Source organism: Pseudomonas orientalis, from assembly GCF_022807995.1.
Taxonomy (GTDB): Bacteria; Pseudomonadota; Gammaproteobacteria; order Pseudomonadales; family Pseudomonadaceae; genus Aquipseudomonas; species Aquipseudomonas orientalis_B.
This window is the reverse complement of the sequence record NZ_CP094351.1, coordinates 3,017,244-3,071,131: the sequence shown is the minus strand read 5'-3', so window position 1 is coordinate 3,071,131 and position 53,888 is coordinate 3,017,244. Positions and strand designations below refer to the sequence as shown.

Genomic DNA, 53,888 nt, shown 5'->3' with positions numbered 1-53,888 from the left:
TCAACTGCCAGGCCAAGCTCACTGAGGCCATCACATGCCTGACCACCATGTACCGGGACAAGAAGTTTGTGGTGGTCTCCCTGCGCCCTGGCAAGGACCGGACACTCGACCAGAACCGGCTGTGGTTCGGGATGTACAAGCGCATCGCCGAGATGACCCAGATCGGCGACGCCGCGGACGCGCGTCGGTACTGCAAGCTTCACTTCGGCGTGCAGATCCTGCTGAACGAGGACGCTGGGTTCCAGGCCGAGTGGTACCGGGTGATGCGTCATCTGCCATACGAAGCGAAGCTGGACATGATGGGCGAGTGCCATCTGTTTGGCCCTGATGGCTTCCCGGTGACCAGCCTGTTCAACCGCGCCCAGGGCGTCGCTTACACCGACCGCATCGCCGCCTATTTCACAGGCCAGGGTGTGGTTTTCAATGATCTGCTCAGCAAGGAGGCTGCATGATCGCCAAGCAACCCAAACCGAAGAAGTGCAAGAACCCCGCATGCGGCATCAGCTTCCCGCCGCAGCGCCTAGGCCAAGCCGTATGTAGCCCGAAGTGCGGCCTGGCCATCAAGGACGTGAACCAGGCGAAGGCCCGTAAGTCGCTGGCCCAGGTTAATCGCCGAGAGATCAAAGTCCGTAAGGAGAAGCTGAAGAGCAGGGCTGACCACCTGCGCGAAGCACAGACCGCGGTGAACGAGTATGTGCGCCTGCGTGACGTGCACCTGCCATGCATCAGCTGCGACTCGACGCCGAACGATAACAACCTCATGACCGGCAGCCGGTGGGACGCTGGGCATTACCGATCCGTGGGCGCCTGTCCTGAGCTTCGCTTCGAGCCACTGAACATCCACCGGCAGTGTGTGAAGTGCAATCGCAACCTATCCGGCAACGCCGTCGAGTACCGCATCCGACTGGTATTGCGTATCGGTGCCGAGAAGGTTGCATGGATCGAAGGGCCACATGAGGCGCGCAAGTACACCGTCGAAGAGATCAAGGCCATCAAGGCCAAATATCGCGCAATGACCAAAGAACTGAAGAAGGGGCTCGCAGCATGAAACTGATCAACGCAAGACAGGTATGGACCGAAGCACAACACGAATCGAACGCGTCGATCAGCGCTGTGGCAATCGACCGGGCAGAGTCGGCACCAGTGAAGACTGGCGGACGCATCGGCAAGCGTGACGCCCAGTTCCCAGCCATGGGCAGCGAGAAAGGGGAGGAGGCCGGGCGCTTCTCCGTGCCTGGGCAGCGGATCAGCATCAGCGAAACCCGGCGCACGTCCGCTGGCAACTCCACGGCCCGCGCCGCACACCTGGCCACCATCGGCAAAGTCCTACGCGCCATCGAAACGCTTCCATTCCAGGTGCAGCAGTTCGGTCACTACCTTTACCACCCATGCATGACCATGCTTCACGTACTGAACGCCGAGAAGCTGATATGGGGCGACGTGGATCTGTCCGCGCTGAGCGATGCCAAGGCCGCGAAGGCGCACTGCATGATCACTATGGCATTGCAGTCCTACAAGCTGGAGGCGCATGGCGGGGCTCAATGGGGGCCGGCTCGGGTAGCAGAGGGAATGCTCAAGATCTATGGCGTGCACATCGAGCCCAAGCACTGGGATAGGGACTGGAAGGATGTTTGGGACTTCCTGCGAACAGCCATCAAAGAAGTGGATGATCAGGCGCAACAACCTATTTGGCAGGTGATTTACGCGGAAAAAGAAGAAAGTGCAGCGTAATATGTTGACATGGTGGGGTTTTTCGGGTAGTTTTCCCATAGTGCACAAGTAACGCGAAACGCACACGAAACCTTAAACCCGGCCAAGCGCCGGGTTTTTTAGTTGTAGACGGTTACGCCAGTCTCTTTCTTCTTGATGATGGTGAGAGCTCTCGCAGCAGGTCTTGTATAAACCAAGACCCTAGCAGCGTGAAGTACAGCAGCTGTAGAACCTCGGTACGCTCTATCGGCTTAGTGCTGAACCCGAATGAAGCCCAGATCCATAGGGTCCAAAATATGAATCCAATACTGACCCCAAACCTCGCCATGAACTTAGCTACGTTCGCGGTCATGTTTCCAGTCAACTGGCTGATTCGCTCGATTGCAGCGGATTTGCTGAGTTGGTTGGCGATGACTGTCGCGATGATCGTCACCGCGGTGGTGGTTATGATCGTTATGAGGGTATCGTTCGGCATCCGGTGAACCTTCCTTAGCTTGCATGGTGTGAGAGTCAGCAAGGTTAAGCGAAGGATCAAGCGGATCACAGACATTCTCAGAGCCTCGCCACTGTGCGGGGCTTTTATTGCCCAAGTTTCCCCAAGCCCTCAGAGCCTCTGACTTGTCACGCTGATGAGGGACCTATTCAGGGCCTCAGAAATCCTTCTTTTTGAAGGTCTGTTCGCCAGCTTGGTCGTTGAGAATCTTCAGTACTCCATTAGATGTTGAGTAAGTTGTAGCCGCATCTCCATCTGCATATCGATTTCTCCAGCGTCCCCATTCACGAGTGTCATCCATGAATGCAGACCAGACCACTTGATCTTCAGTCACCTGGCATCGGTAGCGAAAAGAATCTCCATCCGGTCGACGGTAGGAGATCTCAGGGGTTGATTCAGTGCTTTTAGTTTTCATGGTTTTTGTGGGACGGCCCATCTCTACAGAGATGGCAGCTTTGCAGATGTCTGCGGCTGAGAACTCAGCAGCGTATGTCTCCGCTTGAGCGCAGACGATCAGCAGTGCTAGCGATATTGTTTTTTTCATGCCCTTGTCCTTGGATTGTTGACGAAGGGATTCTACATGGCCTACCGCCAATTTCTCATGCCCCACGGAGTCGAGCGCATGGAGTATCTACAGCGCCTGCTCGACAAGATCGACAGGTTCGAATTGTTGATTGCGGGTCTCATTGGGGCTGTCGTTGCGAGCTGGTGGCATAAGGACGACTTGTCCGACTGGCGCGCTTGGATGGTGTTCTTGGTCACTGGGGTGGCCTGCTCTCTGTACCTGACGAGCATGGTCAGCGCCTACCTGAATGTCACCGAGCCCAAGATCGTCGCCGGCATCGGTTTCTTGCTGGGCACGTTCGGCGGCTCGCTCCTGGCAGCAATCAACCGAGCCATCAAAGCCGCTGACCTCTGGGCGCTTATCCGCCAGCGGTTCGGGGGAGGCAATCCACCATGAATCTTGAACTGATCAACTCCATCGCCTGCGGCCTCATCGCGCTGTGGGCCACCTGGTGCGTACTGAGCGGTAAGGTGAGGGACGGCATTCTTGGCAAGCTGATCTACACCACGATCGCCATCACCGGTTTCGTTGTGTCGGTGCGCAGCCAGAACATCTTCTTTGGACCGACGACTGCTGGCCTGACGCTGCATGTCGCCCTGGCCCTAGCCGGTGCACGTCACATCTTCATGGTCACGTACTGGCAGCGGGTGAAGGTCTGGCTTTGCCGGACGCTGAACTGCGAGCACTGTCTGCACTGTGATAAGGCGCCGGGCGGCATCGAGCGCCGGAGCAAGTAATGGCAGGGCCTACCAGCCCCCTGGAAACCACTGTCTGGCAAGGTTCACCGTCACACGCAGTGCATGTTGGCTTTGCTCGCACTCCTGCTGCTGATCTTCGGGAGTTGCTGGTTTGCGCCACCGAATATTAGCCGTCGAGCCTTTGGCGTAAGTTTGCTCAAATTCGGGGCTGGCTTCTTTGGTAAGGCGCATCGCTTTCGCATAGTCAGCTTCAAGGTCATCAGGCAGCGATTCACAAGCCAGTTTGGCCTGCTGATACCTAACGGCATACATGTAGCCGTCAGTTGGGGCTTCGTCGTAGCTGTAGCGGGATGGCTCCGCAGCAACTGCTGTGCCAGCGAGAAGTAAGGCGGAGAGATACAAGCGTCCGTGCATGGGATCGACGTCTCGAAAAAAATCAAAGTCGGCGGATTATATCCGGCTGATCCGCGCCACGTTTTCGAATGCGCCAAATCGTGGCGCGAGGTTGGGTGTCATGCTTGGCTACGGAAATGTGATATCAGCCCTAATCAAAGGAAGATTGCTTGCATCGTAGGAGCAATGATAAGAACGCCCATCATCGGTGTCTTTTTTCGTGATTTCTTCGCACTTGAATGACGCAGTGACGCCGTATTTTGTAGCTCTGAACCCTTTGACCGCTTCCTCAGGGGTAAGCACCGTAACGAGCTCACGATTGAAACTCAGGGTGATATCTGGACCGCCGAAGACTTCATATTTCTGCGATCGGATACATAGGCTGGCTCCAATCAATTTGCCATTCAGAGTATTTGTGCCACTCGTACACGCTTTCGGTGAAATGAAGTTGCCAACGCTCATTTTTGCAGTCGGTACTTCAGTTTTTGGCTCCGGCGGGGCGTATGGCCCACTCTGACAGGCTGCCATAAGAGTCGTCGCAGATATTAGCGCTGCAGCGGTGAGCATTGACTTCATTAGGTCAGTATCCTTTGACTGGTGTAGTGCCAGGCAGTCTGGTCACGTTTTACGGATCGGAACGTTAGATCATGCTGGCGCGCAGCTTGTAGATCAACAAATTCATGGTGGCCTGAATGACCGTTAAATTGCTGGAGTTCAAGTGGGAGGACTGGCGCGACGCCGCCAAGACCTGCGCAAGATCGCCGATGACCTGGATGCAGGTGAGCATCCAGAGTGCACTGCAGGCGCCTCGACCCTAATCGGCGCCAAGGGAGAGGTGACGGTGTTCGGCCTCGGCCCTAAGTGCGACGACCTGCAATGCCTCGGTGCGATGCGCCTGGGCGAGCAGAAGCTGATTGATGTGCTGCTGGATGGAGGGGAAGGTTAGGCGTGCCGCAGGTTAATACGGCACTGGTGCATCACTTAACTTTCAGCGCTTCCTGAATCTGATCGGCGTAGTCGCTGAGATTGTTCATTTCGTCCGTCAAAATATTACAGTCGGCAGGGGTGTTAGAGGCCTTTGCGTGGATGACTGATAGGGCAGCTGCTACCGCCATAGCTCGTCTATCTTCAGCGCTTTTGACACGATTGTTGTAAGTGTTCAGATCGATAAAAGTTTGAGTCACAGTGGCTCTCCTTTGGTTGATCCTCATCAATACCGGCAACGCGCCACTATTTCAAGCATCAGAGAGACGATATGACAACCAAGCAACCCGACTGGGAGGCGATCGAGCGCGCCTACCGGGCTGGTTCGCTTTCCATCAGGACTATCGCTGAGCGCCAAGGCGTGAGCGACACGGCAATCCGGAAGAAAGCCAAGGTTCAAGGATGGGCGAGAGACCTTTCTGACCAGGTGCGTAAAGAGGTTCGCAGCAAGCTGGTTCGCGGAGAGGTTCGCAACGACCAAGGCGCGAACTGCGAACTTGATGCTGAGATCATCGAAGAGGCCGCCGAGGAAGGAGCCCGGGTGGTTCGCAGCCACAGGCGAGACATTCGCAAGGCCACAAACCTTGCGAACCTGTTGATGGATGATCTGCTGTCGACCATCCGGCGCCGCGAAGAGATCGAAGAGGACATCGAGGCCGAGACCTCCGAAGACAACAATGGTATGCGCCGCGCCTCAATGCTCGCCGCCGTCTCTCTGCCCAGCAATTCCAAAACACTATTCCAGCTTTCCTCTGCAATGAAGAACCTGCAGGTTCTGGAGCGTCAGGCATACAGCCTGGACGAGAAGGAGAAGACGGACGAAGCCGACGAACTCTCGAAGATGATGGACGAACTATCGAAGGACGCCTGACATGAAGCCCGAGCACATGAAGCTGCTCCGGGATAAGCGTTGGCGGTTGAACAATCTCTACTTCATCACCGACAAGCAGGGCAAGAAAGTCCGCTTCCGGATGACGGACGAGCAGATTGAATACTTCGATGGGATGCACACCCGCAACATCATCCTGAAAGCCCGGCAGCTCGGCTTCACGACCGAGTGCTGCATCATCCAACTGGACGCCGCTCTGTTCGAGTCGGCCAAGTGCGCCCTGATCGCTCACACCCTGAACGACGCGAAGCGCCTGTTCCGGGAGAAGGTCAAATATGCCTACGACAACTTGCCTGCTGAAATACGCGCTGCCAACCCTGCTTCTAACGATGCTGCTGGTGAGCTTGTGTTCAGCAAGGGCGGATCGCTCTACGTGTCCACGTCCTTCCGGGGCGGGACTCTACGGTATCTGCACGTATCCGAGTTCGGGAAGATCTGCGCCAAGTTCCCGCACAAGGCGCGGGAGATCGTCACCGGTGCTTTCGAGGCTGTCGCTGCTGAGTGTTTTGTCACCATCGAGTCGACGGCAGAGGGCCGGGCCGGGTATTTCTTTGATTACAGTCAGTCAGCAGAGCGCCAGCAACTGGCTGGTGTGCCACTGGGCCTGCTCGACTGGAAGTTCTTTTTCTTCAGCTGGTGGAACAACAAGGCCTACAGCCTTGATTCGACCGACGTAGTACTGCCCCAGCGCCTGACCGACTACTTCAACGAACTGCACGCCAAGCACGGGATCGTCACCAACGACGGCCAACGCGCCTGGTATGCGGCCAAGGAGAAGACGCTCGGCGACGACATGAAGCGGGAATACCCGTCGATCCCCGCCGAAGCCTTTCAGCAGTCGGTCGAAGGCGCCTATTACGCCAAGCAGTTCACCAAGCTGTATGGCGCGCAGAGGATCGGCCCGCTACCAGACAACAGTCATCTGCCGGTGCATACGATATGGGATATCGGTGTCGGCGACTCCACGGCCATCTGGTTCGTCCGGATCGTCGGCGAGGAATACCACGTCATCGACTTCTATGAGAACAGCGGCGAAGGCCTGCGGCACTACATGAAGATGCTCAAGGATCGCAAATACACGTATGGCGATCACTGGGGGCCCCACGACATCGATAACCGTGAATTTGGCAGCGACGGCAAGACCCGGCGCGAGCTGGCCAGGGAGGGCTACGAGATCGACGGGCAAAAATACAGCCTCAAGTTCAGCGTTGTTCCAAAGCTCGGCATCGACGAGGGCATTGAGCAGGTGCGGGAGATCCTTCCGGCCTGTGCCTTCGATGAGTCCAAGTGCGAACTGGGTATTTCCTGCCTGGAGAACTACCGAAAGGAGTGGGACGACAAGCGCGGCTGCTGGAAAGACAAACCACTTCACGACTGGTCATCGCACGGCGCGGACGCCTTCCGCTACTTCGCCGTCTCGATGGGCAGGCGCAAACGCACAGGCGGAACACGCCGAATTGGAGGCTTGGCCTGATGCCAGTGCAATCGACAAACCCCGACTACGACGCGCATATCGCCGAGTGGGAGATGATGGACGACGCGCTCGAGGGTGAGTGTGCCGTCAAGCGCAATGAGCGCAACCTGCCCAAGCCAAGCGGCATGGTTGAGGCTGAAAAGCTCGACGGTGCGGGCAACAAGTACCTCTACGAGAACTACACGAACCGTGCCCAGTACGAACACTGGGTGCGCGACTCGCTGCGGTCGATGATGGGCCTGGTTTCCCGGCTGATCCCTGAGATCGAACTACCGTTTGGCTTGAAAGGGCTGGAGGACAACGCCACTGCCGACGGCTTCGGCCTGAAACAGCTGTTCTTCCGCATGGTGCGCCAGGCTATCTCCCACGGCCGGGTACCGCTGGTGGTGAACATCGACGAGAGCGGCGAGCCGTACTTCTCTACGTATGCCACTCGCAACGCGATCAACTGGGACACTGCTGATCAAGGCGGTCGGCAGGACCTGGTACTTTCGGTGTTTCGCGAGTTCCGCAGGAAGGGCGGTGATCGTTATAGCCATGACTGCGACACGGTATTTCGTGAGTTCTTCATGGACGGCGACGTTTGCTACACCGCGGTGCGGAATGAAGGCGGGGAGCTGGTCGAGGACGAGAAGCCGCTGGGCACCACCGGTACCGACAACCGTTTGGTCAAAGGCCTGCCATACCTGCCGGTGATCTACTGCGGTTCGACCGACAACTCACCGGAAGTCGACGAGGTGCCGCTGTTAACAATGGCGCGCGCGGCGCTGAAGTCCTATCAGCTAAGTGCTGACTATTTCACTTCGCTGCACCAGACCAGTCACCCGCAGCCGTGGGTCTCAGGGCTGGATGAGGCGGTAGAGTTGAGCGTCACCGGCCCATCTGCTGCGTGGGACTTAGGCCCGAATGGCGAATGTGGCTACTTGGAATTCCAGGGCGCGGGCATTGAAGCTGTGCGCAAGGCCATGGATGACCAGAAGAACGCCGCGCTCGAAGCCGGTGCCAAGGTCATGGACGTGGCCGGTACCGAGTCAGGAGAGGCACGCAAAACACGCCAGAACGATCAGCACGCCACGCTACACAGCATTGTCATCACCGTGGCCGAGGCAGTGGAGCAAGGCTTGCGGTACGCCGCCGAGTGGAAGGGCTACGACCCCAAGCAGGTCACGTTCAAGGTGAATCCTGAGTTCGTGACCCCAGTGGTCGACGCCCAGGTTCTCGCCGAGCTGCTCAAGGGCGTGATGGCCGGCACGATCAGCGCCGACACCTACTGGCAGTACCTCACCACCGGCAAGCTGCCGGAGCGCCCATACGAAGAAGAAGCCGAACTGATCAGCGATGAGCGCGAGTCGGCCGGCATCAACTTGGACAAAGACGATGCCAACGACAAACCTGATGCAGGCGGACAGCCAGCTGCTAGAGCAGACGACGCGCCACTCGGTAATGCTGGAGCGGCTTAAGGCTGGCGAGGTCAAGAAGTTCGAAAAGTACTTGCGCCAGATCGACACGTTGGTACGGGAGCAGTTGACCCGCAAGGAACTGACCACCTATAGCCGGGACCGCCTTGAGCAGTTCCTGGCCCGCGTGGACGGCAAACTGCTGGGCATATACAAGGCCTACGGCGACCTAGTGCAGGCCGATCTGGTCGATATCGCGCTGTATGAGTCGACCTTTGAGGCGAACAGCCTGAGCAATGCGCTCTCCATCGACGCAGTGGTGCCTACCAACACAGTGATCCGCGCGGCGGTATTCTCCTATCCGCTGCAGGTGAAGGGCATCGACGGTGGCAAGCTGCTGAAGAGCTTCGTCAGCGGCTGGACTCGCACCGAGACGATGCGCGTCACAAACACCATACGGCTCGGCTTCGGCCAGGGCCAGACCAACGCCCAGATCATTCAGGCGATTCGCGGCACCGCGGCGCAGAACTTCACGGACGGCGTCCTGGCGGTGAGCAACCGCAACGCTGCCGCTGCGGTGCAGACAGCAATCCAGCATGTGGCCACCACGGCACGAATGGAAACGCTGAAGGCCAACAGCGATGTGGTGCTGGGCTATCGCTGGGTGTCGACGCTCGACCGCAAGACCTCGCAGCAGTGCAAGGGCCTGGATGGCATGCGATTCGACCTGGGCAAAGGCCCGCTACCGCCGGCGCACATCAACTGCCGGTCAACCACGGTGCCCACCACCAGGCTTTCGGAGATGTTCGCCAAGGACGCCACACGCGCCTCGGTGGGAGATAACGGCGGGGCCCAGGTCGACGCAGGCCTGAATTATTACCAGTGGCTGGCAACGCAGCCGGCTAGCTTCCAGGATCATGCCCTCGGGCCGGTCCGGGGCAAGTTGTTCCGCGATGGAGGGCTGACGCCGGAGAAGTTTGCCAAGCTGCAGCTCGACAAATCGTTCAAGCCGCTGACCTTGGCGCAGCTGAAGGACGCAGAGCCTGACATGTTCACCCGAGCCGGCGTTACACTTGGCGCTCCACCAGGTTGAGATAGTCGATGCAGATCATCGTTGAGGACGGGAAGGGCAGGCCAGACGCGAATAGCTTCGTGCCACTGGAGAAGCTGACCTTTTACCGCGACTACTACGGGTTCCGGATACCTGACGCTGAGGCTGGCCAGCTCGAGCTGTTGCTGCGGGCCGCCGCTGATATCAATGGCCGCCAGTGGAAGGGACGAAAGGCCAATCCAGATCAGGCAATGGCCTGGCCCCGGCGTGACTGCAAGATCGAATACCAGACGCTGTCGGAGACATTCGTGCCCTTTGAGCTTGAGTGGGGGCAGGTAAGGCTGGCGGTCGAGCTATACGCTTCCGAGCAGGGCCTCCAGATCGAAGAGCCGACTCACTGTACCGAGCCGAACGGGCGGCGGACTCGATTGAATCGAGATACGCCAGGCCTGCGTATGCGACCGCCGCCATACGCGCCGAGCAGGACGCAGTTTGCCGATTATTTGGTAATGAGAGGACTGCAATTGATAATTTCATAGCTTGAAAAGGTGGCCATTTGGTATAAGTGGCTTTTCGGAATGGAGGCCTTATGGAAATCAAATGGGTAGCGATAGCAGTTGCAGGGATTTTGTTAGGGATAGTTTGCGGACTTCTTGGCCTAACTATAGGTATCTATTTTAATCCTGAATCCACAATCACATTTGTCCCGGTCTGGGGGAGTTTGGGAGACTGGGCATCCGCTATAGGTGCCTTCTCCGCAGTTGCCTTTGCATTGTGGCAGTCTCATAGACAGCAACAAAAAGAACTTCCAAGAGTAAAAATAATCAATCAATTTACGCCTGATGAATGGCTACTTAGGGTTGTCTCAGAGGGGATTGTTCCTGAGAGTGTTCTGGGTGCTGAGCTGATATCCAAAAAAGATGGTTCTAAGATCGACCTGTTGACGTTTAGTCGAATCCCAAAAGGTGGCGCAACGACAAAACTTCAGAGGGGAGAATATCTTGATATCCTTGCTTTGAATAAGCACGACCTACTTCAGTTTATTGAGCAATGGGTTGCAAACCCCATAAATCAAATGCGTCGAAGTGAAATTCATCCAGGTAACGGCTATTTTAAGTTGAACAAGGTGTTCTTTGATCGGCTTGAGGATTTCTTTGAGCAAGAGCTAAAAATCCTAATTAGGCTGGTTAGCAAGGATGTAACAGTTGAGGTCTCTCCAGAGTTTTCATCGGTAGCTAAGAGCTACGTTATAAATACTAGGAAGACTGAAGAAACAGAGCGAGCGGCATCTAGGAATGGCGAGGCGCGAGCAAGATATGACGCAGGACTTCACCTTGAATACGGTGATCCAGAGACGTAAGTTTCAAGAGTGATTAATTAACCTCAAGCCGCCCAATGGGCGGTTTTTTTATGCCCGCAAAGCGGGCCGATCAAACCCAAGGGGTGCACCAAGTGGCAGTAGAAAACCAGATTGATCTTGAAGACCCAGCAGTTAAATCCGCGATCGCCGAAGCGGTGGAAGCGGCCACCCTGGGCCTCAAGAACAAAAACACCGAGCTGCTTGGCTCGCTCCGGACCACCAAAACCGAGCTGGACGGCTTCAAGTCCCAGTTCGAAGGCCTGGACATTGCAGCAGTGAAGGGGCTGCTGACCAAGGTTGGCCAGGATGAAGAGACCAAGCTGATTGCCGAGGGCAAGCTGGACGAGGTCATCACCCGCCGTACCGAGCGCCTGCGCACCGACTACGACACCAAGTTGGCAGCCGAGAAGGCCCGAGCCGACAAGGCCGAACAATTCGCCGCCAAGTACAGCGACAAGGTGCTTGCTGATTCAATCCGCGCCGCCGCCATAAAGGCCGGCGCGCTCCCCGAGGCCGCCGAGGACATTATCCTGCGCGCCCGGGGCACTTTCAAACTCAGTGAGGACGGCGAGGCGATTGCCACCGACCGTGACGGCGAGGTCGTTTACGGGAAGGACGGGAAGACCCCTCTGTCGCCGCTCGAATGGGCGGAATCGCTGCGCGAAACAGCAACACACCTGTGGCCAAGGGCTCAGGGTGCCGGGCAGACCGGCGACAACGGTGGCAAGGCCACGAAAAAGTGGGGTGAGTACACGGAAACCGAGCGTGCCGCGATCGCCCGTGACAACCCTGAGCTCTTCAAGAAAATCCAGGCCACCAAAGGAACCTAATCCATGGCAACTACCCAACTGACCGATATCTTCGTCGGCGACTACTACGCCTCCCTGGCGCCGGTTAACAGCCCGGAAAAGACCGCTGTATACGAGTCGGGCATCGTGACTCGCTCCCCTGTGCTGGACGCGATCGCCTCCGGCAGCCAGGGCACCGCCGAGATCAGCTACTGGCAGGATCTCAACGCCGATGAAGCGCCGAACATCAGCAACGACGACCCGAACGACCAGGGCGAAGTTGGCAAAGTCACCCAGGACAGCATGCGTGCCCGCGTCTTGTACCTCAACAAAGGCTACGGCGTGACTGACCTCACTGCTGAGCTGGCAAACAGCGAGCCACAGCAGCAGATTCGCAACCGCTTCGGCACCTACTGGACCCGCCAGTGGCAGCGTTACACCTTGGGCGCGGCTCGCGGCATCATCGCGTCGAACATCGCCAACAACGGCGGTGACATGGTCATCGACGCGGGCGCGACCATCAGCGCGAACGCCTTCCAGGATGCTGCGTTCACCGCGGGCGATGCCGCTGACCAGTTCGGCGCGATCGGCGTGCACTCCGTGGTGATGAACCAGATGGTCAAGCAGGATCTCATCGAGTACCTGCGTGACTCCGACGGCAAGATCATCCTGGCAACCTACCTCGGCAAACCAGTCTTCATGGACGACGCCCTGGTGTACGGCGCTGGCAAGTACCTGTCCGTGTTCTTCGGCCAGGGCGCTTTCGGTTACGGCGAAGGCACGCCGAAGGTTCCGGTAGAACTGGAGCGTAAGCCCGGCGGCGGTAACGGCGGCGGTGCCGAAGTGCTGTGGGAGCGGAAGACTTACATCCTCCAGCCTGCCGGCTTCAGCTGGAAGGGCTCCGAGGCTCAGAACCTCAGCCCGACCGCGACCCAATACGCCGCTGCTGCCAACTGGCAGCGGGTGTTCAGCCGCAAGCAGGTTCCGTTCGCCGCTGTGATCAGCGGTACCACCACGCCGTAACTCGGCCCACACAGCCTGGCGCCCACATGGCGCCGGGATGCTTTTGAGGTGACTTATGAAAGTGATCTACACGGACAAGCCGGGCAAAGAGCGCGGCGTGTGCTACCGCCTGCTGAGCGAGTTTTTCGGCGTCATCGGTTCCGCGACGGAGGTAGTCGTTGATGGCGATGCACCGGATATCTCCGATGCTTACCAGGCCGCCGGCATCAAGGTTTCCGACGACAAGGAGCCAGAGAGCAAAGAAACCGACCCGCTGAAAATGAAGGTCCCCGAGCTGAAAGAATGGCTAACCGAGAAGGGCATTGCCTTCGACCCGTCCGCCAAGAAAGAAGACCTGCAGGCCCTAGTGCCGGCGGAATAAGGACAAGCATATGACCGACTTCATCACCGTTGCCGATGTTGACGCCTCGCTGGGTTCTGGTTGGGCTGGCACCGGTGATCCGGTCCGTGCTGTGACCATGGCAAACGCCTGGCTCACGGCCAAGATTAAGCGGGCTGTTCCCGATCCGGTTCCGGCCGAGATCAAAACAGCCGGTGCCCAGGTCGCCAAAGAGGCGGCGGCGGGCAAGCTGTACACAGCAACGCAGAAAGAAGTGCAGAGCAAGACGGTCTCGGCTCAGTCCGGTACATCGGTGAGCAAAACCTACGTGGCAGGCACTACCGATCAGTCGGCGGGCGTCAACTTCGCCCTGGCGCTTCTGGCGCCTTGGATTAAGCGCTCCGGCGTGATGATGCTGAAAAGGATCTGATCATGGGCATGCGCGAAGATATCCAGGCTGAATTGGCCGAGTCGTTCGATGATCCTGATGGGCTGGCTGACGCGGTAAAGACGGTGACAGGCGTGCGCAAGGTTGCGGGCGAGTATGACCCCGACCTAGGCGGCGAAACGCCGGAGACCATCGTGACGTACTCCGGGCGCGGTGTCCTCGGCAGCTACCTGTCCAAGGAAATCGACGGCTCCCTCATCCAGACGACCGACAAGAAGCTGCTGGTGCTGCAAAACGAGCTTTTCGTGTCGGAGGCCGGCGTTCCGACGGCGGTACTGGCTGCCCCGGCCATTGGCGATATCGTCAACGGGCTGCGGGTTATGAATGTGTCCGCCGATCCGGCAGATGCGACGTGGACAGCTCAGATGAGGAGGTGACATGGCTATCCAATCCGGCAGCTTCGCACTGAGCCTCGCCGAGTTTGCGGCCCAGACCGGCGAAGCCATCGACGCCAGCGTGCGCGAGATCATCATCGAGGTCGGCAGTAGCCTGATTCGGATGTCTCCCGTGGGCAATCCGGAGATCTGGGCGCAGAACGCAGTGGCCACCCAGTACAACAAGGCCGTCGACGACTACAACAGCGCGCTGCGCAGCGATCCAGCCAACCTTACCAAGGGCGGCAGGCTCAAGAAGGGCCGCAAGCTCAACGACGGCATGGATATCGTCGCGCCGGAAGGCTACGTCGGGGGCCGGTTCCGTGCGAATTGGCACATCTCGCTCGGCGTGGTCGAGAACGTCACCTTTGACGAGGTAGACCCGAGCGGCGCAGAAACCACTGCCGCGCTGGTCGCAGCAATGAGCGACTTCACCGCCGGCCAGATGGCCTACCTCATCAACAACTTGCCCTACGCGATCCCGCTGGAGTTCGGCCATTCCACCCAGGCCCCCGGCGGCATGGTCCGGGTAACCGTGGCTCGCTTCCAGCAGATCGTGCTGGAGGCCATCAGGAACAACCAGGTATGAGTCACGCAATCATCGCTTCGATCTACGAGGCAAAGCTGATCGCCTGGAACGCTGCCAGGTCGGAGAGGCTCAAGATCGTTTTCGAGAACACGGCCTACACGCCGGCGGAGGGCGAGACGTATCTGCGGGCTTTCACGATCCCGGGTGATACTGCGAGCAACACGCTCTGCGGCGATCACCGGCTGTTCACCGGAGTGTTCCAGGTGAGCATCATCGCGCCGGCCGGCACAGGCAAGACCATGACGAACCCGATAGCGGCCGAACTGACAGGCCTGTTCCTGTTGTACGCCCGGGACACGAAGGGCCAACTTACCGTGGTGACCATGTCGCCTGTTGATCCAGGACCTGGAATCACCAGCGACTCCACATACACCGTGCCGGTTTCGTTCTCGTACCGAGCAGACACCGACTGATCCCGCCCATTGGGCAAAACCACGAACCCGCCATCGAGCGGGTTTTTTCATATCTGCAAAGGGGAAATACCCATGGGCTACAAAATTCCGGACGGCGGCACCTTTCAGCACGGCGCCACTTATGGCCCGGACGTCCCGTTTTCGGCGCTGAGCAACGCGGCCGAAGCCGTGGCCACTGTAACGGGTGGCACGCTGTCGGCTGGCGACATTGTGATCGTCACTTCCGGCTGGACGCGCCTGGGTAATCGAGTTGTGCGCGTCAAGGCTGCGACCGCTACCGCAATCACACTCGAAGGCATTGATACCACCGACCTGCAGGTTTACCCAGCAGGCTCCGGCATCGGCTCGCTAAAGAAGGTGCTGACTTGGGTGCAAATTCCACAAATAACCAATATGGATTTCACTGGTGGCACCCAGAACTATCTGGATGTAGTGTTTCTGGAGGACAAGCAGGGCCGCCAGATGCCTACCGATAAAGCGGCGGCCAGCTTGGCTCTGACCATTGCTGATGACCCGGGCCAGGCGTTCAACGCCATTCTGCGCGCTGCAGATGCCAGCCAGGCAATTCAGGCGGCGCGCCTTAACCTGCCAGGCAACGACACTCTGTTCTACGGCGCTTTCACTTCGTTCTCAAACCAGCCGACGGTATCCCGCAGCAACTTGCTGACCCGCACTGTCAACTTGGCACTGCAGGGCGAGCCTACCCGCTACCTGACTGTTGTGGTGTAACTCATGGCCAAGATCCGTATCGCGCAGAACGCCACGTTCACCGCGCCGGTGTTGATCCCGATCGTCGGCAGCACGCCCGAAAAGGTCGAGTTCACCTTCAAGTACCGGGATCGCGCCGAGCTTGCCGCTCTGTTCGACGAATGGAACGAAAAGCGTAAGAAGGCACAGGCCGCACTGGGCGATAAACCGTCCTGGTCGGAAATTGTTGCTGTGGATACCGAGCAGCAAGCCCAGCAGATTAAAGACCTGGTGGTCGGCTGGGGCTTCGACGACGAATACAACGACGACAATATCGTCGCATTCGTGAAGTCCTGCCAGGGCGCCGCCGAGGCTGTCGTGAAGGCTCATGAGGGCGCATACAGCCAGGCCCGATTGGGAAACTGATCGACGCCGCCCGCGCCATGTATTCGCCGAGTGTGCCCGACGCGATTATCGGCATGTTCGGACTCTCCCCAGGTGATCTGGTTGAGGAAGTAGAGGTCTGGCCATGCAACTGGCCAGCCTTCCTCCTTTTCAACCGCATGTCCACCCAGTGGCGAGCAGGCGCCGGCGGAGCAATCGGTCTCGACTACAGCTGCATCCGCGACGTGGCCGGTTTCCTCGGTATCAAGAAAAAGAAACTCGCTGAAATCTTCCCTGACCTTCAGGTGCTGGAAGGCGAAGCCCTGCGCGTCATGGCGGAGGAAAGGGAAAACAGCCCGTAACCACGGGCACTTATTCAAGGTGAGTCGATGAACATTGCAGAACTCGGCGTCAAGATCGACTCGGCCGATGCAATCCAGGCTAAAACGAGCCTGGATGAGATGGCGAAGGCCGGCGGCCGGGCCGAGCAGTCCGCCGTTTCGCTGATGAACGAAATGCAGGCGCTGGAGAAGTCGCTGTCCACCAGCGCCAAAACCACCCAGGACCTGGCAAAGCAGCGTGATGCACTCGCCAAGCTGACAAAGACCGGCGCCTATGGCGAGGCTGAGGCGGCAAAGATCTCGGCTCAGCTCGATAAGCAGCAAGTGGCCTTGGCCAAGTCCGCTATGGACGAGCAGAAGGCCCTCAACAGCCTGCTGGGGGCTATTGACCCTGCCCGTGCCGCGCTGGCTAAGCTGGACACGCAGGTCGAGCAACTGGGTAAGCATCTCGACGAGGGTCGAATCAGCCAGGACCAGTACAACAGCGCCCTGGCCAAGATCGACAAGGATTACGGAAAGCTCGAAAAGACCACCACCGGCTTCGACAAGCTGCGCCTCGGTACCCGCCAAGCCCAGGAAAACGTCGTGCAGTTGGGTAACGCGCTGTCGTCGGGTGACTGGGGTAGCGGCGTTCGCGCCGTGGCTCAATTGGGAGCGGGTGCTGGTGCGGGTGCTGCCGGATTGCTGGCTATCCTGGCGCCGTTGGCACTGGCCACCGCCGCGGTTGGTGGCCTGGCCGTTGCCTACTACAAGGGAAGCGAGGAACAGGACCGCTACAACAAATCGCTGATTCTGACCGGTAACTACGCCGGCGTGAGCTCTGGTCAACTGGGCGACATGGCGCGGCAGGTGAGCGCGACCGTGGGTTCCACAGGCCAAGCTGCTGCAGTTTTGGCCATGCTTGCAGACAATGGAAAGATCGCCGGCGAGAGCTTCGAAGGCATCACCCAGGCCGCCGTATCGATGCAGGAAGCCACCTGTAAGGCAGTAAGCGAGACGGTTGCCGAGTTCGTGAAGCTGGCCGATGACCCGGTCAAGGCATCCGCTGCGCTCAACGAGCAGTATCACTACCTTACTGCCTCGGTTTACTCGCAAATTGCCGCGCTGGAAGAGCAGGGCGACCACGCCGGCGCCGTAAAGCTGGCGACCGAGCAATATGCCGACGCGATCAACGAGCGCACGCCGAATATCCTGGAGAACCTGAGTTTCTGGGAGAAAGGCTACAACGCCGTCGCGCGGGCTGCCGACAGCCTCAAAAATATCGGCCGACCGGATATCGGCGCCGATATCGAGCAGGCCCGGCGCGACCTGGCGAGCGCTCAGTCTGGTGATGTTGGTCTGTTCCAAAACAAGCAGGTGATGGTTGATTACTACACTAACCAACTGAACATGCTGGAAGACCAGCGCGACGCTGAAGCCGACATTGCCAAGCAAGAGGGTGAGCGTGCCAAGGCTCAACAGTCCGCGATCACTTCGATGCAGAAGGTGGACGCGCTCACCAAGTCGTCGCTGACCAATGAACAGAAACGCGCCGAAGCCCTGAAGGATTATAAGCAGCAGCTCGAAGACATCCGCAAGGTAGCGCCGAACGATCCGCGCCTAGCCCAGGCGGTGATCGATAAAAATATCTCCAACATCAACGACAAGTTCAAGGATCCGAAAGCCGCTGGCACCCAGGTCGACCTGACCAGCTTCAACAACGCTAAAAACGACTTGGCGGCGATCACCGATACCTACAAGAACTACCAGAAGGAGTTGGAGGCCGCGCAGAAAGCCGGTCTGCTATCCGAGGAAGACTACCTGCTTCGTCGCCAGGCCCTGATCGGCAACGAGCTTGATCAGGTGACAGCAGCCTACGAGGCCGAGATCACTGCCCTGGAAGCATCCAAGGCCAAGAAGACAACATCGGCCACGCAAAGCATCCAGCTGGATCAGAAGATCGCCGATGCGCGCGCGGGTATGGTCAAGGCGCAGAAGGATGCGGATAGCCAGCTTGAAGTACTAGCTACCAACGAGACCGGGAGGCTCGCCAAGCAGGAGCGCTCGATTAGTTCCTACGTGCAGGCACTGGGTCAGCAACAGCGCGCGCTGGAGCTTGCTGGGCAGCGCGCAGTATTGGGCGTGGGCCAGGGTGATCGTCAGAACGCATTGAACGGGCAACTGAACAGTCAGCAAGACCGGTTTGCTCAGCAGTCGCTGGAACTGGAAAACCAGCGATCCGACCCGTCGCGAAAAATGTCGGATGAGGAATTCACCCGCAAGTCGCAGGCGCTCGCTGACGCGAACAAGAAAGCCACCGACCAGATCAGGCAAAACTACGCTGACGTGGAGAGCGCCCAGGGCGATTGGACCAAGGGCGCTACGGCTGCCTGGGAAAACTACCTGGACTCGGCAAAGGACATTGCAGGCCAGACGAAGAGCCTATTCGGCAACGCTTTCAGCTCCATGGAGGATTCCATCGTCAACTTTGCCATGACCGGCAAGGCGTCGTTCTCGGATTTCGCCAAATCGATCCTCGCCGATATGGCGCGCATCGCCACCCGGCAAGCGGCATCGGGACTGCTCGGTTCTCTCGTGGGGCTTGGCGTTTCGGCGGCAGGCGCGTATTTCGGCGGTGGCACGACACCCACATCGGCTGGCTCAACCGCTGCAGGCTACAGCCCTGAAGTGCTGGCAGGCTGGTCTGGAGTCACCCAGGCCAAAGGTGGTGCATGGGCGAGCGGCGTCCAGATGTTCGCCGACGGCGGTGCGTTCACCAACTCGGTCGTAAGCAAGCCCACGGCATTCGGCATGGCCGGAGGCAAAACAGGCGTCATGGGCGAGGCGGGGGCAGAGGCGATTATGCCTCTGACCCGTACGTCGAGCGGCAAGCTTGGCGTTATGGCTATGGGCGGCGGTGGGTCTGGCGCAACGCAGATCAATGTAGAAGTGCACATCGACGGCGACGGCAATGCCTCGTCCACTGCTGACGCGCCAGGCTATGACCTGTTCGGCAAAGAACTGGCGACCTTCGTAGAACAGAAATACCAAGAGCTGCGCTCGAAGGACATGCGCCAGGGCGGCGTCATCAACAAAGCAATCAAGGGGCGCTGATGGCAATCGAACGATTTACCTGGGCCACGGAGAAAGGCGCGGAGGGAGATATTGCCCAGCGCGTCCGCTCCAAGCAGTTCGGCGATGGCTACGAGCAGTCGGTCGAGGATGGCCTGAACAATCGATCGCAGTCCTGGCCGGTGACCTTTACCGGTCTGAAACCGCGAATCAAGGAAATCATGGCCTTCCTCGACCGGCACAAGGGTGCGAAGGGCTTCCTGTGGGAGCCGCCCCTCGGCGAGCTTGGCCTCTACAAGTGCAACGGCTACAAGCCGATTCACCGCGGCGGCCAGGTCTACGCCATCACCGCCACCTTCCAGCAAACCTTCCACCCCTGAGATAACCGCCCATGGCACTGATCACGGACATCCAGAAACTGGAGCCCGGCGGCGAGATTCGCCTGTTTGAAATTGACGGGACGGAATACGGCGCTGATTACCTGCGCTTTCACGGCCACGCAATCCCGCACACGGCTGAGGAACTGTTGGCCTACGAGCATTCTGAGCACGACTTGCCCGCCAAGTCGATTATCTGGCAGGGCGAAGAGTACGCGGCCTGGCCGGTGCAGATTGAGGGTATTTCCTCGAGCAGCGACGGTACCGCCTCCCGACCGACGTTCGCCGCCGGCAACGTCAATGGGCGCGTCACGGCGTTGTGCTTGGCTTTCGAGGACATGCTGAAGTTCAAGCTGACGGTTCGCGAGACCCTGGCCCAGTACCTGGATGCGGCCAACTTCCCCGATGGCAACCCGACTGCTGACCCGACACAAGAAGCGCTGGAAATTTGGTATATCGACCAAAAAACCAGCGAGGACGGCGAGGCTGTGGTCTGGGAGTTGTCTTCACCGGGCGAGATCGATAACCACGGTCTTCCCGGACGGCAGATGACGACGTTCTGCCACTGGGCCATGACCAACGGTTACCGGGGGCCGGACTGTGGCTATACCGGCGCGGCCATGTTCGACGACGAGGATAACCCGACAGACGATCCGGCCAAGGATCAGTGCAAGGGCTGCCTGTCGTCCTGCAAGTTGCGCTTCGGCGAAAACAACGAACTGTCCTTCGGTGGATTCCCCGCCGTTTCCCTGATTGCCCGGAGCTGACCATGCGCAAGCACATCATTGCGGCGGTCCAGGCGCACGCTGCAGCCGAGTATCCGCGCGAATGCTGCGGCCTTTTGCTGGCCGTCGGTCGCGCGCAGAAGTACGTTCCATGCCGGAACATCGCCGCGGAGCCTAACGAAGAGTTTCGGCTTGATCCTGAGGATTATGCTGCGGCTGAAGACTTGGGTGAAGTGATCGGCATCGTTCACTCCCACCCGGACGCCACCAGCAGGCCGTCACCGCATGACCTGGCCATGTGCGAGGCCACCGCATTGCCCTGGCACATTCTGAGCTGGCCTGAGGGCGATATGCGCACGATCACCCCAACGGGCTGCACGCCGCTGCTCAAGCGTCCGTTCGTGCACGGCGCCTGGGATTGCTGGCAGGTCTGCGCTGACTGGTATCAGCGTGAGTGGGGGCTGGAGTTCGAAGCCTTCCAGCGTACCGACGGCTGGTGGGAGGGCGCGGAGAACACCAGTTTGTACGAGGCGAACTACGAAAAGGCAGGTTTCGTGCGCGTCGACAGTCCGTTGCGTGGCGACATGATCGTCATGCACGTTGGCAGAACAGTCCACCCGAACCACGCCGGGATCTACCTCGGCACAGATCCGGCATTGCCTGGTGAAGAGTCGGGCGCCTTCGGGCCCGGCCCGTTCCTGCTCCACCACCTTTACGGAAGGCCGTCCGAAATCATTGTTTTTGGTGGCCCATGGCATGACCGAACACGCCTGATCCTCAGGCACAAAGACCGGCGCGCAGCATCTGATGTGAAGGAGGCACTTCAGCAAGTTAATGGACGGTGAGCAGCAGTGGGTTCTCTTCTTCAAAGATGTTTTGCTCAGGCATATTTCTTGAGAAAAAACCCTCAAATACCACCTGGAATCTCTCCCGACAGTCGTATAGCTGTGCTCTCTTGAGGTTACGTATTTTGTAGCCGTCATTCCGATCGAAGTGGCAGCCAAATGAAAGGAAACAGTGGCTGAAGATGCGAAACACCTGCCAGTAGAGCTCAGGGTCGATTTCCTCTTCCTTGGCCAATTGGTAAAGAGCCCACTCTAAGAGCCAGTATTCATCTTGTGCCCAGAGCGCGTGCTCGTGTAGCTGGCCATTGAATGAGTTTTCGTCGTATTCATCGCAGCGGGGGAAGTTTCTTTGAACTACAAATCGAGGGTTCATCACGAGGTTCCTTATGTCTGCGTGGCAGACTGTTCTTTATCCATGACGATGATTTAAGCTCGGAGGGCCACATGCAAATCATACAACGCTACTTGCTGACCATTCACGACCTCTTCACCATCACCGGCGGCGGTATCTGCGGTGCTGAAGCCGAAGTCGCCATTCTTGATGGCGGTGTCGAGATAGATCGCGTGAAATTCTCCGGCAAGTGCCAGAGCAAAGGTGGCTACAGTCGCAGCTACTGTGGCAAGTCAGGGCTTGAAGCAGGGCTTGTATCAGGGCCGGGCAGAATTGATTTTGGCTTGGCGCAGGAGGTCGCTATCTAGGCTATTCACCGCCACCCATGAAGTCATCAGTCCCGAGCCTATGCGAACCATACTTCACAGTGTGACCATCACCCAAGCGCTCAGCCTCGACCTCTGCGACATGTTTGTCGGCGTAGATGTCAATAAAGCTCCAGGGAGCATTACGACCCACTGCCCATCCAAGCACCCATCCAGGCATATCTGGATCTGCGGGTAGATTCTTCACGAGACTTCTGACTGACATGGCCATTCTTTGGTTTGTGGAAGCCAAAAACTACTACCGATCAACGGATGCGCGCCACTGGCATTCCATCCACGCTGGATGCCCGGACAGGTACGAGTTACAGTGGTTGGAGTCCAACTTTCCAATTCATCTGAAGCTCAAGGATGCACATGCGTAAAATTTTGATAGCGTTGTCGATCACTATTGCCACGCTCATGCTGCCTGGCTGCTCAGCTGTGTCGACTTTCGACAAGTACGCAACCTTGCGTTTTTATGAGTGGAACCGAACAGACATTCAGTACAATCACTTCGATGGTGAGTCGGGCATGCTTAGTTCTAATCCTAATTTTCGGAATAGAATGCTGCCCGCACGGATAGCCGATAACAATCAATGGATCGACTTCACTGATGACATGGGGCAAGTTTATAAGACATTTGGAAATACCTTACAGCGCGACACGTTTCCAGCTGGGCTGGAGCCGATTAAAGAGTTTGTGGCCTGGAGTCAGCTTCCGCCAATACAGCGCCAGAATATGCGCGATGCATTGAATGACAAACCTGAGTTCGCATCTATTAAGGCTCGGCTTGTGCTTGAGCGCGGCACGGATGAGCCGCTGCTGGTCTTTAAAGGTAGTTCGTTACCTTGGGAGACACCCCCACAGTATGCAATCGACAAAGTTAACGCGATCAGAATGCTGGTTAACGCGCAGATTTGGTACAAGATCTTGAAGTAGCAGAGTTTCGAGAAAATCGACGGCAGATTGAGTAGACCAGCCCCGCGCTGGGCTTTTTGCATCAACGCCTCAGTGAAGTGGATGCCTGGCCAGGTACGCGGTACAGTCCTTTCTTACATGGAGGATATTGATGAAAATTTGGCTGATGGTTTTGTTCGCTATGGCACTCGCGGGATGCGCAGACAGCGGACCGATCAAGGTGGGTCCCGACACCTACACGATTTCTACCCGCGTTCCATTCGGCGGGCCCGCCTCTGCGAAAGGGCAGGCACTCAAAGAAGCAAACGTGTTCTGCGAGTCCCAAGGCCGGGAGATCCTGCTTGATCACATGCAGGCTAGCGAGTGCGCGCTTCACGGCGGATGCGGAGAGGCTGAGATATATTTCTTCTGCATGGCGAAAGGGGATCCGCAGCTGAAACGCCAGAGGTATAGCCCTGATCCGACGCAGAAGATTGAAATCGACCAGCGATAATTCGTGGCACCAAAGTGGCGTACTGAGCAATATTGCAGCCCCGCCAAACCAAAGAGGGAACGACATGCGCGTGGTGTTGCATTTGATCCCAGACGGGTGGACACATGGATAGACTTGATCGCTTGAACGGTCTGCTGCGAGAGCAGGACTGTGTTATGTCAATTGACATCAAATTCAACGAATTCAAATACGATTTGGAGTTGGTGCTGTCTGCCAATGAGTCAGGTTTGGACGCGGTATCGCTAATTTTTCATGATGTCAGCGCTCTTGAGTTGAACGGATTCGGTGGTGGCTTGACCCAGTTCATGCGCCTCGAAGCCTCTCGAGTGGATAATGGGCTCGACAGAATTCGCTTTGAAATGAGAGATGCGGATGACGATAAAATATCGTTCAAGTTCTTCACTTTCGGCGGATCAATATTTTAGGAGCTAGCATGCGGATTTTGATAGCGACGGTAGCGGTGGCGATGCTGGCGGGGTGCATGGCACCCACGATGAACGAGGCGCGCCAGGAAGGACCTTACAAGGTACTGACCTCGAAGAAAACTGACGCCGCGCTGGCTAAGTGCGTGCAGTATGAATGGCAGAACCAGCCGATCTTCGGCGGCACGCCTGGCGCAACCTCTCAGCCTGGGCGTGACACCGGGTATACGGTATTCACTGAGGGCTCTCAGTACTTCGTTGACATCCAGCCAAAGGGCTACGGATCAGAGGCGAAATATTACGTGGTGGTGGGTAATTGGATCGCGAATAAACGGCTGACCGCGCTGCAAGGCTGCTTATAGCGTCACATCAAATTGTTCAAGGCTCGCTTCGGCGGGCTTTTTTATTACCTGGAGAAAAGCAAATGGCGGCACTTGCCATCAATTATCAGCCCATGACCACAATCCTGCTCTACGGTCAGCTCCGACAGTTTGGACGGTCTTTCCGAATGGCTGTGAGTACTCCGGCCGAGGCCGTGAAAGCGCTTTGCGTCCAAATTCCAGGTTTCGAGCGGTTTCTGTCCAATGCCAAATCTAAGGGTATTGAGTTCGCGGTTTTTCGAGGCAAAACGAACCTGGGCGAGAAAGAACTTGGGTTCGCGGGCGCTGGAGATATCCGCATTGCTCCCGTTATCACCGGCAGTAAGCGCGGCGGTGCGCTGCAAACCATTATCGGGGCAGTGCTTATCGTTGTTGGTCTCGTCATCACCGGCGGCACCTTCGGCGCGGGCGCTCCTTTCGGCTCCGCCCTGATAATGATGGGCGGATCGATGGCGTTGGGCGGCGTGATCCAAATGCTCAGCCCCCAGGCTGGTGGACTCAAGACCAGCGCCGCGCCGGAGAACACCCCCGGCTACGCCTTCGGCAGTGCCAAGAACACCACGGCATCCGGTAACCCGGTTCCGCTGTGCTACGGCAAGCGCCGTGTCGGCGGGGCGATCATTAGCGCTGCCATTTACGCCGAGGACCATATGTAGCAATGGTCGGAGCAAGCTACTTGTCACCTGAAGTTAGTGCGTGTGCGATTACTCGAATCGCGCCTTTTCTATGTCTCCGTGCTTACTCTGTAGGTAAATTGTGTAGGGCAAAATGAGGGTGTCTGCAATTCCAGACAGCCCCATATCTAGCAAAATTAATGACGCAGACGGGTGTCCGTCAAAGCCGGTGCTCTGACGTGGCGCTGCATCGAGTGTGCAGTAATCAAAAACGGCACCGCTATAGATTCTCGGTACCGAATCGCAGCTCGAACTCCAACGAGCCAGCTTATTGCTCGCGACGGTGTCGTCTCGGAAAGTGGTGTTGACAGTCCCACAGCCTGTAGCTGATATCGCCGCTACCAGCACCAAAGCGTTTTTGATCTTCATCACATTGGCTCCTTGCCAGAAAAGTTTGAGGTTAACCGAAGCCGCGATATCGCGGTTTTTTATTGCCTGGAGAAAAGCATGGGCGCAGCACGCAAGATCGACATCCACGGCGCTAAGGGCGGCGAAGAAAAACCAAAAACGCCGACGGAAGCCCCGGACAGTCTGCGCTCTGTCGCCATCGCCAAGATGCTGATCGCTGTAGGGGAGGGCGAGTTCGAAGGGACGCCAACCGCCAAGGACATCTACCTCGACAACACCCCACTGCAAGACCCCCAAGGGAACATGAACTTCCCGAACGTGAAGTGGGAATGGCGCACTGGGGCCGTGGACCAGACCTATATCCAGGGGATTCCATCGGTCGAGAACGAGACCACCATCAGCACCGAGCTGCGCAGCGGCACTCCGTGGATTAGGGCGATCAACAACACCCAGCTTTCCGCTGTGCGCGTACGCTTCGCGTGGCCGGCGCTCCAGTCCGTGGACGCCGGTGGCAACATCAATGGGTACCGGATCGAATACAAGGTTGAGCTGGCCACTGATGGCGGCGCCTACCAGCAGATACTGAGCGAGGCGGTCGATGGGAAGACCACCAGCGTGTACGAGCGCACGCGCCGTATCGACTTACCCAAAGCCACGACCGGCTGGCTGATGCGCATCACCCGCATCACTCTGAATCAGAACAACAACAAAATCTCGGACACAATGCAGATCGCCGGGTTTACCGAGGTGATCGACGCGAAGATCCGCTACCCGAACACTGCGCTACTCTACATCGAGTTTTCTGCCGAGCAGTTCCGCAGCATCCCGGCCGTGACAGTCGAGACCAAGCTGAAGAAGATGCAGGTGCCGAGCAACTACGAACCTGTGTCGCGCTCCTACAGCGGCGTCTGGGACGGGACCTTCAAGCAGGCCTGGACCGACAACCCTGTCTGGATGACCTACGACATCACCACCGCTGACCGCTTCGGCCTCGGCCGTCGTATCAAGCCGTGGATGGTGGATAAGTGGGAGCTGTACCGGATTTCCCAGTACTGCGATCAGTTGGTGCCGGACGGGAAGGGCGGGCAGGAGCCGCGTTTCATTTGCAACCTGAACCTGCAAAGCAAGGCTGACGCCTGGTCGCTGCTTCAGGATATTTCGACCATCTACCGTGGCATGACCTACTGGGCTCAGGGCCAGGTATTCACGCTGGCGGATATGCCGCGCGCGGCCGACTTCGACTTTGCCTACACAAGGGCAAACGTCATCGATGGCAAATTTACCTACTCCAGCGCGTCGGAGCGCACCCGGTACACCCGGGCGCTGATCAGCTACGACAACCCGCTGAACAACTTCGACACCGACGTCACAGCTGTAACCGATGCCAAGCTGCAGCGGCGCTACGGCGACAACCCGCTGGAGATAAGTGCCATCGGTTGCACCCGCGAATCCGAGGCTCAGCGCCGCGGCAAGTGGGCGTTGCTCACCAACTCCAAGGATCGGGCCGTCACCTTCAAGGTAGGCTTGGACGGGCGCATTCCGCTGCCTGGCTACGTGATCCCGATCGCTGACGAGCTCCTGGCCGGTCGGCCGGTGGGCGGGCGCATCTCGGCAGTGAACGGCAAAGTCATCACCTTGGACCGCGACACACAGGCCAAGCCCGGCGACCGGTTAATCCTCAATCTGCCTGACGGCAAGTGTGAAGGGCGCACCGTGCAGTTGGTCAGTGGGCGGCAGGTCACCGTGACCGTCGCCTATTCCGTGCCGCCTGAGCGTGAGCTGGTGTGGGCGCTGGATGCTGACGACCTGGCCATTCCGCTCTACCGCGTGGTGAGCGTGGCCCGGCCAGAACCCGGTGTGTTCGAGATCTCGGCAGTTCAGTACGATCCGAGCAAGTTTGCTCACATCGACACCGGCGCGCGTCTGGAAGAGCGCCCGATCAGCGTGATTCCGATCACGGTGGTACCAGCACCGGCCAGCGTCACACTGACATCGAGCTACTCGGTGAATCAGGGCATCGCCATCAGCACCATGAACATCTCGTGGCAGTCCGTCGCCGGCGCCGTCGCGTATGACGTGGAGTGGCGCAAAGACAGCGGGAACTGGATCCGGGTCCAGCGCACCGGCTCGACGAGCGTTGATGTCACCGGTATCTATTCGGGGGCCTACTTAGCCCGCGTACGCGCAGTGAGCGCCTTCGACATCTCGTCGGTTTGGAAAAACTCGATCCTGACGAACCTGCAAGGCAAAACCGGTTTGCCGCCGGCGGTGTCGTTCCTGAACACCAAAAGCGAACTGTTCGGGATCGGCATCAAGTGGGGTTTCCCAGCTGGTGCCGAGGATACTCAGCGAACCGAGCTGTGGTATGGCCCGGCGAACAACCTCGCGGCGGCGACCAAACTGGCCGACCTGGCATATCCGCAGGCCGATTACCGGATGCAGTCCCTGCTCGCAGGCGCAACCCTGTTCTTCTGGGCGCGCCTGGTGGATCGTACCGGCAACATCGGGCCGTTCTACCCGGTGGTGAATGGAGTCATGGGGCAATCCAGTTCGGACGCCGGGGCCATCCTCGAGCAAATCAAAGGTCAGATTGATGAAACCTCGCTGGGGCAATTGCTCAACGCGCGGATCAACCTGATCGACGGCAACGGCCCCGGCTCGGTCAATGGAAGAATCGCAGCGACCAAGGCAGAGCTGGAGCAATTGATCGACCAGGTTGTCGATGCCCTGGAATGGGTTCCGGACAGGGCCTACCTCAAGGGTGACATCGTTCGTCAGGGGCAGAACCTGTACCAGGCAATCGCCCCGGTACCGGCGAACATCCAGCCGCCCAGCGCCAACTACTGGTTCAACATGGGCACCATTGCGGAGACAACCCGGGCGATGGCTCTGCAAATCCAGCAGAACAGCGCCAGCATTACCGAAATCGGCTTAGAGGTAACGTCGCAGGCTTCGCAGCTGAGCACCGTCAAGGCCACGGTGAACGATCCAACGACTGGTGTGAATGCTACGGCGACAGGGTTAAGCACGCTCAAGGCGACGGTGACCACGCTCAACGGAAAGGTCACCACGACCGCAGAGCGTGTTGACGGTATCTACCTGCAGGTCAACCCACCGCTTCAAGGCGATGACAGTGCCTTGATGGGGTCTGAGGCCAGCTATGTCGGCGTCTGGTCCACTCAGTCCGCCCTGATCGAGGGCGACATGGTGCAGGGCCAGCGCACGGACTTGGTTGAGGTGAAGGTGGCGAGCAACGCCGCTTCGGTCGTATCTGAGCAGACCGCTCGCATCAATGCTGACGGCGCACTTTCCAGCCGAATCGACACCGTTAAGGCTCAGACGTCGAGTAATGCGGCGGCAGTGCAGAGCGAGATCGTTGCAAGGACGAGCGCTGACCAGGCGCTTGGCCAGCGTATCGATACGGTTCAGTCGACAGTGGGCGGTAATACTCTCGCCATTCAAACCAACAGCACGGCAATCCAGACGGTCAACGGCAAGGTGACGGCGAACTGGTCGGTGCGAATGCAGTACGAGACCGCAACCGGGCTTTACAAGTACGCCGGCATTGGCCTTGGGCTGGAGAACGGGCCGGGCGGCCTGCAGACGCAGTTCATTATCGATGCTGACCGTTTCGCTATTGGCCAGGCCGGAACCGTGCCGTTTGCGGTGACAGGCGGACAGACCTTCATCCAGGCCGCTTTCATTCAGGACGGCACGATCACGAACGCGAAGATCGGGGCTTACATCAGCTCGACCAACTATATCGCAGGCCAGCAGGGATGGATTCTCAACAAGGACGGAACTTTCGAAATTAACGGTTTAGTGCCTGGCCAGGGCCGCTCGATCATGACAAATCGCTCGTTGCGCTTCTTCGATGTGAACGGTGTCAAGCGCGTGCAAATAGGAGATCTCTCCGAATGAGTAGTGGAGTAAGGATATGGGGCGCCAATGGCGCCCTTCAACTTGATGAAAACTCATTTACGGTAAGGGTTATTTATTCCGCTCTTATTGCTCTTGAGCAAACCAATACATTCATTTCAATCCCGGGGGTGACAATGGCAAAGTGCATCGCTATTTGTTTGCCGAACAATGGATCATGGCAAAATGACTCTGGTAGCCAAGACGCTCGGGTAGCGCAGTTTGATGCTCAGGTTCACGACGGCGGAGTAACTGTTTGGTCAAGAAATAGGAATGTACCGCAGGGACGCGTTGGCGTTTCGACGCAAAGGCTTCTTGTGTTGAGGTACAGGTAATGGCTGGATACGGGATGTCTTTCACGAATACATCGGACGTAGTCACGCTCGACTCTGAGTTTTCAAGGCTTGTTGTCCTGTCTTCGGGTAGATACACCAGATATGGGGCAATTTTCCCTTCGCCTATAACATCCCAAGAACCACCCCTGATATTTGCAAGGCCTGATTCTAACGGAGTATTCCAATGGGTGCGTATTCTTGGAGATCCAGGCAACTGGACGGGCTGGTCAAACACAAACAGCCAAGACGTGTCAGGATCCTACTTTCTCGCCGCATATGCATCGAAGCCGACTGAAACCTACGGGATGCGTTTGTGGGATGGCGGCACGAAGCTACTGTTTGACAGTGGTACGCCATGCGCTCAGTTCACGACGGTGATTACCTCATGGACATTTAATGGGGCAGTTAATACATCGGTGGGCAGATGGTCCTTCCACTGGTCGGCATCTGCGCCGCTCAATAGTGGCGACTACATGCTGATCAATAATATTGCAATGGATATCCCGGGAAGCACAACTTTCTCAAAACTGTCATGTTCGTGGAATTATTCTACAAATACGATAAGCATACTTTTGCAAAACATAGGCGATTTTAATGGCAATAATTTATTTTTGCCTGTGTTATTTGCAAAGCAAATAAGTTAGTGGAGGAAGCATGGCAAGGCAAGATATAAACATTGGTACAGCGCCAACGGGTTTTGGTGGCGACACAACACGCAGCACTGCTGTGAAAATCAATGCAATGACGACGGAGCTGTACGCGCGTAATGCACAGCTGGGGACCGCCTCAAACGCAAACATAGGCACTGATCCCGGGAATGTCATGAGTGTTGGTGCGTTTGGGCTTGGGGTTACATATTCGCCTGGGCTGACGTTGCGCACGGACGTACTTGGCAGCCAGGTGGCGCAGACGGGCATTTCCCGTTACTCGGCCGATACGGCAGGCAGGCCGCCTTTTGGTTCCGGTTATGGCGTCTTGCAGCATTTTTCGGCAACCAATGACGGCACTTACAACTACGGCGCGCTGTTGGCTATTGATTATGCTGCGACCGAGCTGATGATGTGCCGGCTGACAGGTTCCGCCGGTTGGTCGCCGTGGGCGAAGTTCTATAGCACCTCAAACACCACTCGCGCCGCTGACGGCACACTGAAGGCGATCTAAATGAAAACTCGCGCAGCAGTAAATATCCTCGGAGCTACCGGCGCTGTCATCGACATCACGTCACTGGGCGTGGACACCATCGCCACGGAACACCCAGGCCCAGGGCAGTACCTGGTCTACGGCACGCTTGGGATGGCGCCGGCCCCTGAAGGTTGGGGCTACGTCGTGAACCAGATCGATGCGGCCTGCTCGGTCGCGATCAGCTACCACGACGGGGTGCTGGCGGTCAGCATTGCCAAGGACGGCGAGCCTGCTGATCTGGAACACAGCATTACCCTTCATGTGGCGGTCGAGGCCTTGCCCGTTCAGGAGATGCCCGAAATGCCCCCGCCGTCAGCTGGTCCTCTGGAAGTTGCCCAGGAAGAAATCGCCCGCTTACGCTCCGCCGCCGACTACGCGATCGTGCCCCTCCAGGATGCGGTTGATGTCGACGAAGCCACCGATGCCGACCTGGCCGCACTGAATGCGTGGAAGAAATACCGCGTGGCGCTCAGCCGGGTTCCCGACCAAGCGGATTACCCTCAAACGATTGAGTGGCCGCACGTCCCCGCGTAAACCCTGGAGCAGACCACCACCCGCCTTGTGCGGTTTTTTTTCGCCTGGAGAAAGCCATGCCTATCACCGAGCAGCAGTTGCTGCAGATACTCCCGACCGCCGGCCGCAATGCCGGCGTTTTTGTTCCTGTGCTGAATACGGCCATGGGCCGGCACGCGATCGTGACCCCGCTGCGCATCGCCGCATTCATCGCCCAGGTCGGGCATGAGTCGGGCCAGTTGCGATATGTGCGGGAGATTTGGGGGCCAACGAAGCAGCAGGCCGGGTACGAAGGTCGTGCCGATCTGGGCAATACCGTGAAGGGGGACGGGTCCAAGTACCGCGGGCGTGGCCTTATCCAGGTCACCGGGCGCGCGAATTATGCCGCGTGCGGCGAAGCCCTGGGCCTGGACCTGATCAACAAGCCTGAGCTGCTGGAGATGCCGCAGCACGCCGCCATGTCAGCTGCCTGGTTTTGGACGACCAAGGGCCTGAACACCCTGGCGGATCAGGGGCAGTTCGAGAAGATTACCAAGCGCATCAATGGCGGGCTCACCGGACAGGACGACCGCCAGGCGCTCTATGAAAAAGCGCTGAAGGTGCTGGCATGACGCCGGTGCAGAAGCTGGCCGGCCTGGTCGTTCTGATCCTGGTCCTGATGGCCGCCGCCGCCGGCGTTACCTGGCAGGTTCAGAACTGGCGCCTGGGCAAACAGCTGTCTGAACAGCTATCCGCGCGGAGCGCCGCACACCAGGGGCAGCTCGACGCCATCACCAATGAGGCTTGGCGGCAGCAGAACGCTGAACAGGAAAAGCGCCTGGCCACCGAGCAGCAGATCGCGGTACAGGACCAACAACACGCTCAGGAACTATCCAATGCCCAACGTAACCAAGCTGCTCTGCGCGATCGCCTTGCCACTGCTGATGTCCGGCTGTCAGTCCTCCTCGATGCCACGGACACAGCCAGTCGCTGCGACGTGCCTGCCACCCCCGGCGCCGCCTGCGTGGTTCATGCAGCCCGTCGAGCCCAACTTGACCCAGCGCATGCGCAACGAATTGTCGCCATCACCGATGACGGAGACAACGCCATAATTGCTTTGCGTGCGTGCCAGGCATATGTCAAGGCCATTGCGCGCTGATCGCGCTGAACTACTCTTTCACGGCACGTTAGTATCGCGATCATCGGGGGTTTAGACAGGGCATCATGGATAAGCGGCTCGCAGGCCTTTCATTTCTGCTCACCCTTGGCTGGGTGGTCGCCGTCATATCTGTGATTTGGTATTTCTCCTAAAGCTAGGCGATAGGCACTATCAGTTCGCTGCCTTTGTTTCTGACGTTACCAACGGCTGTGTCAACCTTGAACCACTCAAACACCTCAGTCGGCTCGCCTTGGTGCAACACCATCTGTTCGGCGCGCTCTTTAGGCGTGGCAGGATTCAGCCATTCCCAAGCGAGGTCAGCCGTCAGCACTATGGGCCGTCGGTCGTGAATGTCCACCATGCCCCCGGCGCTGTCCGCGGTGATGATCACAAAACCGTCATGCTCGCCTGGGCCTTCATCGGCATCCGGCAGTTGGCCGATGGCAGCACAGAATATCGGTCCACCATCCCGCCGGCGGATCAAGTAGGGCTGCTTCTTGGGGCCTCCTTCATCCACCCACTCAAACCAGTTGTCGATAGGCGTGATTGCTCGGTGCGGCCAGATCGCCCGAAAGAATGGGCCGTGGGCGACCTTTTCCACACGCGCGTTGATCGGCGCGGCGCGGTCCTTGGCCCAATGCGGTCGCCACCCCCAGCGCACCGGGTCGGCGTGGAGTAAGTCGTCTTGCACATGTAGCAGCGCAACTGCGGTCGTCGGCGCCACGTTGTATCGCTCTATCGGCTCGTCGCCCAAGGCGTTCGCCAGAGCATGGGGCATGCTTAGCGCCGCAACGAAGTCATGAATCCCGCTGTATTGTGAAAGCCTTCCGCACATAGGCGCCGCTCCGTCTGTCGAAATCCCCTACAGAAAAATTGACCACAAGCCTTCTGCAAAGTTAACTGTACATTCATACAGTTCGTGTAAAAGGCTGCATCATGAGCTTCACCATTTTAGGCCCTATATCCGAAGGCGGCACGAAGCTGCCTTTCTGCTCGTTTCGGGTGCCAGCTGGGTTTCCATCACCAGCAGCCGACCATATCGAGCAGCACATCTCATTGGATGAGGTCCTAAATATCCGCGCGCCTCACGTTTACTTGATCGCCATTACCGGTGAAAGCATGCAAGGCGCTGGTATTTTCGAGGGCGACCTGGCTGTTGTGGACCGCTCTATTGAGCCAGCTCACGGGCATATAGTCGTGGCCCTGCTCAATAACGACCCGATGTGCAAGCGCCTGTGCAAGCGTGGGGCCGAGGTTATCCTGCTGTCAGAAAACCCTAAGTACCCAGCGCGCTACATCCTCGAAGGTGACGAGCTATCGATCTGGGGCGTGATCACCAGCACCGTGCGCAGTCATGTCTAACCCGCCGGTCTTTGCCCTTATCGATTGCAACAGCTTCTATGCAAGTTGCGAGCGGGTATTCCGGCCCGACCTAGCCAAAACCCCAATCGTCGTGCTGAGCAACAACGATGGCTGCGTGATCGCCAGGAGTTATGACGCCAAGCCATTTATCAAAATGGGCGAGCCGTACTTCCAAATCAAGCACAAGCTCAAGCAGCACGGCATCGTGCCTTTCTCGTCGAACTACGCGCTTTACGGCGATATGAGCGAGCGCGTGATGACGCTGATTGAGAGCCTGGTGCCCGCGGTTGAGATTTACAGCATCGATGAAGCGTTCGCTGACCTCACGGGTATACCGGAGCTGGATGCCCTAGGGCGCCAGATCAGGGCACAGGTTTTGCGCGGCACCGGTATTCCTGTTGGTGTCGGCATCGCGAACACCAAGACGCTGGCCAAGTTGGCCAACCACACGGCAAAGCGGCTTCAGGCTCAGACCGGTGGTGTGGTGAATATCACCGATCCGGTCAAGCGCGATTGGGTGCTGCGCAACACTGACGTATCGGAAGTGTGGGGTGTGGGCCGAAAAATGAAACTGCACCTCGATGCGATGGGCATCAAGTCAGCTATGGACCTTGCCAAAGCAGATCCCTGGACGCTACGCAAAAAATTCAGCGTTGTGATCGAGAAGACGGCCCGAGAACTGGCCGGTACGTCCTGCCTGGAACTGGACGAGCCAGACCCGCCGAAGCAAGAAATTTGCTGCAGTCGGATGTTCGGAAGACGCCTGACCGAGCTACCCCCCATCAAGGAAGCGGTGGCCACCTACATGATGAGGGCATCCGAAAAGCTGCGCGCCCAGAACTCTCTCTGCAAGAAGATCCGCGTCTGCATTCGCACCGGGATGTTCAACCCTGAGGAGGCAAAGTATGCAAACGGCGTGGTGGTCGATATGCCGTACCCCACCGATGACGTGCGACTGCTTACGAAAGCCGCTGTCGATGCGCTCGACAGGATTTTCCGGCCGGGTTTCAAATACAGCAAGGCCGAGGTAATGCTGCTCAACCTGTGTCAGCCAGGAGAATACACGGACGATCTGTTCGCGATATCGCAGGCGGCCGAGGCAACCCGTGTAATGACTGTGCTTGATCAGATCAACGAGCGGTGGGGCAGAGGTACGCTTCGGTCTGCCAGCGTGCCGACCAACCCCGACTGGGGGATGCGTCGGGAGATGATGAGCCAGAGCTATACCACCAAACTGGACCAGCTCTGGACGGTGGCATGCAAGTAGAGCTCAGTCCTGCGTCATAAGGACAGCCAGAGACATTTTGATGAACTCTTCATTGTCGCCGATCGTGAAAAGGGCGCCGCGCACGTTGTCTGCCACTTCAGCGGAGCCTCGCTGCTCCACCCAGTTCGACAGTTCCATGATTGAGGCCTCGAGGGCGAGTTGGTTCTCGTAGAGTTTGGATAGTAGGGAAGGGATCAGGTCAGAATTCAACATCGTTGTTCCTCCGTGGAGTGAACAGCGTAGCAGGCAAATTATGGAGTTGGGAGATCGATCGGCAGGACGCCGGAGGAGGGGTTATGCAGTTTCGGCATGAGCTTAAATTTACCCGTTGGGACCAGTCTTGGAACCAACGGGTGCATTTCGGTGCGTTATTGTTGCTTACTGATGACGACTTGGCCCAGTAAACACTGATCACCAGTAATCACCATTATGCGTTTCATACCGCATGGTGATGTTAGCTGTGGAGATCAATTACTTTACCTATCAATGGGTTGCGAGCGTGACGGCAGGTGCCTTCAGGCATGCGTCAACAGCGACATCAAGGCGCGAAACCCGGTCGCTGAACACAAAATGTGGGATGTGTGTTGGAATTTGGCGCGCATTGTCGCATATGTCAGGCGACAGTTGTATGGCCAGCGAAGGTTGGTTTAGCCAATGTCTCCGGCATGGCCAGCCACAGCAGCAGCAATGCGGCGGCGGCCACCCCGGCCAGGGTCAGGAAGGCGGCGTTGTAGCCGGCCAGTTGCACCACGAAGCCGGCCAGGCTGCTGCTCAGTGCCGCGCCCAGGCCAAACACGGTCGACAGCGCGCCGAGGCTGACGTTGAAGCGGCCGGTGCCTTGGGTCAGGTCCTTGACGATCACCGGGAACAGCGCGCCGAAAATGCCCGCGCCGATGCCATCGAGCATCTGCACGGCAACCAGCCAGTAGGGGTCGTTGGACAAGGTGTAGAGCACGCCGCGCAGCGGCAGGATCATGAAACCGGCCAGCAGCAGCGGCTTGCGCCCCCAGAGATCGGCCTTGAGCCCGACCAGCATTGCGGTTGGCACCATCACCAACTGCGCGGCGACGATGCAGGCCGAGGTCAGCGGCGTGGCCATCTGCAGGTTGATCTGCGACAGCTTCTGGCTGACCAGCGGCAGCATCGCGGCATTGGCCAGGTGAAACAGCGCGCAGCAGATGGCGAACAGCAGCAACGGGCGGTTGGCCAGCAGCGCGCTCAGGCCCGAGGGTTGCTCGTGGTCGGCGTGATGAGCCGGGTCGAAGCCACGGGCCACCTCGTGGTCGATCGCCTTGGCCGGGACGCAGCTCACGGCGATGACACTGGCGACGGCCATGAACGCCATCAGGTAGAACACCACCACCGGCCCGAACAGATAGGCCAGGCCGCCGGCCAGCAATGCCGCTACGGCGTTGCCGGCGTGATTGAAGGTTTCGTTGCGTCCGGTGCGCCGGGTAAACGCGCGCGGCCCGGTGATGCCCAGGGAAATAGCAGAAATCGCCGGGGCGAACACCGACGCGGCGATGGCGCTGGCGGCCTGGGTCAGCGCCACCCAGCCAAACGAGCTGACGAACGGCAGCATCAGGCAACTGAGCGTCACCAGCAGCGCGGCAAGCGCAATCACTGCGCGTTTGCTGCGGGTACGGTCGATCAGCGCACCCGCCGGGCCCTGGGTGATCAGACCGGCGACGCCGGCGAGCGTCATGACCACGCCGATACTGGCCGGATTCCACTGGTGTACCGCCAGCAGGTAGATCGCCAGGTACGGACCCAGGCCGTCGCGCACATCCGCGAGGAAGAAATTCAGGCTGTCCAGGGACAAGGCAGTGCGCAGGTCTGAGTGATGGGCCACGATGCTAACTTCCAGAGCGCAGTCCGGGGGCTGGACATGCGTTGGGGTAGTGACCTGCACTTGGGGTGGTTAGTTCGCGGTTGCCTGGGTTTTCCAGGCGCAAAAAAAAGCCCGCAAGCGGAGGCGGGCCAAGGGATTCACTGGAGTAGGTAGGCCTTACCCTATAGGTCGGAAAGTGAAGGCCTTGTGAAAATGCCATGATCAAACCGGATAAGCAGGCCGCTCATGTCCGACGCACGAAGGTGCGCATGGTCTGCCCCGGGCCAGTGCTGAATACGGTGGGCCGGGGCATGCCTTCATCGGCAGCGATGAACACGAAATGATCGCCTTCGAGGCGGTAGCTGGCCGGTAGCGACTTGCCGGCATCCGCGCCGATGGTGTCTACCCAGGTAATGCTTTTGGGCATGGTGTCGGCATCCAGCACAAAACAGCCTGTCAGCAAGATTTCCCCCTCGACGGTGACGACTTCAAATTTATCCGCGCTGATAGTGGTAATGGCACCTGGCGCGCTATGTGCATCGGCAGGGTTGAGTACGCCATTGTCTTCCAGGGCGATTTGCTCCCAGGCGCCTTGCAGGGCGTGGTAATCCATGACTGAAGAGGGTGACATGCAACTTCCTTTTGCTCAAAGGTGGGGCAGGCAATTGTATCGGCGCTGTGACCGCACTGCAGATAGCAGTGTTTTTTCTTTACGGGACAGCCATTTGACAGCTTTTTCATGTTGTATTGACTACGCTTGTAGTGTGAATAGTCCCACATCAGAATAACTTTCTGGCTACGCATCGACGTAAAGCAGAAATAATCGTTAAATCGGTGGGATTTTTCGTCAGACTAGGTGGTCAGATTGCCATTGTTCGGCTTGCTCAGGGCGTTGTCCCTGACTTGAAGCAGCCAGGACTTCCGCTAGGTGATGGCCTTTTAGTATTAATTTAAGGTGTTCTTATTTTGAATCGAAGTTCCCCGCTTACACCTGCTGTAGCGTCTGATGAAATTGATCTGTTTGAATTGTTTAATGCTATCTGGCGGCAAAAAAAGCTGATCGTAGGCTGCACGGTTCTGGCAGGGGTCCTGGGTGTGGGGTATGCCTTTCTGGCGCCCAAGACCTACGAGGTCAGCAGCGTACTGCGGCCTGCGGCGATCAACGAACTGGACGCACTGAACCGCTCCGAAGTGTATAAATTGCCGCCCGCCGATGCATTGCTCAAAGTGGGCGCGCAACTGGACTCCTACGAGGCGCGTCTGGGTTTCTTCAAGGACCATGAGCAATTGTTCAAGGCGTTTAAGAAGCCAGGGCAAACCCTGGAGCAGAGTTTTGAAGACTTCAATCGCAATTCGGTCAATCTGGTGCTCCCGGACCCGAAGAAGTCCGACTCGCTGAGCACCTACATTCGCCTGGAATTGCAATACCCGACCGATGTCGACGGGGTGAAGATTCTCAACGGGTTTGTTGACTACGCCATTGCCGCAGAGCGCCAGCAAGTGGGGGCCGACCTCAAGGTGATCGTCAATAACCGCTTGAATGAGCTCAAGGGCAAGATCGATGCGGCGCGTGCCAACTACGACACCGACAAGGAATCGAAGATCGCCAAGCTGCTCGAAGCTGACCGCCTCAAGCGCGCCCAATTGCAGGATGAACTCAGCGCCCTGCGCTTACAGATGAAGATGGAGCGTACCAACCGTCTGGCGGAATTGTCTGAAGCCATCGGCATCGCCCAGTCCATGGGAATCCGCACCCCGACTACGCCATCTTCCATGGCCGACTCCACGCGAACCGGCTCAAGCCAGGTGATGCGCACTGAGGTCAACAACCAGAAGATTCCGCTGTACTTCATGGGTACCGAGGCGCTGGAGGCCGAGCGCACTGCGCTGCAAAAGCGCACCAGCGATGACTTCACCAACCCGCGGATTGCCGAAATCGGCAAGGAACTTCAGCTGTTGGAAGCCAACCGGGAAGTTGAAGTGCTGCGCAAGCGCGGCAATGAAGATATTTTCCTGCAGGATGTAGAGCCACTGCGCGCCGAAGTCGCCAGGCTGCGTGGTTTGAACATCGACATGAGCAACCTGAAGCTGGTGACGATCGACCGCCGCGCCCAGGAGCCACTGTCTCCGATCAAACCGAAAAAAGCCCTGGTAATCGGGTTGAGCCTGATCGGCGGGCTGCTGCTCGGAATGATGGTCGCGTTGATCCGTCACCTGGTGCTGACACGGCGCCAGGCTGTGCCTTATTCGGCATTGGAAGACAGCAGTTTTTCCCGCCATGAGCGTAAGGACGATCAATTGTAAGCCTTGGCACTGCCCTCCAGTGGGCGGGTCCCGAGGCCCGCCTGCGCATCCCCCCAGCACACTCGGTAGACAGCTTTTCACAATTCTTAGTTAACCTTTGGTTACAAAGTATGGCTAAATAAACGCTAATGGTCACACGTCGCCTGGTCGGTCGTGTCACCTGTATGTGAATTGTGATTTCAGGTGCTGCTTATCCATCCTCGGCCGTTGTGGGCGCGCAGGAGCAGCCTGTTTTCTCCCTGACGTGTGACGAATCCCTTGAAGCTCATCATTGTTGCTCTCTACGTTGCCTCCATCGCGTATGTACATCTGCGCGGGCGGGTGCGACACAAGCTGGGCCGCCAGCTTAGCGATCACTCGACGTTCCTGGCGCCAATCAACTGCTTCCTCTATCTGTTTTCCAGGCAACCCAGCCGCCCGTTTCTGTCGACCAGCGATTTTCCCGACCTGAGTCCCTTGCAGGAGCACTGGGAAGAGATCCGCCAGGAAGGCCAGAACCTGATGCGGGCCGGGGAGATCAAGCGGTCGCAGCAGCACAACGATGTGGGTTTCAACTCGTTCTTCAAGTCCGGCTGGAAGCGTTTCTACCTGAAGTGGTACGGCGACAGTCATCCCTCGGCGATGAAGCTGTGCCCACGCACCACCGAACTGGTGCAAAGCATCGGCTCAATCAAGGCCGCGATGTTCGCCGAGCTGCCGCCGGGCTCCAAACTGGTGCGTCACCGCGACCCGTACGCGGGCTCCTATCGCTACCACTTGGGACTGGACACCCCCAACGATCCTGGTTGCTTTATCAATGTGGACGGTGAGAGTTATTACTGGCGCGACGGCGAACCGGTGATGTTCGACGAGACCTACATTCACTACGCGCAGAACACCACGACGCATAACCGCCTCATTCTGTTCTGCGACATCGAACGGCCGATGAAATACCGCTGGGCAGCCGCCTTCAACCGCTGGTTCAGCCGCAATGTGATGGCGTCGGCGGGCTCACCCAATGACGAAGGCGACAAGACCGGCGCCCTCAACCGGGCTTTCACTCGTCTGTACAAGATCCGGTTGCGCGGCAAGGAACTCAAGAAGCGCAATCGCACGCGCTATTATCTGGAAAAGTGGGCGATCTTCGCCGGTCTTGCGTTGATCTTTATCCTTATCTGACCTGCACTCGGGGCGCGAATCACTTCGGTGGCTTCGCGCCCAGCTTGTCCCACATCTGTTTGCTGATCTTCTGCCGATTGGCGTAGCCGGCCCAAGGGTCGTCTTTCAAGTCCCGCAACCGTTCGTGCAGGTTGGCCACCGTCCACTGTTGGGCGCTGCGCAAGCCACTCAATTCATCCCGACTGATCGGTACCGACACCGGCAGGCCAGGCCGTGCCCGCACGGAATATGCCGCCACCGTACTGGCGCCCCGGGCGTTGCGCAGATAATCGATGAAGATTTTGCCCACGCGGTTCTTCGGGCCGCTGGTGGCGGTAAAGCGCTCCGGCAGTTGCTGGGTCATAAATTGGGCGATCGCCTTGGCGAAGGCTTTGACGGTGTCCCAATGATCGCGTCGCGCCAGCGGTACGATCAGGTGCAAGCCTTTGCCCCCGCTGGTTTTGACGAAGGCCTGCAAGCCTATTTCATCCAATACCGACAAGGTCAACTGCGCAGCCTCCAGCATGGATTTCCAGGGCAGGGCGGGGTCCGGGTCAAGGTCAAGGACGAACAGGTCGGGGGTTTCGATCTTGTCCGTGGTTGCGCCCCAGGTGTGCAGCTCAACCGTGCCCATCTGCACCGCGCCGATCAGTGCGTCGGCGCTGTCGATTTCCATCAGGCGGGCATGGCCGGGGTCCAGTGCCTGGTCCAATTGCTTGATGTGCGGGATGGCCATGCGTTCGGAGTGCTTCTGGAAGAACTGTTCGCCTTCGATGCCCTCCGGCGCCCTGAGCAGCGAGACAGGCCGGTTGCGCAGGAAGGGCAGGATCGATGCGCTGATCTCGGCGTAGAACTGCGCCAGTTCCTGTTTCTGCGTGCCGCTCTGTTTGTCGATGACGCGATCAGGGTGGGTGATTTTCATGGACTTCACGGTTTTCACCTCCTTCACGGTTTTTTTCGCCTTTGGCGTCTTCACCGATTTGGCCGTACGCGGCTGTTCATGAATGATCTGCGCAGCGGGCTTATCGGTACGCATGCCCACAAAGGCAGCCTGGCGCACCACGCCTTCACGGGTCCACTCGGCAAATTGCACTTCACCGACCAGGCTCGGCTCGACCCAGTGCACGCCGCGCGCCTGGGCGCTGGTCAACGGCTTCTGCAGCGGCGAGTCCTTGCGCTCAAGCGCGGTGAGCTTGGCATAGATGGCTTTGAGCGACGCCTGGTCGAAGCCGGTGCCCACGCGTCCCGCGTACACCAGCCCGGTGTCGTCGTTGACCGCCAGGAGCAGCGCGCCAAACCCGGTGCGCGAGCCCTGGGGGCGGGTGTAACCGACAATCACGAACTCCTGGCGCAGGCGGCATTTGAGCTTGATCCAGTCGGCGCTGCGGCTGGACACATAAGGGCTGCCGGCACGCTTGCCGATTACACCCTCCAAGGCCAGGTCACAGGCGCTCTCGAAAATGTCGCGGTGGTTGGCGGCGAAGGCTTCGGAGAAGCGCAGCAGCTTGCTTTTGCTCCCGGCCAGGGCGGATTTGAGCGCAGCACGACGCGCTTCGACCGGCTCTTCGCGCTGATCAAGGCCATCAAGAAACGGCGCATCGAACAGGTAATAAACGATGTCGAGGCTGCGGCCGATGTCGAAGGCATTCTGCAATGCCTGGAAATCCGGCAAGCCGTCGCCATTGAGGCTGACCACCTCACCATCCAGCCAACTGTCCTTGAGCTTGAGCGCTTGCAAGGCTTTGGCCTGGCGCGGCAGACGATCGGTCCAGTCGTGGCCGTTGCGGGTGAACAGGCGTACCTCACCGTCACGGATGCGCGCCAGGATGCGGTAACCGTCGAATTTGATCTCGTAATGCCAGTCACCTTCGGGTGCCCGATCGACCAACGTTGCCAATTGCGGGGAGAACGCTTCGGGCACAGCGGCCGCCTGCTTGCGCGTGCTCGCCTTCGGTGCCGCTTTGGTTTTTGCCTTGGCTTCAGGCTTGGCCTTGGGTTTGCCGACCACAGCATCGCTGAGCACGCTGGCGGGTTGGGCCTCGACGATATCGTACTCAGCCGAGGGACGCGCCTGCTGGTCTTTTTCCTTGATCAGCAGCCACTGTTCCTTGTCGCCGCTGCCTTTGAGGCGGGTGCGCACCAGAGTCCAGTCGCCCGTGAGTTTCTCACCGACCAGGCTGAATTTCAGTTTGCCGGCCGCGTAGGCTTTGTGTGGGTCGTCATGGGGTTGCCAGATGCCGCGGTCCCACACGATGACATCCCCGGCGCCATATTGGCCGGCGGGAATACTGCCTTCGAAGCCGCCATAACTGAGGGGATGGTCTTCGACGTGGACCGCCAGGCGTTTCTGGCTCGGGTCCAGGCTCGGGCCCTTGGGCACGGCCCAGCTCAACAGCACGCCGTCCAGTTCCAGGCGAAAGTCATAGTGCAGGTTGCGCGCATCATGCTTCTGGATCACAAAACTCAGGGCTGAAGCCTTGCGCTTGCCGGCCGGCGAATTGCCAGCCGGCTCGGCGGTGATTCCGAAGTCGCGTTTGCGGTTGTACTCGCTCAGGGGCTTTGCCATGTCGTTCTCCAGGCAATGGCAGGCTCAAGAGGCCTTTTTGTTGGATTTCTTCGCCGCGGTTTTTTTCGCCGCAGGTTTACCTGCCAGGCTGCGCTTGAGCAATTCGGTCAGATCGATCACATCGGCGGATTTGCGCTCTTCGCTGCCTTCGGTGGATTCGACGTCCTCGATCTTGCCGGCCTTGGCCTTTTTCTCCACCAGCGCCATGATCTTTTCCTGGAAGCTGTCGCGGTATTCATCGGGTTGCCAGTCTGCGCTCATGTCTTCCACCAGACGCTTGGCCATGTCCAGCTCACCCTTGGCCAGGGTCGGCTTGGTCACATCGCTGCCCAGTTCCAGCTCATCCAGGCTGCGCACCTCGGCGGGCCAGCGCAGCATGACGAGCACCAGGGCCGATTCCAGCGGCATCAGCGCGGCCAGGTGCTGCTTGGTGTGCAGCACCACGTTGGCCAGGGCAACTTTGCCGGTTTTTTTCAGGGTTTCGCGCAGCAGCGCGTAGACCTTGCCGCCGCGTTTATCTGGCGCCAGGAAGTAGGGCGTGTCGATGTTCTGCAGGGGAATCTGGTCGCTGGCGACAAAGGCGATGATTTCGATGGTCTGGGTCGATTTCGGGTGGGCCGAGCGGATTTCTTCTTCGCTGAGCACCACGTAGCGGCCCTTTTCATAGGCCACACCCTTGACGATATTCTCCTTGTTGATCTCCTTTCCGGTCGCCTTGTTGATGCGCTTGTAGCCCACCGGGTCCATGCTGCGTTTATCCAGCCAGTCAAAATCAACGCCTTGGGAAGACGTGGCCGAAACCAGCGATACCGGGATGTGAACCAGACCGAAACTGATGGCGCCTTTCCAGATTGCCCGGGGCATAGATACCTCTCCTTACAAAGATAAGCCTGTGTTCTGGTGACTCGTGGGGCTGGGCAAAAGTTTCGGCAAACGGATGCTCGGACAGATCCTGTTACACCTGATGAGAAACAATTTAATGTCGCCAGCCGAACCCCTGGCGTAGCGTGTTATCGAAAGCACGTACTACTCGGCATAGAGCTACTCGACATAGAGAGAGGCAGCGTCATGAACAGTTGTGTGCGTTACCTGGCAGTGCTGGCGTTGGGCCTGGTCCTGGCCCCCTTGACCCAGGCGCAAAACCTGCCGGGTCGCTCCGATTCCAACAACAGCCCCATCCATCGGGCAAACCCCAACAGCATGCAGGGCACCCAGCCCAACGCGCCGGCCGTGCGCGGTATCCAGACGGCCCCGAGCAACCCTCGGCCTACGCTGGAAAACGGCGGAATCGGCAATAGCTACCCCAGGCGCGACACCGTGCCCAGTCGCCCAACCACCGAACCCAAAGCGCCCACCTATGATGCCAACGGCAATCGCCGGTAAGGATTCGTCTTATGTTTTTACGCAAAACCCTGCTAGCCGCTCTGTGCGCAACCACGCTGCTGCCATTGGCCGCAGTCCAGGCTGCCGAGGCCCGACAGTTTCCCAGTGAGCAAGGCAGCATCACCGCAACGCCATTGGCCAAGGCCCTGCATCATCCCTGGGCGGTCGCGTTCCTGCCGGACAGGCAAGGCTTTCTGGTGACCGAGCTTCCCGGCCAGCTGCGTTTTGTCAGCCAGGACGGCAAGCTTTCCGCGCCGTTGACCGGCGTGCCGCAGGTGTGGGCCAAGGGGCAGGGCGGTTTGCTGGACGTGGTGCTGTCGCCTGATTTCAAGCAAGACCGCCTGGTCTATCTGTCGTACGCCGAAGGGGGCGGCAAGGATGGCAAGGCCGGAACCGCCGTGGGGCGAGGGCGCCTGGCCGATGACTTGAGTGGCTTGAAGGACTTTACGGTGATCCTGCGCCAGGAGCCCAAGCTGTCCACCGGCAACCACTTCGGCTCGCGCCTGGCGTTTGACCGTGACGGTTACCTGTTCGTGACCCTGGGCGAAAACAACGACCGGCCCACCGCCCAAGATCTGGACAAACTGCAAGGCAAGGTTGTGCGCATCTACCCGGACGGCCGCGTGCCCGACGACAACCCATTTGTCGGCCAGCCCGGGGTACGTCCTGAAATCTGGTCCTTCGGCCAGCGCAACCCACAGGGCCTGGCGCTGAACCCGTGGAGCGGGACGATCTGGGAAAACGAACACGGGCCACGGGGTGGCGATGAAGTCAACATCATCGAGCGTGGCAAGAATTACGGTTGGCCGTTGGCGACGCATGGCATCAACTACTCCCTCACGCCGATTCCCGAGGCCAAGGGCAAGACCGCCGAAGGTACCGTGGCGCCGCATCATGTATGGGAGAAGTCACCGGGGATCAGTGGCATGGCGTTCTACGATGCCGACCGGTTCAAGGCCTGGCAGCACAACCTGTTTATCGGTGCATTGGCCAGCCAGGAGCTGATTCGGTTGCAGTTCGACGGTGACAAGGTTGTGCATGAGGAGCGTTTGCTGGGGGATTTGAAAGCGCGCATTCGCGACGTGCGGCAGGGGCCGGATGGCTATCTGTATGTGCTGACGGATGAAGAGGATGGAGTGTTGTATCGCGTCGGGCTCAATCAGGACTAGGCAGGTCCAACTGACGTTCCGAGACCCAAATGTGGGAGGGGGCTTGCCCCCGATGGCGGTGTATCAGTCACTGATGTACTCACTGACCGGTCCTCATCGGGGCATAGGTATCTACACAATTTTGGTTCGACACCGCACCTCTGGCGAGGGAGCTAACGCGTATCTACCTGACGTTCCGAGATCCAAATGTGGGAGGGGGCTTGCCCCCGATGGCGGCCTCAGGGCCGACCAGGATGTTGGATTGGAACGGGTACATATCCGTTTCTGCGGTAACGGCCACTTAGGGTTCCGCCCTGACGGCGGGTCACTTTGGAAAAGCCCCAAAGTAACCAAAAGGCTCTTGCCCCACCACTCGGCACCTCGCTTGCGTTCGGCCAGCGTGGTTAACGGGGCGCCTGAGATCAAGATCAAAAGCAGATCAAGAGCGACTCGCTTCGCATCGTGGTTACGGTTGGGCGCTACAGGGTTGTGTAGATGCCTATGCTCATCTGGGGCAAGCCCTCCCACAGGTTACAGGCCAAACTCCGACAACCCCGGATGCTCATCCGGACGCCGCCCCAATGGCCAGTGGAACTTGCGCTCGCTGTCCTTGATCGGCAGATCGTTGATGCATGCGAAACGGTGGGCCATCAGGCCGTTTTCATCGAACTCCCAGTTTTCATTACCGTACGAGCGAAACCAGTTGCCGGCGTCATCGTGCCATTCATAGGCATAGCGCACGGCAATGCGATTGTCGGTAAACGCCCATAGCTCCTTGATCAGTCGATAGTCCAGTTCCCTGGCCCACTTGCGCGTGAGAAACCCCTTGGCTTCTTCGCGGTTGTGGACAAACTCGGCGCGGTTGCGCCATTGGGTGCCCAGCGTATACGCCAGTGAAACCCGGTGCGGGTCGCGGGAATTCCAGCCGTCTTCGGCCAGACGCACTTTTTCAATGGCCGATTCGCGGGTAAACGGCGGCAGTGGCGGGCGAACTTCTGCGTCGGTGTACATAGAGCACTCCTGAAAACAAGAGAGTGGATCAAAAGTTGCCAGGCGTGCGGTTCAAAGTGCCAACAATGTTCGCGCCATATCCTGCGCATTATCGGCAGCCGTTGAATCACCCATCACCAGGGCAACGGTAATGGCACCATCGATCAGAATCAGCAGTTGTGCGGCCTGCCGCTCCGGATCGGGGGTGCCATGTGCGTGACACAGTTCGAGTGCGAACTCGAACAGTTTTTGTTTGTGTGCCTTGGCCAGCAGACGTACCGGGTCCTGCGCATTGCCGGTCTCGCCACTGGTATTGATAAAGGCGCAGCCGCGGAAATCCGCCGAGCCGAACCAGCTTTTCAATGCGCTGAACAGCGCCAGCAGGCGCTCACCGCTGTCGTCGCTGCGCTGCACGTGCGTGCGCAGCCAGCACATCCAGCGTTCGTCACGGCGCTGCAGGGCGGCAATCACCAGGTCATCCTTGTTGGCGAAATAGCGGTAGATGCTTTTTCGCGAGACGCCGGCGGTTTTCACCAGCAAGTCCATCCCGGTGGCGGCGATGCCGTGGCGATAAATCAGTTTCTCGGTAACGTCGAGAATGATATCGCGTGTTTCGTTAGAGGTCATATCGTTCATGGCGGGAACAGTAGAACGATCGTTCTTCTTGGTCAAGGATGTTTTTCGGACAGCGCTGACGAGACCTGAGCATCCTCATGGTGTAAGCTTTGGGCCTCTTCGGATTCGACCCTTTGCGAGCCTTATGCCGTCGTTCTTCAAACGCTCCCTGTTGCCTAAATTGCGCGGTTTTCCGCTGTCCGCCGATGCCATCGAGGTGCTGTCCGGCGCCGATGCCTATCGGCGTTGCCTGCTGGAGAAAATCCCGCAGGCCACCCGGCGTATCTACATCGTTGCGTTGTACTTGCAGAAGGATGAAGCGGGGCAGGAGATCTACGACGCACTGCACGCCGCGAAGGCGGCACGCCCGGAGCTCGACATCGTGGTGATGGTCGACTGGCTGCGCGCCCAGCGCGGGCTGATTGGCGCCGGCAAGCAGCCGGGCAACAGCGCCTGGTACCAGGCCATGACCCAGAGCCATGCCACTGAAGTGCCGGTGTACGGCGTGCCGGTGCAAACCCGCGAGCTGTTCGGCGTATTGCACCTCAAGGGCTTCGTGATCGACGACACGGTGCTGTACAGCGGCGCCAGCCTGAACAACGTGTACCTGCACAAGTTCGACAAGTACCGCTTCGACCGTTATCACCTGATCCACAGCCAGCCGCTGGCCGATTCCATGCAGCATCTGGTGGAGCATGGCCTGGTGGCGTCCAAGGCGGTGCACCGCCTCGACCTGCCCAACCCGCCCACCACCCGCAGCCTGCGCAACGATATCGGTGACCTGCGCAGCCGCCTCAAGCATGCGAGCTATGACACCAGCGCCGGGCAGTTGCCCAACGGGCACTTGCAGGTCAGCCCGCTGCTCGGTGTGGGCAAGAACAACCCGCTCAGCCGGGTGATCCTGGAGCTGATCGCCAGCGCCCAGCAGCAATTGACTATCTGCACGCCGTATTTCAACCTGCCGCTGCCGGTGACTCGGGAGATCAACCGGGCCCTGGCGCGCGGCGTGAAGATCGACATCATCGTCGGCGACAAGACCGCCAACGACTTCTACATTCCGCCCAGCGAGCCGTTCAAGGTGATCGCAGCGCTGCCTTATCTGTATGAGATCAGCCTGCGTCGCTTTGCCAAGCGCCACCAGCCAATGATCGACAGCGGCCAGCTGAACCTGCACCTGTGGCGTGACGGTGACCACAGCTACCACCTCAAGGGCATGTGGGTCGACGAGCGCTACACCTTGCTGACCGGCAACAACCTCAACCCGAGGGCGTTCCGGCTCGACTTGGAAAACGCCTTGCTGATCGACGACCCCAAGGGCGAATGGCTGGCGCCGCGAGCGCAGGAGCTGGCGCATATTTTCCAGCACGCCACGCGTATTGAGAGTTATCAGCAATTGCAGACGCTGGTGGATTATCCGGCGGCGGTGGGCAAGTTCCTGCGACGGGTGAGCAGGGTGCGTATCGAACGGCTGCTGTACCGGATTCTGTAAAACCACCTGAACAAAAAAAACACCCAGGCTCCTGCGGGACCTGGGTGTTTTTTTGCGTGGCGGTTTAGCTCAGGTCCAATCAGTTCAGGCCCAACTTGCCGCGCAGCATCGACAGGTCTTCGGCCAGGGTATTGACCGGGCCCACCAGGGCTTTGCGGTCGTTGTCCTTGACCTTGTCGTAGGTTTCAAACCCGCCGTCCGGGGTCCTGTACTTGGCGAGGATCTTGTCCACGGTGGCAAAGTTCTTGTCGACCTTGGCCAGGAACCCCTTGTCCTGTTTTTCGATCTGGCCACGGAACAGGTCAACGATTTTCTTCGCGCCGTCGATATTGCCCTGGAAGTCATACAGGTCGGTGTGGCTGTAGCGGTCTTCTTCGCCGGAAATCTTGGTGGCGGCCACTTCTTCGAGCAGCGCTGCGGCACCGCCGACGACTTTTTCCGGTGGGAAGGTCAGGCCATCCACGCGGGTCTTGAGGTCCAGCACATCGCTGTTGAGCTTGTCGGTGAGGGCGTCGAGGCCCTGGGTGGTGTTCTCGGAAAACAGGCTGTATTCGATGCGGTGAAAGCCGGTGAAGTCTTCAGCCTTTACGCCTTTTTCGTGGTCGTCGACCCGTGAGTCGATGGAGGCGTCGAGGTCGCTGAACAGCTCGGCGATCGGCTCGATGGACTCATAGTGCACACGGGTCGGCGCGTAGAGTTTTTTGGCGGTGGCCAGGTCACCTTTTTTCACGGCGGCGGTGAAGGCCTGGGTCTGGGTGACCAATTCACCGATCTCTTCGGTGACGTAGATCTTGTAGTCCGACACCGGCCCTACCAGGTCCAGCGGCGCCGTGGCGGCGATGGCGGCCAGTGGCGAAAGGGTGATCAGCAACGACAACGCGAGGGTCGACTTTTTCATGGGACGGTATCCGCTCTGAGTTTTGTTTCAGGTTTTGGCAGTGGTTGGCGAGTGCGTTGCCGCAAGCAGCGTGCGCCCGATGAAATCGTCCGGCCCCCGGACTCCCGGCAAGGTGAAGAAATAACCGCCGCCGACCGGCTTGAGGTATTCCTCCAGGGGCTCGCCGTTGAGCCGGGTTTGCACGCTGATAAAGCCTTTCTCCAGGTCAGCCTGGTAGCAGATGAACAGCAGCCCCATGTCGAGCTGACCGTTTTTATTCACGCCGTTGGAGTAGTTGAACGGCCGGCGCAGGATCAGGTTGGCCTGGGTCTGCGGTGTGCGCGGGTTGGCCAGGCGGATGTGGGCATCAAGCTTGGTCAATTTGCCCTCCGGGTCCTTGCTGTAATCGGGCACCTGGGATTCCTTGTCGCCACCCATCGGCGCGCCGGTGGGTTTGACACGGCCAATGATGCTTTCCTGTTCCTGCAGCGGAGTACGGTCCCAGCGCTCGACGAAGTTACGGATGATCCGCACCGCCTGGTAGCTGCCGTGGGCGGCCCAGGCGGGTTCGTCGCTGCCGGGCTGGACCCAGACGATGCGGTCCATGGCCTTGGCGTCGTTGGAGTCGGGGTTGGCCGAACCATCGCGAAAACCCAGGAAGTTGCGCGCACTTTGCGCAGGCTCGCCGGGTTTGGCCGGCGCCTGAGGCGGTACGCTGCCTTCCTGTTTCCAGCGCACCAGCAACAGGTCCGGCAGGTTTTTCACGATGTCGCGCAGGGCGTGGATATTGGTGTCCGGCGTATTGGAGCTGAACTGCAGGCTCAGGTCGCCGTGGCACTGTGCCGGTTCCAGCGCATCGTTGGGAAAGCCGACCATGCGAATCAGGCGCTTGGGTTTGGCTGCACCGAGGCCGAAGCGCTCATCGAACAAGGATTCGCCGACGGAAACGGTGATGGTCAGGTTATCCGGCGTGACCACCGGGCCGAGGATGCCGGAGTCGGTGGGCGGCAGTTTCGGGTCGACCTGCGGCACGGTGCCGCCAGTCATCAGGAACGCGATGCGCTCGTTCAAGGTGCGAAACAGACGCTCCAGGTCTTCACGGTCGCTGGCCAGCACGTCGAAGGCCACCAGCATGCCGCAGGCCGGGCGCGGAGTGACGATACCGCTCTGGTGCTGGCCGAAGAATGCGTGATGGTCCTGGGTTTTGTCGCTGCGCGGCGCGGTGGTGACCTGTTCGGCGGCCGCAGCCATGGCCGGGCAGGTCAGGCTGCTGCCGGCAATGGCCGCGCCGGTAGCCGCCATGCCCAGCAGGACACGGCGACGCTGAAGGTTGAATTGTTCTGAATCACTCATGTCTGCGTTTCGTCTCACTGCAGGCCGGAAAGGCCGAGGGCGGGGTCGATTCCATCGAGTGCGGCGGCCAGTGCCTTGGCCTTGTTGGCGATCTGCTTGCGCTGATCGGCCGTTACGCTGTCGTACGTGCTGTAGCGGCTGCCGACTTTGAAACCGGCCAGTTCGGCGTCGAACTGCGCCAGTGCGCTGTCGATGGTCGGCAGCAGGTCGGCCGCCGATTGGGTCAACAAGGGGCGCATCAGGTCGACCACCTTGTGCGCAACCTGCAGGTTGGCGGCAAAACCGTTGAGGTCGATATGGCTGTAGCGTTCTTCTTCACCGCTGGCGGCGCGTACGTCGGCCAGGCTGTTGAGGTTGCGCACCACAATGCTCACCAGTTGCTCCGGCGGCAGGGACTGGGCCAGCAGCTGTTGCTTGAGGGTGGTGACGTCGTTGACCAAACGCTGCGCAACGGGCGCCAGACCATCGAGACTGCGCTGCTGGAACAGGCCGTATTCAAGGCGGTGGAAGCCGCTGAAGGCTGGGTCCTGCTCGCGTTTTTCGAAGTAGTCGGCGCGGGCGTTGATCGCGTTGTCCAGTTCGGCCAAACGTTGCGAGGCCGGTGCCAGGCGTTGGTAGGCTTCGCGGGCCGGAACATACAAGGCCTGGGCCTGGGCGAGATCGCCGGCATCGATTGCCTGCTGCAACGCAGTCACAGCCTTGACCAGTGCACTGCCCTGGCCGCTCAGGTACACGCGGAACTCCGACAGCGGGCCGATAAAAGCCACCATCGACGGCTTGGCCCTGGCCTGGGCGTCGGATTCAGCCGTAGGCGTGACATGCAAGGTGCCGCGCGGGTTACTCAGCAGGCCGCAGGTGATCGCGTAGTCGCCGGGCAGCAAGTTGGCGTTGATCACCTGGCTCAGGCCGGGGGCAATATTCTCCCGCTCCTCGACCACCAGCACGCCGTCGAGGATTTCCCACTCCACTGCGCGATCGGAGCGGTTGATGATGCGAAAGCTCGCACGTCCGGCCGGCACTGTCAGTGCATTGGGCTCACAGGCGTGGCCGCGGATGGTCACCGCGATTTCATTGTGGTTGGCCTGGCGCTTGCCGGCGGCCAACTGCGAGGCGTAATAGAACAGGCCACCGGCGGCGATCATCACGACCACCGAGCCGGCCAGGGCCCAGCGCAGCGCGCGGGACGGCGGGGCCGGTTGAGGGGTTGGGTTGGACAAGAGACGGTCCTTACTGGCTGGAGGCGGAAGAATTTGGGGTGAAGGGCTTGGCGGACGGCGCGGGCAGGAAGAACACCACCAGGGCCACCACCAGGTAAATCAGGTAGGCGCCGAGCGTGCTCACCGTCGGTGCTTCCTGATACCCGAACATACCTGCGAGTACCGAGCCGAGCGGGCTGTCCATCGGCAGCGCGGCGCTGAAATCGAACAGCACGGTTTGCAGGTGATTCCACACGCCCGCTTCATGCAGAGCCTGCACCGAGTTGGCGAGAATGCCGGCCGCCACCACCAGGATAAACAGGCCGGTCCAGCGGAAAAACGCGCCGAGGTTCAGGCGCATGCTGCCGGAATAGATCAAAAAGCCCACGACAATCGCCAGGATCAGGCCGAGCAGGGCGCCCATCGGCGCGCCGGGGCCTTCGCTCTGCTGGAATACGGCGAGCAGGAAGAACACGGTTTCCAACCCTTCGCGGGCCACGGCGAAAAACACCATGGCGATCAGCGCAAACACTTGATGCCGGGAGCCGGCCAAGGCATGGTCGAGGGACTCATGCAGCGAATGTTTGATGGAACGCGCCACCTTGCGCATCCAGAACACCATGGAACTGAGGATGCCCACCGCGACCAATCCGACGATGCCTTCGAACAGTTCCTGCTGTTTTTGCGGGAATTCGGCGCTGACCAGTTCCAGCCCACCGCCCACCAGCAGGGACAGGGCAGCGGCGAGAAATACGCCGATCCACACGGCGGGCATCCACTGGCCGCGCCCGGTCTGTTGCAGGTAACTGGCGATGATGCCAACGATCAACGCCGCTTCAATGCCTTCGCGCAGCATGATTAAAAAAGGAACGAGCATCGGGCACCACGGCGTAACTAGATAGGAAGCTAAGTTGTAACATAATGATACTCATTGCTAAACAAGAAATATTGACCTTTGCTGAACCTGGGCTGAACGGTGGTGGCGAAGCGCAACCGCCTTTATCATGCAGGCCACCAGAGCGCAGCCGGATCGATCGACCCCCCATGTCCGAGAAAGACACCATTTCCATCCACCTCGTGCGCGAAGCCTTGCTGCAGAGCTGCGCGCCGGGCGCGGCCACGGTTGAGGCGTTAAGCAAAGTCGGGATTGACCCGGTGCTGCTGGAACAGCCCGGCGCACGCGTGGCCGCCACGGCCTATGCACGCCTGTGGCGTTTGCTGGCGCGGCGCAGGGATGACGAGTTTTTTGGCATGGACCCACGCAAACTCAAATCCGGCAGCCTGGCGTTTCTGTGTCGCGCCGCCATGGCCCAACCGAGCCTGATGGCCGGTCTGGAAACCGCGCTGGATTTTCTGTCACTGATGCTCGAGCGCCTGCCTGCCCAGCTGGTGCGCCAGCAAAGCCTGGCGGAAATCGTATTGCTCGAGCCGGAGCCTGAACCCAGGCGTGCATTCACCTATTTCACCTATTGGATGATCGTGCACGGCGTCGCCTGCTGGCTGGCGGGGCGGCGCATCCCGATTCTGGCCATCGAACTGCGCTGCGCCCGCCCGGACTTTTGCGATGATTATCAGGTAATGTTTTCCGACAACCTGCGTTTTGATCGCCCACGCACGCGCATGATCTTTTCGGCCGAGTGCCTGGACCTGCCGATCAAGCGTACGCCCCAGGAACTGCAACGCTTTCTCGGCCAGGCACCGGCCAATATCCTGGTCAAATACCGCGACCCGCAAAGCCTGGCCAGCCGCATCAAGCATGACCTGCGCCATATGCCCCCGCACACCTGGCCGGAGACGGACGGCCTTGCCGCCACCCTGTGCATCTCCGCGTCCACCCTGCGCCGCCGCTTGGCAGAAGAAGGGCAGACCTATCAGGGCCTCAAGGACAGCGTGCGCAAGGAATTGGCGATTGTGTGGCTGGCTGAACCGCAGATCAGCTTCGCCCAGATTGCCGAGCGGTTGGGGTTTGCTGATA

The 53,888-nt window shown here is 58.9% G+C and carries 64 protein-coding genes and 1 pseudogene (2 of these 65 cut by a window edge); 46 read left to right on the top strand and 19 right to left on the bottom strand.

Features of this window, described 5'->3' with window-relative positions; genetic code table 11:
• The 3 genes in view from MRY17_RS13635 to MRY17_RS13625 are tightly spaced (each overlapping or abutting the next) and all read left to right on the top strand, a layout consistent with a single transcriptional unit that may run on beyond the window.
• Window positions 1-452 carry the 3' portion of a hypothetical protein gene (locus MRY17_RS13635; RefSeq protein WP_243352284.1) on the top strand. The gene continues 19 nt to the left of window position 1, outside the view, so 452 of the gene's 471 nt are visible here — the last part of the coding sequence; its start codon lies off the left edge, out of view; the stop codon is at window positions 450-452.
• On the top strand, window positions 449-1,048 hold the full coding sequence (locus tag MRY17_RS13630) for a recombination protein NinG (protein ID WP_243352283.1): 600 nt from the start codon (window positions 449-451) through the stop codon (window positions 1,046-1,048). Before MRY17_RS13635 ends, MRY17_RS13630 begins: the two co-directional genes overlap by 4 nt.
• Complete coding sequence (locus tag MRY17_RS13625; protein ID WP_243352281.1) at window positions 1,045-1,731, top strand: hypothetical protein; 687 nt, start codon at window positions 1,045-1,047, stop codon at window positions 1,729-1,731. Before MRY17_RS13630 ends, MRY17_RS13625 begins: the two co-directional genes overlap by 4 nt.
• A 112-nt stretch (window positions 1,732-1,843) precedes the next feature.
• On the opposite strand, the gene MRY17_RS13620 is transcribed toward MRY17_RS13625, so the two are convergent.
• Together MRY17_RS13620 and MRY17_RS13615 are read right to left on the bottom strand one after the other, a co-directional pair.
• The gene (locus MRY17_RS13620) at window positions 1,844-2,185 is read right to left on the bottom strand and encodes a hypothetical protein (protein WP_124358604.1); all 342 of its coding nucleotides are present in this window, start codon (window positions 2,183-2,185) and stop codon (window positions 1,844-1,846) included.
• Between the two features lie 175 nt (window positions 2,186-2,360).
• Window positions 2,361-2,747 (bottom strand): hypothetical protein, encoded by a 387-nt coding sequence (locus MRY17_RS13615; RefSeq protein WP_243352279.1) that lies wholly within the window; start codon window positions 2,745-2,747, stop codon window positions 2,361-2,363.
• A 78-nt stretch (window positions 2,748-2,825) separates the two neighbouring features.
• On the opposite strand from MRY17_RS13615, the gene MRY17_RS13610 reads away from it, so the two are divergent.
• Both MRY17_RS13610 and MRY17_RS13605 read left to right on the top strand, forming a co-directional pair.
• Window positions 2,826-3,164 carry a hypothetical protein gene (locus tag MRY17_RS13610; RefSeq protein WP_003175039.1) on the top strand — a complete coding sequence of 113 codons (339 nt, stop codon included), beginning with the start codon at window positions 2,826-2,828 and terminating at the stop codon, window positions 3,162-3,164.
• Window positions 3,161-3,505, top strand: a complete 345-nt coding sequence (locus MRY17_RS13605) for a hypothetical protein (RefSeq protein WP_101220433.1) — start codon at window positions 3,161-3,163, stop codon at window positions 3,503-3,505. Before MRY17_RS13610 ends, MRY17_RS13605 begins: the two co-directional genes overlap by 4 nt.
• Window positions 3,506-3,514: 9 nt before the next feature.
• Here MRY17_RS13605 and MRY17_RS13600 read toward each other — a convergent pair whose 3' ends face one another.
• Window positions 3,515-3,880 (bottom strand): hypothetical protein, encoded by a 366-nt coding sequence (locus MRY17_RS13600; RefSeq protein WP_101220434.1) that lies wholly within the window; start codon window positions 3,878-3,880, stop codon window positions 3,515-3,517.
• A gap of 108 nt (window positions 3,881-3,988) precedes the next feature.
• Window positions 3,989-4,435 carry an LptM family lipoprotein gene (locus MRY17_RS13595; RefSeq protein ID WP_137200893.1) on the bottom strand — a complete coding sequence of 149 codons (447 nt, stop codon included), beginning with the start codon at window positions 4,433-4,435 and terminating at the stop codon, window positions 3,989-3,991.
• 116 nt (window positions 4,436-4,551) lie between these two features.
• On the opposite strand from MRY17_RS13595, the pseudogene MRY17_RS13590 reads away from it, so the two are divergent.
• Window positions 4,552-4,805: pseudogene (locus MRY17_RS13590) on the top strand (hypothetical protein).
• Between the two features lie 31 nt (window positions 4,806-4,836).
• Here the strand turns inward: MRY17_RS13590 and MRY17_RS13585 are convergent.
• Entirely contained in the window at window positions 4,837-5,043 is a 207-nt protein-coding gene (locus tag MRY17_RS13585) for a hypothetical protein (RefSeq protein WP_101220435.1), read from the bottom strand.
• A gap of 71 nt (window positions 5,044-5,114) precedes the next feature.
• Here MRY17_RS13585 and MRY17_RS13580 point away from each other — a divergent pair, with 71 nt between their 5' ends.
• From MRY17_RS13580 to MRY17_RS13485, 20 genes are all read left to right on the top strand, one after another.
• Window positions 5,115-5,714: a hypothetical protein gene (locus MRY17_RS13580; RefSeq protein ID WP_101220436.1), complete on the top strand. Its 600-nt coding sequence runs from the start codon at window positions 5,115-5,117 to the stop codon at window positions 5,712-5,714.
• 1 nt (window position 5,715) lies between these two features.
• Window positions 5,716-7,206 (top strand): terminase, encoded by a 1,491-nt coding sequence (locus tag MRY17_RS13575; RefSeq protein ID WP_101220437.1) that lies wholly within the window; start codon window positions 5,716-5,718, stop codon window positions 7,204-7,206.
• Window positions 7,206-8,666, top strand: a complete 1,461-nt coding sequence (locus MRY17_RS13570; RefSeq protein ID WP_101220438.1) for a DUF4055 domain-containing protein — start codon at window positions 7,206-7,208, stop codon at window positions 8,664-8,666. The genes MRY17_RS13575 and MRY17_RS13570 overlap by 1 nt, the downstream gene beginning before the upstream one ends.
• A complete protein-coding gene (locus MRY17_RS13565; protein ID WP_178084439.1) occupies window positions 8,602-9,696 on the top strand; it encodes a minor capsid protein in 1,095 nt (364 codons plus the stop codon). The genes MRY17_RS13570 and MRY17_RS13565 overlap by 65 nt, the downstream gene beginning before the upstream one ends.
• An 8-nt stretch (window positions 9,697-9,704) precedes the next feature.
• Window positions 9,705-10,193: a DnaT-like ssDNA-binding protein gene (locus MRY17_RS13560; RefSeq protein ID WP_101220440.1), complete on the top strand. Its 489-nt coding sequence runs from the start codon at window positions 9,705-9,707 to the stop codon at window positions 10,191-10,193.
• A 50-nt stretch (window positions 10,194-10,243) separates the two neighbouring features.
• On the top strand, window positions 10,244-11,014 hold the full coding sequence (locus MRY17_RS13555; RefSeq protein ID WP_101220441.1) for a hypothetical protein: 771 nt from the start codon (window positions 10,244-10,246) through the stop codon (window positions 11,012-11,014).
• 92 nt (window positions 11,015-11,106) lie between these two features.
• Window positions 11,107-11,844, top strand: a complete 738-nt coding sequence (locus MRY17_RS13550) for a hypothetical protein (RefSeq protein WP_178084438.1) — start codon at window positions 11,107-11,109, stop codon at window positions 11,842-11,844.
• A 3-nt stretch (window positions 11,845-11,847) separates the two neighbouring features.
• Window positions 11,848-12,825, top strand: coding sequence for a major capsid protein (locus MRY17_RS13545; RefSeq protein ID WP_012724055.1), 978 nt, complete (start codon window positions 11,848-11,850; stop codon window positions 12,823-12,825).
• 55 nt (window positions 12,826-12,880) lie between these two features.
• Window positions 12,881-13,186: a HeH/LEM domain-containing protein gene (locus MRY17_RS13540; RefSeq protein ID WP_101220443.1), complete on the top strand. Its 306-nt coding sequence runs from the start codon at window positions 12,881-12,883 to the stop codon at window positions 13,184-13,186.
• Between the two features lie 10 nt (window positions 13,187-13,196).
• The gene (locus MRY17_RS13535) at window positions 13,197-13,574 is read left to right on the top strand and encodes a hypothetical protein (protein ID WP_101220444.1); all 378 of its coding nucleotides are present in this window, start codon (window positions 13,197-13,199) and stop codon (window positions 13,572-13,574) included.
• Window positions 13,575-13,576: 2 nt separating this feature from the next.
• Entirely contained in the window at window positions 13,577-13,969 is a 393-nt protein-coding gene (locus MRY17_RS13530; protein ID WP_101220445.1) for a hypothetical protein, read from the top strand.
• Between the two features lies 1 nt (window position 13,970).
• Window positions 13,971-14,555 carry a hypothetical protein gene (locus MRY17_RS13525; RefSeq protein ID WP_101220446.1) on the top strand — a complete coding sequence of 195 codons (585 nt, stop codon included), beginning with the start codon at window positions 13,971-13,973 and terminating at the stop codon, window positions 14,553-14,555.
• Entirely contained in the window at window positions 14,552-14,968 is a 417-nt protein-coding gene (locus MRY17_RS13520; protein WP_101220447.1) for a phage tail terminator-like protein, read from the top strand. The genes MRY17_RS13525 and MRY17_RS13520 overlap by 4 nt, the downstream gene beginning before the upstream one ends.
• A gap of 72 nt (window positions 14,969-15,040) precedes the next feature.
• Window positions 15,041-15,697, top strand: a complete 657-nt coding sequence (locus MRY17_RS13515) for a phage tail protein (RefSeq protein WP_243352277.1) — start codon at window positions 15,041-15,043, stop codon at window positions 15,695-15,697.
• Between the two features lie 3 nt (window positions 15,698-15,700).
• Window positions 15,701-16,081: a phage tail assembly chaperone gene (locus MRY17_RS13510; protein ID WP_101220449.1), complete on the top strand. Its 381-nt coding sequence runs from the start codon at window positions 15,701-15,703 to the stop codon at window positions 16,079-16,081.
• Between the two features lie 17 nt (window positions 16,082-16,098).
• On the top strand, window positions 16,099-16,401 hold the full coding sequence (locus tag MRY17_RS13505) for a DUF1799 domain-containing protein (protein ID WP_101220450.1): 303 nt from the start codon (window positions 16,099-16,101) through the stop codon (window positions 16,399-16,401).
• A gap of 27 nt (window positions 16,402-16,428) precedes the next feature.
• A complete protein-coding gene (locus MRY17_RS13500) occupies window positions 16,429-19,473 on the top strand; it encodes a phage tail tape measure protein (protein WP_243352275.1) in 3,045 nt (1,014 codons plus the stop codon).
• On the top strand, window positions 19,473-19,811 hold the full coding sequence (locus MRY17_RS13495) for a phage tail protein (RefSeq protein WP_057009018.1): 339 nt from the start codon (window positions 19,473-19,475) through the stop codon (window positions 19,809-19,811). Before MRY17_RS13500 ends, MRY17_RS13495 begins: the two co-directional genes overlap by 1 nt.
• Window positions 19,812-19,822: 11 nt before the next feature.
• Window positions 19,823-20,575: a phage minor tail protein L gene (locus MRY17_RS13490; protein ID WP_065950815.1), complete on the top strand. Its 753-nt coding sequence runs from the start codon at window positions 19,823-19,825 to the stop codon at window positions 20,573-20,575.
• Between the two features lie 2 nt (window positions 20,576-20,577).
• On the top strand, window positions 20,578-21,378 hold the full coding sequence (locus MRY17_RS13485) for a C40 family peptidase (RefSeq protein ID WP_243352273.1): 801 nt from the start codon (window positions 20,578-20,580) through the stop codon (window positions 21,376-21,378).
• Here the strand turns inward: MRY17_RS13485 and MRY17_RS13480 are convergent.
• The gene (locus MRY17_RS13480) at window positions 21,365-21,751 is read right to left on the bottom strand and encodes an Imm41 family immunity protein (RefSeq protein ID WP_243352271.1); all 387 of its coding nucleotides are present in this window, start codon (window positions 21,749-21,751) and stop codon (window positions 21,365-21,367) included. The genes MRY17_RS13485 and MRY17_RS13480 overlap by 14 nt on opposite strands.
• A 71-nt stretch (window positions 21,752-21,822) precedes the next feature.
• Between MRY17_RS13480 and MRY17_RS13475 the strand changes: the two genes are divergently transcribed.
• From MRY17_RS13475 to MRY17_RS13445, 6 genes are all read left to right on the top strand, one after another.
• Window positions 21,823-22,077 carry a hypothetical protein gene (locus tag MRY17_RS13475; RefSeq protein WP_243352269.1) on the top strand — a complete coding sequence of 85 codons (255 nt, stop codon included), beginning with the start codon at window positions 21,823-21,825 and terminating at the stop codon, window positions 22,075-22,077.
• A 372-nt stretch (window positions 22,078-22,449) separates the two neighbouring features.
• Complete coding sequence (locus MRY17_RS13465) at window positions 22,450-23,013, top strand: hypothetical protein (protein WP_243352266.1); 564 nt, start codon at window positions 22,450-22,452, stop codon at window positions 23,011-23,013.
• 130 nt (window positions 23,014-23,143) lie between these two features.
• Complete coding sequence (locus tag MRY17_RS13460) at window positions 23,144-23,485, top strand: hypothetical protein (RefSeq protein ID WP_243352264.1); 342 nt, start codon at window positions 23,144-23,146, stop codon at window positions 23,483-23,485.
• Between the two features lie 104 nt (window positions 23,486-23,589).
• Window positions 23,590-23,910 carry a hypothetical protein gene (locus tag MRY17_RS13455; protein ID WP_124358582.1) on the top strand — a complete coding sequence of 107 codons (321 nt, stop codon included), beginning with the start codon at window positions 23,590-23,592 and terminating at the stop codon, window positions 23,908-23,910.
• Window positions 23,911-23,918: 8 nt separating this feature from the next.
• Window positions 23,919-24,269 carry a hypothetical protein gene (locus tag MRY17_RS13450; RefSeq protein ID WP_124358581.1) on the top strand — a complete coding sequence of 117 codons (351 nt, stop codon included), beginning with the start codon at window positions 23,919-23,921 and terminating at the stop codon, window positions 24,267-24,269.
• A 62-nt stretch (window positions 24,270-24,331) separates the two neighbouring features.
• Window positions 24,332-24,943, top strand: coding sequence for a tail assembly protein (locus MRY17_RS13445; RefSeq protein WP_124358580.1), 612 nt, complete (start codon window positions 24,332-24,334; stop codon window positions 24,941-24,943).
• A 48-nt stretch (window positions 24,944-24,991) separates the two neighbouring features.
• Here MRY17_RS13445 and MRY17_RS13440 read toward each other — a convergent pair whose 3' ends face one another.
• Window positions 24,992-25,330, bottom strand: a complete 339-nt coding sequence (locus tag MRY17_RS13440; RefSeq protein ID WP_162515433.1) for a YceK/YidQ family lipoprotein — start codon at window positions 25,328-25,330, stop codon at window positions 24,992-24,994.
• Between the two features lie 78 nt (window positions 25,331-25,408).
• On the opposite strand from MRY17_RS13440, the gene gpJ reads away from it, so the two are divergent.
• The 6 genes from gpJ to MRY17_RS13410 all read left to right on the top strand — a co-directional run bounded on the left by gpJ (window position 25,409) and on the right by MRY17_RS13410 (window position 32,395).
• Entirely contained in the window at window positions 25,409-29,230 is a 3,822-nt protein-coding gene (gene gpJ / locus MRY17_RS13435) for a TipJ family phage tail tip protein (protein ID WP_243352262.1), read from the top strand.
• Between the two features lie 520 nt (window positions 29,231-29,750).
• Entirely contained in the window at window positions 29,751-30,206 is a 456-nt protein-coding gene (locus tag MRY17_RS13430) for a hypothetical protein (RefSeq protein ID WP_243352261.1), read from the top strand.
• A 10-nt stretch (window positions 30,207-30,216) separates the two neighbouring features.
• Window positions 30,217-30,723 carry a hypothetical protein gene (locus MRY17_RS13425; protein WP_243352259.1) on the top strand — a complete coding sequence of 169 codons (507 nt, stop codon included), beginning with the start codon at window positions 30,217-30,219 and terminating at the stop codon, window positions 30,721-30,723.
• On the top strand, window positions 30,724-31,278 hold the full coding sequence (locus MRY17_RS13420; protein ID WP_243352258.1) for a tail fiber assembly protein: 555 nt from the start codon (window positions 30,724-30,726) through the stop codon (window positions 31,276-31,278).
• Window positions 31,279-31,334: 56 nt separating this feature from the next.
• Entirely contained in the window at window positions 31,335-31,868 is a 534-nt protein-coding gene (locus MRY17_RS13415) for a glycoside hydrolase family 19 protein (protein ID WP_243352256.1), read from the top strand.
• Window positions 31,865-32,395, top strand: coding sequence for a lysis system i-spanin subunit Rz (locus MRY17_RS13410; protein ID WP_243352255.1), 531 nt, complete (start codon window positions 31,865-31,867; stop codon window positions 32,393-32,395). Before MRY17_RS13415 ends, MRY17_RS13410 begins: the two co-directional genes overlap by 4 nt.
• Before the next feature lie 154 nt (window positions 32,396-32,549).
• Here MRY17_RS13410 and MRY17_RS13405 read toward each other — a convergent pair whose 3' ends face one another.
• Window positions 32,550-33,230 carry an SOS response-associated peptidase family protein gene (locus tag MRY17_RS13405; RefSeq protein ID WP_243352253.1) on the bottom strand — a complete coding sequence of 227 codons (681 nt, stop codon included), beginning with the start codon at window positions 33,228-33,230 and terminating at the stop codon, window positions 32,550-32,552.
• A gap of 101 nt (window positions 33,231-33,331) precedes the next feature.
• Here MRY17_RS13405 and MRY17_RS13400 point away from each other — a divergent pair, with 101 nt between their 5' ends.
• Window positions 33,332-33,757, top strand: coding sequence for a LexA family protein (locus tag MRY17_RS13400; protein WP_065936683.1), 426 nt, complete (start codon window positions 33,332-33,334; stop codon window positions 33,755-33,757).
• Window positions 33,750-35,024 (top strand): translesion error-prone DNA polymerase V subunit UmuC, encoded by a 1,275-nt coding sequence (gene umuC, locus MRY17_RS13395; RefSeq protein WP_243352251.1) that lies wholly within the window; start codon window positions 33,750-33,752, stop codon window positions 35,022-35,024. Before MRY17_RS13400 ends, umuC begins: the two co-directional genes overlap by 8 nt.
• Before the next feature lie 3 nt (window positions 35,025-35,027).
• Here umuC and MRY17_RS13390 read toward each other — a convergent pair whose 3' ends face one another.
• From MRY17_RS13390 to MRY17_RS13380, 3 genes are all read right to left on the bottom strand, one after another.
• A complete protein-coding gene (locus tag MRY17_RS13390; protein WP_104503051.1) occupies window positions 35,028-35,237 on the bottom strand; it encodes a hypothetical protein in 210 nt (69 codons plus the stop codon).
• A 400-nt stretch (window positions 35,238-35,637) separates the two neighbouring features.
• The gene (locus MRY17_RS13385; RefSeq protein WP_243352249.1) at window positions 35,638-36,876 is read right to left on the bottom strand and encodes an MFS transporter; all 1,239 of its coding nucleotides are present in this window, start codon (window positions 36,874-36,876) and stop codon (window positions 35,638-35,640) included.
• A gap of 223 nt (window positions 36,877-37,099) precedes the next feature.
• Window positions 37,100-37,486: a TIGR03067 domain-containing protein gene (locus MRY17_RS13380; RefSeq protein WP_181283620.1), complete on the bottom strand. Its 387-nt coding sequence runs from the start codon at window positions 37,484-37,486 to the stop codon at window positions 37,100-37,102.
• A 335-nt stretch (window positions 37,487-37,821) separates the two neighbouring features.
• Between MRY17_RS13380 and MRY17_RS13375 the strand changes: the two genes are divergently transcribed.
• Together MRY17_RS13375 and lpxO are read left to right on the top strand one after the other, a co-directional pair.
• Window positions 37,822-39,159, top strand: coding sequence for a Wzz/FepE/Etk N-terminal domain-containing protein (locus tag MRY17_RS13375; RefSeq protein ID WP_181283621.1), 1,338 nt, complete (start codon window positions 37,822-37,824; stop codon window positions 39,157-39,159).
• Window positions 39,160-39,417: 258 nt separating this feature from the next.
• Window positions 39,418-40,317: a lipid A hydroxylase LpxO gene (lpxO, locus tag MRY17_RS13370; RefSeq protein ID WP_181283622.1), complete on the top strand. Its 900-nt coding sequence runs from the start codon at window positions 39,418-39,420 to the stop codon at window positions 40,315-40,317.
• A gap of 19 nt (window positions 40,318-40,336) precedes the next feature.
• On the opposite strand, the gene ligD is transcribed toward lpxO, so the two are convergent.
• Together ligD and MRY17_RS13360 are read right to left on the bottom strand one after the other, a co-directional pair.
• Window positions 40,337-42,862 carry a DNA ligase D gene (ligD, locus tag MRY17_RS13365; RefSeq protein ID WP_243352247.1) on the bottom strand — a complete coding sequence of 842 codons (2,526 nt, stop codon included), beginning with the start codon at window positions 42,860-42,862 and terminating at the stop codon, window positions 40,337-40,339.
• 24 nt (window positions 42,863-42,886) lie between these two features.
• Window positions 42,887-43,726, bottom strand: coding sequence for a Ku protein (locus tag MRY17_RS13360; protein WP_181283624.1), 840 nt, complete (start codon window positions 43,724-43,726; stop codon window positions 42,887-42,889).
• Window positions 43,727-43,930: 204 nt separating this feature from the next.
• On the opposite strand from MRY17_RS13360, the gene MRY17_RS13355 reads away from it, so the two are divergent.
• The gene (locus MRY17_RS13355; RefSeq protein WP_181283625.1) at window positions 43,931-44,245 is read left to right on the top strand and encodes a hypothetical protein; all 315 of its coding nucleotides are present in this window, start codon (window positions 43,931-43,933) and stop codon (window positions 44,243-44,245) included.
• A gap of 11 nt (window positions 44,246-44,256) precedes the next feature.
• Entirely contained in the window at window positions 44,257-45,414 is a 1,158-nt protein-coding gene (locus tag MRY17_RS13350) for a PQQ-dependent sugar dehydrogenase (protein ID WP_243352246.1), read from the top strand.
• A gap of 510 nt (window positions 45,415-45,924) precedes the next feature.
• On the opposite strand, the gene MRY17_RS13345 is transcribed toward MRY17_RS13350, so the two are convergent.
• Together MRY17_RS13345 and MRY17_RS13340 are read right to left on the bottom strand one after the other, a co-directional pair.
• Complete coding sequence (locus tag MRY17_RS13345) at window positions 45,925-46,404, bottom strand: DUF1348 family protein (protein WP_243352244.1); 480 nt, start codon at window positions 46,402-46,404, stop codon at window positions 45,925-45,927.
• A gap of 51 nt (window positions 46,405-46,455) precedes the next feature.
• Window positions 46,456-47,019, bottom strand: coding sequence for a TetR/AcrR family transcriptional regulator (locus MRY17_RS13340; protein WP_243352243.1), 564 nt, complete (start codon window positions 47,017-47,019; stop codon window positions 46,456-46,458).
• Between the two features lie 124 nt (window positions 47,020-47,143).
• On the opposite strand from MRY17_RS13340, the gene pssA reads away from it, so the two are divergent.
• Window positions 47,144-48,487 (top strand): CDP-diacylglycerol--serine O-phosphatidyltransferase, encoded by a 1,344-nt coding sequence (pssA, locus tag MRY17_RS13335; protein ID WP_243352241.1) that lies wholly within the window; start codon window positions 47,144-47,146, stop codon window positions 48,485-48,487.
• 79 nt (window positions 48,488-48,566) lie between these two features.
• On the opposite strand, the gene efeO (MRY17_RS13330) is transcribed toward pssA, so the two are convergent.
• Genes efeO (MRY17_RS13330) through efeU form a run of 4 tightly spaced genes read right to left on the bottom strand, consistent with a single transcriptional unit; the run spans window position 48,567 to window position 52,790 of the window.
• Complete coding sequence (gene efeO, locus MRY17_RS13330) at window positions 48,567-49,385, bottom strand: iron uptake system protein EfeO (protein ID WP_243352239.1); 819 nt, start codon at window positions 49,383-49,385, stop codon at window positions 48,567-48,569.
• Between the two features lie 27 nt (window positions 49,386-49,412).
• Entirely contained in the window at window positions 49,413-50,717 is a 1,305-nt protein-coding gene (gene efeB / locus MRY17_RS13325) for an iron uptake transporter deferrochelatase/peroxidase subunit (protein WP_243352238.1), read from the bottom strand.
• 14 nt (window positions 50,718-50,731) lie between these two features.
• On the bottom strand, window positions 50,732-51,934 hold the full coding sequence (gene efeO / locus MRY17_RS13320; protein WP_191956343.1) for an iron uptake system protein EfeO: 1,203 nt from the start codon (window positions 51,932-51,934) through the stop codon (window positions 50,732-50,734).
• Window positions 51,935-51,944: 10 nt separating this feature from the next.
• Window positions 51,945-52,790, bottom strand: coding sequence for an iron uptake transporter permease EfeU (gene efeU, locus MRY17_RS13315; protein ID WP_191956342.1), 846 nt, complete (start codon window positions 52,788-52,790; stop codon window positions 51,945-51,947).
• Between the two features lie 167 nt (window positions 52,791-52,957).
• Here efeU and MRY17_RS13310 point away from each other — a divergent pair, with 167 nt between their 5' ends.
• A protein-coding gene (locus MRY17_RS13310; protein ID WP_181283634.1) for an AraC family transcriptional regulator crosses the window boundary here: on the top strand, window positions 52,958-53,888 show its 5' portion. 92 nt of this gene lie beyond the right edge of the window; 931 of the gene's 1,023 nt are visible here — the first part of the coding sequence; its start codon is at window positions 52,958-52,960; its stop codon lies beyond the right edge, outside the window.

Excerpts from the sequence above, each read along its gene's own strand:
- MRY17_RS13630 (WP_243352283.1), top strand. The coding sequence starts at position 449 with ATGATCGCCAAGCAACCCAAACCGAAGAAGTGCAAGAACCCCGCATGC.
- MRY17_RS13625 (WP_243352281.1), top strand. The coding sequence starts at position 1,045 with ATGAAACTGATCAACGCAAGACAGGTATGGACCGAAGCACAACACGAA.
- MRY17_RS13620 (WP_124358604.1), bottom strand. The coding sequence starts at position 2,185 with ATGCCGAACGATACCCTCATAACGATCATAACCACCACCGCGGTGACG.
- MRY17_RS13615 (WP_243352279.1), bottom strand. The coding sequence starts at position 2,747 with ATGAAAAAAACAATATCGCTAGCACTGCTGATCGTCTGCGCTCAAGCG.
- MRY17_RS13610 (WP_003175039.1), top strand. The coding sequence starts at position 2,826 with ATGGAGTATCTACAGCGCCTGCTCGACAAGATCGACAGGTTCGAATTG.
- MRY17_RS13605 (WP_101220433.1), top strand. The coding sequence starts at position 3,161 with ATGAATCTTGAACTGATCAACTCCATCGCCTGCGGCCTCATCGCGCTG.
- MRY17_RS13600 (WP_101220434.1), bottom strand. The coding sequence starts at position 3,880 with ATGCACGGACGCTTGTATCTCTCCGCCTTACTTCTCGCTGGCACAGCA.
- MRY17_RS13595 (WP_137200893.1), bottom strand. The coding sequence starts at position 4,435 with ATGAAGTCAATGCTCACCGCTGCAGCGCTAATATCTGCGACGACTCTT.
- MRY17_RS13580 (WP_101220436.1), top strand. The coding sequence starts at position 5,115 with ATGACAACCAAGCAACCCGACTGGGAGGCGATCGAGCGCGCCTACCGG.
- MRY17_RS13575 (WP_101220437.1), top strand. The coding sequence starts at position 5,716 with ATGAAGCCCGAGCACATGAAGCTGCTCCGGGATAAGCGTTGGCGGTTG.
- MRY17_RS13570 (WP_101220438.1), top strand. The coding sequence starts at position 7,206 with ATGCCAGTGCAATCGACAAACCCCGACTACGACGCGCATATCGCCGAG.
- MRY17_RS13565 (WP_178084439.1), top strand. The coding sequence starts at position 8,602 with ATGCAGGCGGACAGCCAGCTGCTAGAGCAGACGACGCGCCACTCGGTA.
- MRY17_RS13560 (WP_101220440.1), top strand. The coding sequence starts at position 9,705 with ATGCAGATCATCGTTGAGGACGGGAAGGGCAGGCCAGACGCGAATAGC.
- MRY17_RS13555 (WP_101220441.1), top strand. The coding sequence starts at position 10,244 with ATGGAAATCAAATGGGTAGCGATAGCAGTTGCAGGGATTTTGTTAGGG.
- MRY17_RS13545 (WP_012724055.1), top strand. The coding sequence starts at position 11,848 with ATGGCAACTACCCAACTGACCGATATCTTCGTCGGCGACTACTACGCC.
- MRY17_RS13540 (WP_101220443.1), top strand. The coding sequence starts at position 12,881 with ATGAAAGTGATCTACACGGACAAGCCGGGCAAAGAGCGCGGCGTGTGC.
- MRY17_RS13535 (WP_101220444.1), top strand. The coding sequence starts at position 13,197 with ATGACCGACTTCATCACCGTTGCCGATGTTGACGCCTCGCTGGGTTCT.
- MRY17_RS13530 (WP_101220445.1), top strand. The coding sequence starts at position 13,577 with ATGGGCATGCGCGAAGATATCCAGGCTGAATTGGCCGAGTCGTTCGAT.
- MRY17_RS13525 (WP_101220446.1), top strand. The coding sequence starts at position 13,971 with ATGGCTATCCAATCCGGCAGCTTCGCACTGAGCCTCGCCGAGTTTGCG.
- MRY17_RS13520 (WP_101220447.1), top strand. The coding sequence starts at position 14,552 with ATGAGTCACGCAATCATCGCTTCGATCTACGAGGCAAAGCTGATCGCC.
- MRY17_RS13515 (WP_243352277.1), top strand. The coding sequence starts at position 15,041 with ATGGGCTACAAAATTCCGGACGGCGGCACCTTTCAGCACGGCGCCACT.
- MRY17_RS13510 (WP_101220449.1), top strand. The coding sequence starts at position 15,701 with ATGGCCAAGATCCGTATCGCGCAGAACGCCACGTTCACCGCGCCGGTG.
- MRY17_RS13505 (WP_101220450.1), top strand. The coding sequence starts at position 16,099 with ATGTATTCGCCGAGTGTGCCCGACGCGATTATCGGCATGTTCGGACTC.
- MRY17_RS13500 (WP_243352275.1), top strand. The coding sequence starts at position 16,429 with ATGAACATTGCAGAACTCGGCGTCAAGATCGACTCGGCCGATGCAATC.
- MRY17_RS13495 (WP_057009018.1), top strand. The coding sequence starts at position 19,473 with ATGGCAATCGAACGATTTACCTGGGCCACGGAGAAAGGCGCGGAGGGA.
- MRY17_RS13490 (WP_065950815.1), top strand. The coding sequence starts at position 19,823 with ATGGCACTGATCACGGACATCCAGAAACTGGAGCCCGGCGGCGAGATT.
- MRY17_RS13485 (WP_243352273.1), top strand. The coding sequence starts at position 20,578 with ATGCGCAAGCACATCATTGCGGCGGTCCAGGCGCACGCTGCAGCCGAG.
- MRY17_RS13480 (WP_243352271.1), bottom strand. The coding sequence starts at position 21,751 with ATGAACCCTCGATTTGTAGTTCAAAGAAACTTCCCCCGCTGCGATGAA.
- MRY17_RS13475 (WP_243352269.1), top strand. The coding sequence starts at position 21,823 with ATGCAAATCATACAACGCTACTTGCTGACCATTCACGACCTCTTCACC.
- MRY17_RS13465 (WP_243352266.1), top strand. The coding sequence starts at position 22,450 with ATGCGTAAAATTTTGATAGCGTTGTCGATCACTATTGCCACGCTCATG.
- MRY17_RS13460 (WP_243352264.1), top strand. The coding sequence starts at position 23,144 with ATGAAAATTTGGCTGATGGTTTTGTTCGCTATGGCACTCGCGGGATGC.
- MRY17_RS13455 (WP_124358582.1), top strand. The coding sequence starts at position 23,590 with ATGGATAGACTTGATCGCTTGAACGGTCTGCTGCGAGAGCAGGACTGT.
- MRY17_RS13450 (WP_124358581.1), top strand. The coding sequence starts at position 23,919 with ATGCGGATTTTGATAGCGACGGTAGCGGTGGCGATGCTGGCGGGGTGC.
- MRY17_RS13445 (WP_124358580.1), top strand. The coding sequence starts at position 24,332 with ATGGCGGCACTTGCCATCAATTATCAGCCCATGACCACAATCCTGCTC.
- MRY17_RS13440 (WP_162515433.1), bottom strand. The coding sequence starts at position 25,330 with ATGAAGATCAAAAACGCTTTGGTGCTGGTAGCGGCGATATCAGCTACA.
- gpJ (WP_243352262.1), top strand. The coding sequence starts at position 25,409 with ATGGGCGCAGCACGCAAGATCGACATCCACGGCGCTAAGGGCGGCGAA.
- MRY17_RS13425 (WP_243352259.1), top strand. The coding sequence starts at position 30,217 with ATGGCAAGGCAAGATATAAACATTGGTACAGCGCCAACGGGTTTTGGT.
- MRY17_RS13420 (WP_243352258.1), top strand. The coding sequence starts at position 30,724 with ATGAAAACTCGCGCAGCAGTAAATATCCTCGGAGCTACCGGCGCTGTC.
- MRY17_RS13415 (WP_243352256.1), top strand. The coding sequence starts at position 31,335 with ATGCCTATCACCGAGCAGCAGTTGCTGCAGATACTCCCGACCGCCGGC.
- MRY17_RS13410 (WP_243352255.1), top strand. The coding sequence starts at position 31,865 with ATGACGCCGGTGCAGAAGCTGGCCGGCCTGGTCGTTCTGATCCTGGTC.
- MRY17_RS13405 (WP_243352253.1), bottom strand. The coding sequence starts at position 33,230 with ATGTGCGGAAGGCTTTCACAATACAGCGGGATTCATGACTTCGTTGCG.
- MRY17_RS13400 (WP_065936683.1), top strand. The coding sequence starts at position 33,332 with ATGAGCTTCACCATTTTAGGCCCTATATCCGAAGGCGGCACGAAGCTG.
- umuC (WP_243352251.1), top strand. The coding sequence starts at position 33,750 with ATGTCTAACCCGCCGGTCTTTGCCCTTATCGATTGCAACAGCTTCTAT.
- MRY17_RS13390 (WP_104503051.1), bottom strand. The coding sequence starts at position 35,237 with ATGTTGAATTCTGACCTGATCCCTTCCCTACTATCCAAACTCTACGAG.
- MRY17_RS13380 (WP_181283620.1), bottom strand. The coding sequence starts at position 37,486 with ATGTCACCCTCTTCAGTCATGGATTACCACGCCCTGCAAGGCGCCTGG.
- ligD (WP_243352247.1), bottom strand. The coding sequence starts at position 42,862 with ATGGCAAAGCCCCTGAGCGAGTACAACCGCAAACGCGACTTCGGAATC.
- MRY17_RS13360 (WP_181283624.1), bottom strand. The coding sequence starts at position 43,726 with ATGCCCCGGGCAATCTGGAAAGGCGCCATCAGTTTCGGTCTGGTTCAC.
- MRY17_RS13355 (WP_181283625.1), top strand. The coding sequence starts at position 43,931 with ATGAACAGTTGTGTGCGTTACCTGGCAGTGCTGGCGTTGGGCCTGGTC.
- MRY17_RS13350 (WP_243352246.1), top strand. The coding sequence starts at position 44,257 with ATGTTTTTACGCAAAACCCTGCTAGCCGCTCTGTGCGCAACCACGCTG.
- MRY17_RS13345 (WP_243352244.1), bottom strand. The coding sequence starts at position 46,404 with ATGTACACCGACGCAGAAGTTCGCCCGCCACTGCCGCCGTTTACCCGC.
- MRY17_RS13340 (WP_243352243.1), bottom strand. The coding sequence starts at position 47,019 with ATGAACGATATGACCTCTAACGAAACACGCGATATCATTCTCGACGTT.
- pssA (WP_243352241.1), top strand. The coding sequence starts at position 47,144 with ATGCCGTCGTTCTTCAAACGCTCCCTGTTGCCTAAATTGCGCGGTTTT.
- efeO (WP_243352239.1), bottom strand. The coding sequence starts at position 49,385 with ATGAAAAAGTCGACCCTCGCGTTGTCGTTGCTGATCACCCTTTCGCCA.
- efeB (WP_243352238.1), bottom strand. The coding sequence starts at position 50,717 with ATGAGTGATTCAGAACAATTCAACCTTCAGCGTCGCCGTGTCCTGCTG.
- efeU (WP_191956342.1), bottom strand. The coding sequence starts at position 52,790 with ATGCTCGTTCCTTTTTTAATCATGCTGCGCGAAGGCATTGAAGCGGCG.